Genomic DNA, 55,126 nt, shown 5'->3' on the forward strand with positions numbered 1-55,126 from the left:
GGCGGCCGTGGCGGGGTGTACATCGTGGGCGGCGTGATTCCGCGCTTTGCCGATTTCTTCCTCGAAAGCGGTTTCGCCCGCAGCTTCGCCGACAAGGGCTGCATGAGCGATTACTTCAAGGGGATTCCGGTGTGGCTGGTGACGGCACCGTACTCGGGGCTCGTCGGTGCAGGAGTGGCGCTCGAACAATCCGGTAAATGATCATTCCCACGCCGAGCGTGGGAACAATCAACACATCAGGCATAATCCGCCCAATTCCAACAACAAGGATGCCTTCGAAGTGAGCTCAGTCAACAAGTCGATTTTGTTGGTCGATGACGACCAGGAGATACGCGAGTTGCTGGAAACCTACCTGACCCGCGCGGGTTTTCAGGTACGGGCCACGGCGGATGGCGCCGGTTTTCGTCAGGCGCTGAACGAGGCTCCGAGCGATCTGGTGATCCTCGATGTGATGCTGCCCGATGAAGACGGCTTCAGCCTGTGCCGCTGGGTGCGCCAGCATCCGCGTCAGGCACAGGTGCCGATCATCATGCTCACCGCCAGTTCCGACGAAGCCGACCGGGTCATCGGCCTGGAGCTCGGCGCCGACGATTACCTCGGCAAACCTTTCAGCCCCCGCGAACTGCAAGCCCGGATCAAGGCCCTGCTGCGTCGCGCCCAATTCGGCCAGGAACGCGGCGGCAGTGAAGTGCTGGCGTTCGATGAATGGCGGCTGGACATGGTCAGCCATCGGCTGTTTCACGCCGACGGCGAGGAGGTGATTCTGTCCGGCGCCGACTTCGCCCTGTTGAAACTGTTTCTTGATCATCCCCAGGAAATCCTCGACCGCGACACCATCGGCAACGCCACCCGTGGCCGCGACCTGATGCCCCTCGACCGCATCGTCGACATGGCCGTCAGCCGTCTGCGCCAGCGTCTGCGCGACACCGAAAAACCGCCGCGCCTGATCCGCACCGTGCGTGGCAGCGGCTACCAACTGGCAGCCAATGTGGTTGCCGGCAATGGTCACTGAGTTCCTGCGCACCACCGCGCGCAAAGTGCCGATGCCGCGTTCGCTGCTTGGGCGAATGCTGCTGCTGACGTTGCTCGCGGTGTTGTTCGCCCAGACGCTGTCCAGCGTGATCTGGGTGTCCCAATTGCGTGCGACCCAGCTCGAAGGGCTGGTCACCAGCGCCCGCAGCCTCGCCCATTCGATGACCGCCAGCGTCAGTTATTTCCGCTCGTTGCCGGTGGCCTATCGGCCGCTGGTGCTCGATCAATTGCGCAGCATGGGCGGCACGCGTTTTGTGGTGACGCTGAATGACAAACCGCTGGGCATGGAAGTACTGCCGGTGACGCCGCGCAAGGCCGCGGTACTGAAAGCGGTGGATGAAGTGCTGCGTCAGTCGCTGGGCCAGGACACCGACATTCTGGTGACCTTCGTCAGCCCCGATGACCTACGGATCTTCAACGCCGGGTTGAAGCTCGATGAGTTGCCGCGTTCCTGGGCGCATTACGCGCTGACGCTGGAACCGGTGAATCCACCGGTGCTGGTGACCCAGATTCAGTTGGCGCCCGGTGAATGGCTGTACATCGCATCGCTGCTGCCCGAGCCCTACACCAGTCTCGAAGAGCAAGGCCTGCCGACCCAGCAGGTGTGGTTCATCGTCTTCACCAGCGGTTTTCTGTTGCTGTTCATCGGCCTGCTGGTGCACTGGCAGAGTCGGCCGCTCAAGCGTCTGGCACGGGCCGCGCGGGATTTGTCGCTGGGCGCCGATGTCGAGCCGGTGGCCGAGGGCGGCGGCAGCGAAGTGGTCGAAGTGGGTCGCGCCTTCAACACCATGCGCGAGCGGATCAGCCGTTACCTGACCGAGCGCAGCCAGTTGTTCAGCGCGATTTCCCATGATCTGCGTACACCGATTACGCGACTGCGCCTGCGGGTCGAACTGCTGGAAGACGAAAAACTGCAGACCAAATTCGGCCGTGATCTGGACGAGTTGGAGTTGCTCGTCAAAGGCGCACTGCAATGCGTGAAGGACACCGACATTCACGAAAACATCGAGCCGGTGGACCTGAACCATGTGCTCGACTGCCTGGTGGAGCCGTATCTGGCGCCGGCCGGCAATGGTCGCGTGACGCAGCAGGGCCGGGCGTTGGCGGCGTATCCAGGCAAGCCGCTGGCGCTCAAGCGTTGCATCGGCAATCTGATCGACAACGCGTTGAAGTACGGGCAGAACGCCCACCTGCACATCGATGACGATGATCGTGCGTTTGTGCTGCATGTCGACGATGAAGGGCCGGGCGTGCCGGAGCAGCGGCTGGAGCAGGTGTTCGAGCCGCACTTCCGCTTGGCGGGACAGCAGCAGGGTTACGGTCTCGGTTTGGGGATCGCCCGCAACATTGCCCATAGCCATGGCGGTGAAGTGACGCTGCAGAACCTGCGCGAAGGCGGATTGCGCGTGACCCTGCAATTACCGCGTTCGGCGGATTGATCTGATTGTCACCACTCGGTGACAAAACCCGCCCCCTTCGTTACAAGCCCCTCCCGGCCCGTTGTTTAGACTGCCCGCAGTCATAACAACAAAAAAGGCCACCCATGGATCATTTCAATCCGGGCTTCAGCAGTTGGCTGAACGCCCCTGCCCACCAGCAATGGCTCGCCGATGAAGGCCTGCGCCTGCTGGCGTTCGCCAAGGCTTCGCGACTGCCCGAAGGCTTCGGCAATCTCGATGAGCGCGGCCAGCTCCAGGCCGGCGCGCAAGCCGAAACCATGAACACCGCACGCATGACCCACAGCTTCGCCATGGCCCACATTCAGGGCCTGCCGGGGTTCGCCGAGCTGGTCGATCACGGCATTACAGCCCTGCGCGGTCCGTTGCGCGATGCGCTGCACGGCGGCTGGTTCGCCGTCGCCGAACACCGTGACGGCAACACCGGCAAGAACGCTTATCTGCATGCTTTCGTCGCTCTGGCGGCGAGTTCCGCAGTGGTCGCACAACGTCCGGGCGCGCAGGCGTTGCTGGATGACGCCATCGACATCATCGACACGTATTTCTGGAGCGAGGAAGAGGGCGCCATGCGCGAGTTCTTCAACCGCGACTGGCGCGAAGAAGAGGCCTATCGCGGCGCCAACAGCAACATGCACGCCACCGAAGCCTTCCTTGCCTTGGCCGATGTCACCGAAGACCCGCGCTGGCTGGTGCGTGCGCAACGCATCGTCGAGCGGGTGATTCACGGGCACGCCGCCGCCAACGATTACCTGGTGATCGAGCATTTCGACCGCAACTGGCAACCGCTGCGCGACTACAACCATGACAATCCCGCCGACGGTTTCCGTCCCTACGGGACCACGCCAGGCCACGGTTTCGAGTGGGCGCGGCTGTTGCTGCACCTCGAAGCCGCGCGGGTTCAGGCCGGCATGCTGACGCCCGGCTGGCTGGCCACCGATGCGCAAAAGCTGTTCGAACAAAACTGCCGCCATGGCTGGGATGTCGATGGTGCGCCGGGCATCGTCTATACCCTCGACTGGAACAACAAAGCGGTGGTGCGTCATCGCCTGCACTGGACCCACGCCGAGGCCAGCGCTGCCGCCAGTGCCTTGCTCAAACGCACCGGCGATGCGCAGTACGAAACCTGGTATCGCCTGTTCTGGGAATTTTGCGAAACGTATTTCATCGACCGCTGCGACGGCAGCTGGCATCACGAACTCGACCCGCAAAACCGTCCAAGTGCCGATATCTGGGCGGGCAAACCGGATCTGTACCACGCCTGGCAGGCCGTTCTGATCCCGCGTCTGCCGCTGGCACCGAGCATGGCCAGTGCTCTGGCACACCTGTCTCGAAGCGTTCCTGTGTAACCATGTGGTGACATTCGCGCGTCCCTTCGTTACCTGCGGGGGGAAACGCTCTGTTTAAACTCGTGTGCAGCGCAAGCACCAGACTTGCATGCATAACAACAAGAAAGGTACATCTCAGATGAATGCGATTTCTCGCCTCGCTACTGTCATTTCTGTCGCCTCCCTGTTCCCGCTCGCTGTGCTGCCCCTGAGTGTTTCCGCTGCCGAATCCAAAGGTTCGGTGGAAGTCGTGCATTGGTGGACGTCCGGTGGCGAAAAAGCTGCCGTCGATGTGCTCAAGGCACAAGTCGAGAAAGACGGTTTCACCTGGAAAGACGGCGCTGTCGCCGGCGGTGGCGGTGCGACTGCCATGACCGTGCTGAAAAGCCGCGCAGTAGCCGGCAACCCGCCAGGCGTTGCCCAGATCAAGGGCCCGGACATCCAGGAATGGGCGTCGACCGGTCTGCTCGACACTGACGTGCTGAAGGACGTTTCCAAGTCCGAGAAGTGGGACAGCCTGCTCGACAAGAAAGTCTCCGACACCGTGAAGTTCGAAGGTGATTACGTGGCCGTGCCGGTGAACATTCACCGCGTGAACTGGCTGTGGATCAACCCGGAAGTCTTCAAGAAAGCCGGTATCGAAAAAGCCCCGACCACCCTCGAAGAATTCTACGCCGCCGGCGACAAGCTGAAAGCGGCGGGCTTCATCCCGCTGGCCCACGGCGGTCAGCCTTGGCAGGACAGCACCGTGTTCGAAGCGGTCGTGCTGTCGGTGATGGGTGTTGATGGTTACAAGAAAGCCCTGGTCGACCTGGACAACGCTGCCCTGACCGGTCCGGAAATGGTCAAGGCCCTGACCGAGCTGAAGAAAGTCGCGACCTACATGGACCAGGACGGCAAAGGCCAGGACTGGAACCTGGAAGCGGCCAAGGTCATCAACGGCAAGGCCGGCATGCAGATCATGGGTGACTGGGCCAAGTCCGAATGGACCGCCGCCAAGAAAGTCGCCGGCAAGGACTACGAGTGCGTAGCGTTCCCGGGCACCGACAAGGCGTTCACCTACAACATCGACTCGCTGGCCGTGTTCAAGCAGAAGGACGCGGGCACCGCGGCCGGTCAGCAGGACATCGCCAAAGTCGTGCTGGGTGAAAACTTCCAGAAAGTCTTCAGCATCAACAAGGGCTCGATCCCGGTGCGTAACGACATGCTCGCCGACATGGGCAAGTACGGTTTCGACTCTTGCGCCCAGACCGCTGCCAAGGACTTCCTGGCAGACGCCAAGAACGGCGGCCTGCAACCGAGCATGGCGCACAACATGGCGACCACGCTGGCCGTGCAGGGTGCGTTCTTTGATGTCGTGACCAACTACATCAACGACCCGAAAGCCGACCCGGCCGACGCTGCCAAGAAACTCGGCACTGCCATCAAGGCTGCCAAGTAATGCTTGGCCTGTAGGAGCGAGCCTGCTCGCGATAGCGGACCGTCAGCCACCGAAAGTGTGAACTGACACAACGCAATCGCCAGCAGGCTGGCTCCCACAGGGATCGCATTCGTAATTCTTAATCCTTCTACTGGATCTTCCCATGAGTTCTGTTGCTGTGTTCAGCAAGGCCTCGCCGTTCGACGCATTGCAGCGCTGGCTACCGAAACTGGTGCTGGCGCCGAGCATGTTCATCGTTCTGGTGGGCTTCTATGGCTATATCCTCTGGACGTTTGTCCTGTCGTTCACCACGTCGACCTTCCTGCCTAACTACAAGTGGGCAGGGTTGGCGCAATACGAGCGCCTGTTCGACAACGACCGCTGGTGGGTGGCGAGCAAGAACCTGGCCGTGTTCGGCGGCATGTTCATCGGCATCACCCTCGTAATCGGCGTGACACTGGCGATTTTCCTCGACCAGAAAATCCGTCGCGAAGGCTTTATCCGCACCATTTACCTGTACCCGATGGCGCTCTCGATGATCGTCACCGGTACTGCGTGGAAATGGCTGCTCAACCCGGGCATGGGCCTGGACAAATTGCTGCGGGACTGGGGCTGGGAAGGCTTCCGTCTCGACTGGCTGATCGACCCGGATCGCGTGGTGTATTGCCTGGTGATCGCGGCGGTCTGGCAAGCCTCGGGCTTCATCATGGCGATGTTCCTCGCCGGTCTGCGTGGCGTCGATCAATCGATCATCCGTGCCGCCCAGATCGACGGCGCGAGCATGCCGCGCATCTACTGGAAAGTGGTGCTGCCCAGCCTGCGTCCGGTGTTCTTCAGTGCAGTGATGATTCTGGCGCACATCGCGATCAAGAGCTTCGACCTGGTGGCGGCCATGACGGCCGGCGGCCCGGGTTATTCCTCCGATTTGCCGGCGATGTTCATGTACTCGTTCACGTTCAGCCGTGGACAGATGGGCATGGGCTCGGCCAGTGCAATCCTGATGCTCGGTGCGATCCTCGCGATCATCGTGCCTTACCTGTACTCCGAGCTGAGGACCAAGCGTCATGACTAGTCTCGCTTCGAAACCTGCCATCAGCCTGAGTCGCATCGCGATCTACGCGGTGCTGATCCTCGCGGTCCTGCTGTATCTGGTACCGCTGGTGGTCATGCTGCTGACCAGCTTCAAGACCCCGGAAGACATCTCCACCGGCAACCTGCTGAGCTGGCCGACCGTGGTCAGCGGCATCGGCTGGGTGAAAGCCTGGGCCACCGTTGACGGCTACTTCTGGAACTCGATCAAGATCACCGTGCCGGCCGTGATCATCTCCACCGCCATCGGTGCGTTGAACGGTTATGTGCTGTCGTTCTGGCGCTTTCGCGGTTCGCAGCTGTTCTTCGGCCTGTTGCTGTTCGGCTGCTTCCTACCGTTCCAGACCGTGCTGCTGCCGGCGTCGTTCACCCTCGGCAAGATGGGCCTGGCGAGCACCACCACGGGCCTTGTGTTCATCCATGTGGTCTACGGCCTGGCGTTCACCACGCTGTTTTTCCGTAACTACTACGTGAGCATTCCGGATGCGCTGATCAAGGCGGCGCGTCTCGATGGCGCGGGCTTCTTCACGATCTTCCGCCAGATCATCCTGCCGATGTCGACGCCGATCATCATGGTCTGCCTGATCTGGCAGTTCACCCAGATCTGGAACGACTTCCTGTTCGGCGTGGTGTTCTCCAGCGGTGATTCGCAACCGATCACGGTGGCGCTGAACAACCTGGTCAACACCAGCACCGGGGCCAAGGAATACAACGTGGACATGGCGGCGGCGATGATCGCCGGGCTGCCGACCCTGCTGGTCTATGTGGTCGCAGGCAAGTATTTCGTGCGCGGGCTGACGGCCGGCGCAGTCAAGGGGTAATCATGGCTACGCTCGAACTTCGCAATGTAAACAAGACCTACGGTGCCGGCCTGCCGGACACCCTGAAGAACATCGAACTGTCGATCAAGGACGGTGAGTTCCTGATCCTTGTCGGGCCTTCGGGCTGCGGCAAGTCGACCCTAATGAACTGCATCGCCGGCCTGGAAACCATCACCGGCGGCGCGATCATGATCGGTGACCAGGACGTCAGCGGCATGAGCCCGAAAGATCGCGACATCGCCATGGTGTTCCAGTCCTACGCGCTGTACCCGACCATGAGCGTGCGCGAGAACATCGAGTTCGGTCTGAAGATTCGCAAGATGAGCCAGTCGGCGATCGACGAAGAAGTCGCCCGCGTGGCCAAGCTGCTGCAGATCGAGCACCTGCTCAATCGCAAGCCGGGTCAGCTCTCCGGCGGCCAGCAACAGCGCGTGGCGATGGGCCGTGCCCTGGCGCGTCGGCCGAAGATTTATCTGTTCGACGAACCGCTGTCCAACCTCGACGCCAAGCTGCGTGTCGAGATGCGTACCGAAATGAAACTGATGCACCAGCGCCTGAAAACCACCACGGTCTACGTGACCCACGACCAGATCGAAGCGATGACCCTGGGCGACAAAGTGGCGGTGATGAAGGACGGGATCATCCAGCAGTTCGGTACGCCGAAAGAGATCTACAACGACCCGGCCAACCTGTTCGTGGCGAGCTTCATCGGTTCGCCGCCGATGAACTTCATTCCACTGCGCCTGCAACGCAAGGACGGCCGTCTGGTGGCGCTGCTCGACAGCGGCCAGGCCCGTTGCGAATTGCCGATGGCGATGCAGGACGCCGGTCTCGAAGACCGCGAAGTGATCCTCGGCCTGCGCCCGGAGCAGATTGCGCTGGCGAACGGCGAGGGCAATGGCCTGCCGAGCATCAAGGCTGAAGTGCAGGTCACCGAGCCGACCGGTCCGGACACCCTGGTGTTCGTCAACCTCAACGACACCAAAGTCTGCTGCCGTCTGGCGCCGGATGTGGCACCGCAGGTGGGCGAAACCCTGACCCTGCAGTTCGATCCGTCGAAAGTGCTGCTGTTCGACGCCCAGTCCGGCGAACGCCTGGGGATTGCGGGCCTGCCGAAAGCCGAACCGCACAGCGCTAACGTGGCCCAGTTCAAGGGTCGCTGATGAACACAGGCGGGAGCGGGCAGGCCCGTTCCCGCAGGGAGCACGCGGTGCGTGGCCTGTCGCGCGCCGCATCAGATGTAAACCGCGTTAAATAAGAAGAACAGTTAATAACAATAAAACGAGGATGTAGGGATGAAGAAGAACAACAACGCTCAGCGAATCGGCCAGTTGTCAGCAGTTGCGGCAATGATGCTGGCCGGCAGCGTCCACGCGGCTGACGCGTTCAGCTCCGATTCGGAGTGGATGACCGGGGACTGGGGTGGCGAGCGGACCAAGCTGATCGAGCAGGGCATCGACATCAAGATGGACTACGTCGGTGAGGTGGGCGGCAACCTTCACGGCGGCTACAACAACGACAAGACGGCGCGCTACTCCGACCAGTTCGGTCTGGGCGTGGCGCTGGACCTGCAAAAACTGTGGGGCTGGGACAACACCCAGGCCAAGATCCAGCTGACCAACCGTAATGGCGAAAACATTTCCAACGATCGTGTTGGCGATCCGCGTGCCGGCACACTCAGCTCCTCGCAGGAAGTCTACGGTCGTGGCCACATGGTGCGTCTGACCCAGTTGTGGATCAAACACCAGTTCTTCGACAACAAACTCGACGTCAAGGCCGGTTACTTCGGCGAAGGCGAAGACTTCAACACCTTCCCGTGCGAGTTCCAGAACCTGGCGTTCTGCGGCTCGCAAGTGGGTAACTGGGCGACCAACATCTGGTACAACTGGCCGGTCAGCCAGGCGGCCATTCGCGTCAAATACAACATCAACGACGAACTCTACGCACAGATCGGTGCGTACAACCAGAACCCGTCGCAGCTGGAACACGGCAACGGCTTCAAGTTGAGCGGCAGTGGCACCAAAGGCACCGTATTGCCAGTGGAACTGGTCTGGTTGCCTAACCCGAACAGCCTGCCGGGCGAATACCGTGTCGGTTACTACAAGAGCACGGCCGATGCCGACGACGTTCGCGAGGACGTCAACGGTTTCGACGCGGCGACCACCGGTGATGCCTACCGTACCCACAGCAGCAAGCACGGTTACTGGTTTGTTGCGCAACAGCAACTCACCAGCCACAACGGTGACAAGAGCCGTGGTCTGAGCATCGCTGCCAACGCCACGTTCCACGACAAGGACACCAACTTCATCGACAACTATCAGTCCGTGATGTTTGTGTACAAAGGTCTGTTCGATGCGCGTCCAAAGGATGACTTCGGTATCGGTGCTGCGCGTATTCACGTCAACGATGACGTGAAGAAAAACGCCGAGCTGCTCAACGTCTCCAACGGTGTTTCGGACTACGACAATCCGGTGTTCTCGCCGATTCGCGAAACCGAATACAACTACGAGATCAACTACGGCTTCCACGTGACCAACTGGCTGACCGTGCGCCCGAACCTGCAATACATCACTCATCCGGGCGGTGTGGATGAAGTGGATAACGCTTTGGTCGCTGGCCTGAAAATTCAGTCTACGTTCTGACGCGTCTGCGATAAGCTCCTCTCTATGTGCGCATATTTGCGGACAGCCAAGGCTGTCCGCTTTTTTTTGGACAGGGGTGTCGCAGCCCATGAAAGTTGAATCTGGAACCGTGGCCCATGCATGAGCATCCGCTGCAACGCTTCTTCAAATCCTTGCGCGAACGTCCGGTGTTCGCCTGGGAGCGCTATCAGATGCGCGATGTGCTGGTGATCGATCATCCGCTGTGTCAGGCGGTGTTCAGTCGTCAGGGTGCGCAATTGCTGCACTTTCAGCCGCGCGGGCAGAAACCGTGGCTGTGGTGCGCGGCGAAGTGGCCGCATGTCGGCGCGATTCGCGGTGGCGTGCCGGTGTGCTGGCCGTGGTATGGCCGTCACCCGAGCGAAAACGCGTGGCCGTCCCATGGCTGGGCGCGATTGCTGGACTGGAAACTGCTCGACAGCAGCAGCGCCGAGGACGGCGTGCGCCTGCATTGGCAATTGCAGCTGTGCGACTGGCAGGTGGACCTGCACGCGCACCTGGGCGAACGCATGGAATTGCGCCTGAGCACCGAGCATCAGGACGACATGCCGTGCCAGTTGAGCCAGGCTTTGCACGCTTACTGGCGTATTGGTGACGTGAGTGAGATAGCGCTGTCTGGGCTCGAAGGGGCGCAGGGTTACGACCAGTTGAACCGTGAGGTTTGCCAGCAGGAAGGCGAGTTGCGGGTCGATGGTGGCTGTCAGCGAGTGTTCCAGCACGACGGCGAATTACAGCTCAAGGATCACGCCTGGCAGCGCGAACTCTGCATCGATACCGGTGACAGCGCGGACACCGTGGTGTGGCATCCGGGGGCGCGGCCATTGCTGGGCGTAACCTGGGATGAGATCTCGGAGTTTGTCTGTGTTGAAGCGGCGGCGGGTGGCACCGACAGCCTGCATCTGGCGCCGGGGGAGAAGGCGCATTTGAGTTTGCAGGCTTGGGCGGGGGCTTGAGTGTGTCAGTTCGACCGCTGTCCTCACCCTAACCCTCTCCCGGTGGGAGAGGGGACTGACCGAGTTGGATTGGCTATTTACACCGACTTGCGACTACAGCGGTGATCTTGGCTTGGCCAAGCCAGAGGAAACGCTGATCGTTCAGGTCGATGTAACTTTTGAGGGTAACACCGTCGGCTCCCTCTCCCTCCGGGAGAGGGCTGGGCGGGCGGCGTTCCGATGAGGGTTGGCTTTTAAGCTTTTAACGCCTTAGTTGAACTCATCTCCAACCGGATACCGGCTGGCATTCAAGCTCTCTTTGATCTTGCGCAGATGCGGCTGGAAATCCACCCCGCGACGCAAGGTCATCCCCGTCGCCAGTACATCCAGCACGGTCAACTGAATGATCCGCGAAGTCATCGGCATATAGATGTCGGTGTCTTCCGGCAGCGGAATGTTCAGGCTCAGCGTACTGGCCTTGGCCAGCGGTGAGTTCTCGGCCGTCAGGCCCAGCACCGAAGCGCCGTTCTCCCGTGCGATGCGCGCCACTTCCACCAGTTCGCGGGTGCGGCCGGTGTAGGAAATGATCACGAACAGCTCGCCGGTGTGCGCCACCGAGGCAATCATCCGTTGCATCAGCACATCGGCGTGGGCGGTGACCGCCAGATTGAAGCGGAAGAACTTGTGCTGTGCATCCAAAGCTACTGGAGCCGAAGCACCCAGGCCGAAGAAGTGGATCTGCCGGGCCTGGATCAACAGGTCGACGGCGCGGCTGATAAGGTTCGGGTCCAGTGCCTGGCACGCGCTGTCCAGCGAGGCGATCGCACTGCCGAAAATCTTCTGCGTATAGGCCTCGGGATTGTCGTCAGCTTCTACTGCGCGGCTGACATAGGCCGCGCCGCTGGCCAGGCTCTGCGCCAGTTGCAACTTGAGTTCGGGGTAGCCGCTGACGCCGAACGAGCGGCAGAAACGGTTGACCGTCGGTTCACTGACCGACGCCGCCTGGGCGAGGGCGGCGATGCTGAAGCGTGTGGCCTGCTGTGGGTTGAGCAGGATCACTTCGGCGACTTTGCGTTCGGCCTTGTTCAGCTCTTCAAGGCGACTCTGGATCTGTTCCAGTAAATTTCGCACGCGGTCCATAAGAATTCCTAGATTCACCGGCGCCGATAAGCGCGCGGCTATGCAAATTGGGCCTTTGATGTGGCCCGTGACGGTGGCCTATCCTACTGATGGCTCCGACCGACCACCACTCGGAATCTGTATTTTGCGAAAATGTTGTGGTTATTACTACATTTTCCCTTGAGTGATGCCTTGAAAAAAGGTATTTGTAGCTTAACTTGATAAAAGAACAAACATCATGCCTTCGATTACGGTTGAACCGTGCACCTTCGCCTTGTTCGGCGCCTTGGGCGATCTGGCCCTGCGCAAGCTGTTTCCTGCCCTTTATCACCTTGATGGCGCCGGCCTGCTGCACGAGGACACGCGCATTATTGCACTGGCCCGTGAGGCGGGCACCGAGCAGCAGCACCTGGCGTTCATCGCCGCCGAGCTGCGCCGTTACGTGGGCAAGGAGCTGGACGAGGCCGTGGCCGAGCGCTTTCTGGCACGCCTGACTTATCTGCACGTCGACTTCCTCAAGGCTGAAGATTATGTGGCGCTGGCCGAACTGGCCGGCAGCACGCAGCGCATGATTGCCTACTTCGCCACTCCGGCGGCGGTGTACGGCGCGATCTGCGAGAACCTGGCGAAAGTCGGTCTGGCGGAAAACACCCGCGTGGTGCTGGAAAAACCGATCGGCTCCGACCTCGAATCCTCGCGCAAGGTCAACGACGCCGTGGCGCAGTTCTTCCCGGAGAACCGCACCTACCGCATCGACCACTACCTGGGCAAAGAAACCGTTCAGAACCTGATCGCCCTGCGTTTCGCCAACAGCCTGTTCGAAACCCAGTGGAACCAGAACTACATCTCCCACGTGGAAATCACCGTGGCCGAAAAGGTCGGCATCGAAGGCCGTTGGGGTTACTTCGACAAGGCCGGCCAGCTGCGGGACATGATCCAGAACCACCTGCTGCAACTGCTCTGCCTGATCGCCATGGATCCGCCGGCCGACCTGTCCGCCGACAGCATCCGTGATGAAAAAGTGAAAGTGCTCAAGGCCCTGGCGCCGATCAGTCCGGAAGGTCTGACCACGCAAGTGGTGCGCGGCCAGTACATCGCCGGGCACAGCGAAGGCAAGTCCGTGCCGGGCTACCTCGAAGAGCCGAACTCCAACGCCCAGAGCGACACCGAAACCTTCGTCGCGCTGCGTGCCGACATCCGCAACTGGCGCTGGGCCGGCGTGCCGTTCTACCTGCGCACCGGCAAGCGCATGCCGCAGAAACTGTCGCAGATCGTCATCCACTTCAAGGAACCGTCGCACTACATCTTCGCCCCCGAACAGCGCCTGCAGATCAGCAACAAACTGATCATCCGCCTGCAACCGGACGAAGGCATTTCCTTGCGGGTGATGACCAAGGAGCAAGGCCTGGACAAGGGCATGCAACTGCGCAGCGGCCCGCTGCAACTGAATTTTTCCGACACCTGGCGCAGCGCTCGGATCCCCGATGCCTACGAGCGTTTGTTGCTGGAAGTGATGAACGGCAATCAGAACCTGTTTGTCCGTAAAGATGAAATCGAAGCCGCGTGGAAATGGTGTGACCAGCTGATCGCCGGGTGGAAAAAATCCGGTGACGCGCCCAAGCCGTATGCGGCCGGGTCGTGGGGGCCGATGAGCTCCATTGCATTGATCACGCGGGACGGGAGGTCGTGGTATGGCGATATCTGATGTGAAACTGCCTGAGGGCGTGAATGCCCGCGAATTCAAGAGCCCGGTGCTGCTCGCCGAAGGCCTGGCGCTGAATGTCGCCAAGCAGTTGAGCGAAGCGCTGGCGGCACGTGGCAACGCCGTGCTGGTGGTGTCCGGCGGCCGTAGCCCGGTGGCGTTTTTTCAGCACCTGGCCAAGCAGGAACTGGACTGGTCGAAGGTCGTCGTGACCCTGGCCGACGAACGCTGGGTACCGGTCGAACATGCCGACAGCAACGCCGGTCTGCTCAAGCAATATCTGCTCAAGGGCCCGGCGGCCAAGGCGCAGTTCCTCAGCCTCTACAGCGCGGCGGCCAACGTCGAGCAGGCTGCGGAGCAGGCTGATCGTTTGCTCGCCGAATTGCCGCCCATTGACGTGCTGGTGCTGGGCATGGGTGATGACGGTCACACCGCATCACTGTTCCCGGACAGCCCGAACCTGGCCGAAGCCCTGCAAGCCGACGGCACCCGTCGTTGCTGGCCGATGCTCGCACCAAGCGTGCCACGCCAGCGCCTGACCATGAGCCGGGCGCTGCTGGCCTCGGCGCGGTACAAGATTCTGTCGATTTCCGGTCAGTCGAAACTGACCACCCTGAATGCCGCACTGGCATCCAACGACGTCGCCGCCATGCCGGTTCGCGCGTTTCTGCAACCTACGTTAGAGATTTACTGGTGCCCATGAGCCAAGGAACAGCCGCTATGACAATTCCATCCCCGACCGTTTCCATGGCGGACAAAGTTGCCCTGATCGACAGCCTCTGCGCCAAGGCGCGGATCCTGCCGGTGATCACCATCGCCCGTGAACAGGACGTGCTGCCGTTGGCCGACGCTCTGGCTGCCGGCGGTCTGACCGCGCTGGAAGTGACTCTGCGTTCGCAGTTCGGCCTCAAGGCGATCCAGATCCTGCGCGAACAGCGCCCGGAACTGGTGACCGGTGCCGGCACCGTGCTCGACCGCAATATGCTGGCCGCCGCCGAAGCCGCCGGTTCGCAATTCATCGTCACCCCGGGCATCACCCGTGACCTGCTGGAAGCCAGTGTCGAAAGCCCGATCCCGCTGCTGCCGGGCATCAGCAATGCCTCCGGCATCATGGAAGGTTATGGCCTGGGTTATCGCCGCTTCAAGCTGTTCCCGGCTGAAGTCAGCGGTGGCGTAGCGGCAATCAAGGCCCTCGGCGGCCCGTTTGGCGAAGTGAAATTCTGCCCGACCGGCGGCGTCGGCCCGGCCAACATCAAGAGCTACATGGCGCTGAAAAACGTCATGTGCGTGGGCGGTAGCTGGATGCTCGATCCGGAGTGGATCAAGAACGGCGACTGGGCCCGCATTCAGGAATGCACTGCCGAGGCGTTGGCGCTGCTGGACTGATACTTTTCAATTAGTTGCAACCCTACACTTCGTTGTGTGTTCTACGGCTTTAACGGTGCGCTTGGTCGGTGCGCCGTTTTTTTTGCCCGAAAAAACCTTCGTTATCTCGAGATACATAGTTACCGCACCCGGCCTCGCGTGTGGCGCTAACCTGCGTTCATCTTATGGAAGAGAGAATGCGTCATGGACAACCAGTCTTCAGCTCCATCGGTTTATCAACTGGCCCCCGAGCAAGTCGCGGGGCCTTATTTTCGCAATCCCAAACTGCTGCGCCGCAACATCAGCGAAGGCGCCGAGGGCCTGCCGTTGCTGCTGCGCCTGACCATCGTCGATGCCATGACCGGCGAGCCGGTCAGTGGTGCGCTGGTGGATATCTGGCACTGCAACGCACGCGGCGCGTATTCCGGCTGGAGTCGGGTCAACCCGGATCTGGAAGTCGACGTCGAGGATATCGGCTCGATCCCGCGAACCGACGATGACACCTACCTGCGCGGTGGTCAGTTCAGCGACCACAAGGGCAGGGTGCGCTTCACCACGATCTATCCGGGTTTCTACGCCGGGCGAGCCCTGCACATTCACGTGGCGGTGCGCATCGTTGCCGGCAATGAATATCTGGAGGAGCGCAATGTAGCCTGGGTCGGCCAACTGTATTTCCCGGAGGTGGTCTCCCGCGGCGTGCTCAACAACAAGGCCTATCGCGGGCGAGGCTCGGCGCCGGTGTGTAACGCCGACGATGCCTACTACACCACTATGGGCGGAGAAGCATCGACCCTGACCGTCTGGCCGATCGGCCGCGACTCGCACGAGGACGGCTACTTTGGCCACCTCACGATCGGCATCGACACCTTTGCGGTGTCGTCGCAGATCAAGCCCGAGGACTTCGACAAGTACACGGTTTAACGCAGTTCGTTCAGCGCCTGAACCAGCAGCTGGATTTCCGTCGCCGTGGTGGTCAGCGACGGCGTGATACGGATGCATGGCCCACAGGCCGCGCCGTTGCGCACCACGGTGAACAGGTTGTAGTCGTTGAGCAGGCGTTCGACCATCGCCTGCTGGTCGGCATGACGGGTAAAGCGTAGCGAGGTGATGCCGCAATACAGACGCGGATCGTCCGGGGTCGTGACTTCGATGCCCGGCAGATTGCGCACGGCGCTCACCCACAGGTTGCGCAAGTAATTCATCCGCGCGCCTTTGGCGGCCGCGCCACCCAGTGCGCGGTGTTCCTCGAACACCAGTGGCAAGGTCATCAACGCCGGAATGTTCGGCGTGCTGTAAGGCGTGCGCGAACGGATGTCGTCAGCCGAAAAATGCATCTCGCCCATGTCCGGGTCGATGTCGGCCAGGCGTTGCGGTGCAATGTAGATAAAGCCGAGGGTCAGCGGCGAGCCGATCCACTTGTGCAGGTTGTACCCGGCGAAGGCGATGCCCAACGCTTCGAGGTCGAACTCGATCTGCCCGAGAGCATGGGCGCCATCAAGGATGATATCGACGCCATGCTCCTTGGCCAGCGAGGCAATGGCCTGCACCGGCATTACCAGCCCGGTGCGGTGGGTGACGTGAGTCAAAGCCATCAATTTGAGCTTCGGATAGCGGGTAAAGGCTTCGCGGTAAGTCGCCAGCAGGCTGTCGAAGCTGGCCGGGTGGGCGTGCTCGATCTCGATCACTTCGACCCCGCGATGCTGCGCCAGCCAGCGCATGGCGCCCTTGACCGTGTCGTACTCCAGATCGCAGATCAGCACCTGGTCGCCTGGCTGCAGGCGGTTGTAGTTGCGGATCAGCGATTGCAGGCCGGCAGTGGCGTTGTGGGTAAACGCCACGCTTTGCGCGCGGACGCCGATCAGCTCGGCCAGTTGCGCGCGTATGTCGAGGAGGTCGTGCTGTTCGAAACGTTGGCGCACGTAGATCGAGTTGCTGTTGTTGATCAGCTCGACGTTGCGCTGATACTCCTCGATCACGGTGCGCGACATCCGTCCGAAGTAGCCGTTCTCCAGGTTCACGGGGCCGGGGTGGCGATCGTAACGGTCGGCGAAGGTTTGCCAGAAGGCTTCGTCTCGGGCGCGGCGGGTGTTATCGGGCATGGTCGACTCGACTCGGATCAGGATGACGCCTCAGTGGCGCGGGGCAGGCTTGCCATGTTTGGCGCGCAGCGGTTCGAGCAGTTCCGACAGGCCGTTGTGATCGATTTCCTGCATCAATGCCAGCAGCCCGCCCAGTTCTCCATGGGGAAAACCTTCCCGGGCGAACCAGTTCAGGTACGGGCCCGGCAGGTCGGCAATGATCCGGCCCTTGTACTTGCCGAAGGGCATTTCGCGGGTGATCAACAGTTCGAGCTTTTCGGGGTTCATCGTTGGAATCGTCTGGGTTGGAAAATACGTTGGAAAATACAGGCATTCTGCATGCAGGCCAAATGACAGATCATGCAAATAACAGGCATACAGATTTTCGTTTTATTTTTAAGTTATTGAAAATTAAAGATTAATTTCTTTTCGAAAAGCTGGCACGACCACTGCAACACTCCTTGCATCTTTCACCCACGCAAGGAATTGAAAAATGACTGACATGAATAAAGAAGCCATCTCCGTCCTCAACGACCTGATCGAAACCAGCAAGGACGGTCAGGAAGGCTTCAAGACCTGCGCTGAAGACATCAAGCACCCAGAACTGAAAGCCCTGTTCACCCAGCGCTCTGCCGATTGCGCCACGGCGGCGGCCGAGTTGCAGGCGGCCGTGCGTTCGATGGGCGGCGATCCGGAAACCTCGACCAGCGTCAGCGGTGATCTGCACCGTCGCTGGGTCGACGTCAAAGCGATGTTCACCGGCAAGGACGAAGAGGCTGTGCTCAACGAAGCCGAGCGCGGTGAGGACCACGCCCTGAAGGCTTACCGTGAAGCGATCGAGAAGATCAACAAGCACAACCTGGTCGGCATTCGTGACCTGGTGGAGCGCCAGTACCACGGCGTGCAACGCAATCACGATCAGGTGAAGGCGCTGCGTAACCAGGCTCGCGCACGCTCGTAAGCCTCACTGAAAAAACTGTGGGAGCGAGCCTGCTCGCGATGACGGACTGACATTCAACAGTGATGTTGACTGATCTGGCCCTATCGCGAGCAGGCTCGCTCCCACTTTGTTTTTGCAGAAAAAATCAGCCGATGCTGATGGCCGGCAACGTCGGCAGGGTAACGGTCTGTTGCTTGCGCGGCGCCAGGATCTCGGCCTCGCCATCCACCACCAGCTCATCGCGCTGGTTGAATACGCGCGTGGCAATACGCACGCGGAATTTCGGCAGTTTCTCCAGAATCTCCAGACGTACTGTCAGGGTGTCGCCGATCTTCACCGGCTTCTGGAAGCTCATCTGCTGGCCAATATAAATGGTGCCCGGTCCAGGCAGCTCGCAAGCCACGGCCGCACTGATCAGCGCACCGCTGAACATGCCGTGGGCGATGCGTTCCTTGAACATGCTGGCGGCGGCGAACTCGGCGTCCAGGTGCACCGGGTTGTGGTCACCGGACATCGCGGCGAACAGCTGAATGTCGCGTTCCTCGACAGTCTTGCTGTAGCTCGCGGTCTGGCCCACTTCGAGGGCTTCGTAAGGGATGTTGGTAACCTGGGTCATGGGTCTGAATTCCTGTGACGGATGAAATGAATCCACAAAAAATTATTCGCTGCGGTGCGGCCGGCGATGGCTCAGGGCCTGGTCGATCCAGGCCAGCACATCGGCGGTCACTTCGTCGCGGTTGCTCTCGTTGAACAATTCGTGCCGCGCCTGTGGGTAGATCTTGAGTTGCAGGTTCTGGCTGCCGGCCGCGCGCAAGGCGTTGGCCAGATCAGTCAGACGCTTGCCTTCGCTCACCGGATCACATTCGCCGCCGATCACCAGCAGCGGCAGGCCCGGATCAATCTGGGCGAGATTGGACGCTTTGCTGATTTGCTGCAACCCGCCGAGCAGGTCGATCCACAACTGATTGGTGCAGCGAAAGCCGCACAGCGGGTCGGTGGCGTACTTGTCGACCTCGACCGGGTCGCGACTCAGCCAGTCAAACGCGGTGCGCGCCGGTTTGAATTTATTGTTGAACGAGCCGAACGACAGCCATTCGATCAGCGCGCTGCGACCCTTGGCGCCCTGGCGCAGCTTTTCAAACCGGGCGATCTGCCGGGCCGCGCGGTACAGCGCAACCGGCTGGAAATTCGAGCCGCTGAGAATCGCGCCGTGCAGGCTGGCGCTGTGATGCAGCAGATAAGCCTGGGCAATGTAACTGCCCATGCTGTGCCCGAGCAGCACGATCGGAACCCCTGGATGACGCTGGCCGAGGAACTGGTTGAGGCTGGCGAGATCCCCAACCACCTTGCACCAGCCGTCGTCGTCAGCGAAGTGCCCGAGCGTCCCATGATCGGCCGTTTTGCCATGGCCGCGCTGATCGGGTGCGTACACACCGTAGCCTTCGGCGCAGAACGCCTCTGCCAGCCGAGCGTAGCGGGCGCTGTGTTCCGCCATGCCGTGGGCCAGCAAAATCACCGCTTTCAGTGGCGCGTTCGGCAGCCACAGGTTGACGAAGAGGCGGCTGCGGTCACTCGCGTCCAGCCAGAAGGTGTCGTGGATCATGGCGATTCCTTTTGCGGCCTGTTTTTGCTCAAGCGTCTTGCAGAGGTTGCATTGTATAGCGCGTCCGATCAGCTCACGCCACGGCAGGAAGATTCACACGATCAATGACGACCTTGCCCATATTTGCCTGATTGACCATAGCTGCTAGTGTCCGTGAAGCCCCGCTTTTTGCTCTCGGCTTTTTCAGGGACCGAAAGAAATGACAGCGAAGCGGCCCCGGATCGGCTCAGGTAAAGAGGACAAGAACAATGCAACCTGATTTCTGGAATGACAAACGCCCGGCGGGCGTACCCCTGGACATCGACGCGGGTGAATTCAAGTCGGTGATCGAGGTGTTCGAGCGTTCCTGCAAGAAATTCGCTGATCGCCCGGCGTTCAGCAACATGGGCGTGACCCTGACCTACGCCGAGCTGGAGCGCCAGAGCGCCGCGTTCGCCGGTTATCTGCAAGCCCACACCGATCTGGCGCCGGGGGATCGCATCGCGGTGCAGTTGCCCAACGTCCTGCATTATCCGATTGCCGTGTTCGGCGCGTTGCGCGCCGGGCTGATCGTGGTCAACACCAACCCGCTGTACACCGCGCGGGAGATGCGTCACCAGTTCAAGGACTCCGGCGCCCGGGCGCTGGTGTACCTGAACATGTTCGGCCAGAAGGTCCAGGAAGTGCTGCCGGACACCGACATCCAGTATCTGATCGAAGCGAAGATGGGCGACCTGATGCCCACCGCCAAGGGCTGGCTGGTCAACACTGTGGTCAGCAAAGTGAAGAAGATGGTGCCGGCGTATTCGCTGCCCCAGGCGATTTCCTTCAAGAGCGCGTTGCGCATGGGTCGGGGCCTGGGCATCAAGCCGTTGAAGGTCGGCCTGGATGACATCGCCGTCCTGCAATACACCGGCGGCACCACCGGCCTGGCCAAGGGCGCGATGCTCACCCACGGCAATCTGGTGGCGAACATGCAGCAGGTGCGCGCCTGCCTTGGTCAGTTCGGCAGCGACGGCCAGCCGCTGTTGCGCGAAGGGCAGGAGGTGATGATTGCGCCGCTGCCGCTGTACCACATCTATGCCTTCACCGCGAATTGCATGTGCATGATGGTGTCGGGCAACCACAACGTACTGATCACCAACCCGCGTGACATCGGCGGCTTCATCAAGGAGCTGAAGAACTGGAAGTTCTCGGCGCTGCTGGGGCTCAACACGTTGTTTGTCGCGCTGATGGATCATCCGGACTTCAAGACCCTGGATTTCTCCACCCTCAAGCTCACCAACTCCGGCGGCACCGCGCTGGTCAAGGCCACCGCCGAGCGTTGGGAGCAGATCACCGGTTGCCGGATTACCGAAGGTTACGGCCTGACCGAAACCTCGCCGGTGGCCTGCACCAACCCGTACGGCGAGCTGTCGCGGATCGGCACGGTCGGCCTGCCGGTGCCGGGCACCTTGTTGAAGATCATCAACGACGAGGGCGTCGAGCAGCCCCTGGGCGAGCGCGGCGAGTTGTGCATCAAGGGCCCGCAGATCATGAAGGGCTACTGGAACAAGCCCGAGGCCACCGCCGAAGTGCTGGATGCCGAGGGCTGGTTCAAGTCCGGCGACATTGCAGTCATCGACCCGGACGGTTTCGTGCGCATCGTCGACCGCAAGAAAGACATGATCATCGTCTCCGGTTTCAACGTGTACCCGAACGAAATCGAAGACGTGGTGATGGCCCACCCGAAAGTTGCCAACTGCGCAGTGATCGGCGTGCCGGACGAGCGTTCCGGCGAGGCGGTGAAGCTGTTTGTGGTGGCGCGTGAAACCGGAGTCAGCCTGGAAGAGCTGAAGGCCTACTGCAAAGAAAATTTCACCGCTTACAAGGTGCCAAAACACATCGTGCTGCGTGAGTCGTTGCCGATGACGCCTGTCGGGAAAATTCTGCGCAGAGAGTTACGCGATATCGCATAAAAGAATTGCGCTTCACTCTATCGCGAGCGGGCTCGCTCCCACAGGATCATCAGTGAACCTGTGGAAGCGAGCCCGCTCGCGATTTTTTTGTTTCAAGCCCCCGAAAACCGGGACTTTCAAGGTGTTATAGGATTTTTGCTCTAAAATGACTGCCAGTAGTTCTTGAGTCATGAAAATGACTGTAGGGGCCGCTTTTGGCTCTAGTCGACCCTTGGCAAAGCTGCTACTCTCGGCGCGCTTTGTGACTTCTCGGCCTTGTAAAAAGCCAGACTCACCAATAAACAAACACCAATAATAATCGCATCAAATGCGGTGCTGAATTCGCGTTGCTGAGGAGTGGGCTTCCATGATCGAAGACTTTTGGAAGGATAAGTACCCCGCTGGAATTGCTGCCGACATCAATCCAGACGAGTACCCGAATATTCAGGCAGTGTTGAAGCAATCCTGCCAACGCTTCGCCGACAAACCGGCGTTCAGCAACCTGGGCAAGACGATCACCTACGGTGAACTGTACGAATTGTCCGGTGCATTTGCCGCTTATCTGCAACAGCATACCGATTTGCAGCCCGGTGATCGAATCGCCGTGCAACTGCCCAACGTGTTGCAGTACCCGGTCGCCGTCTTCGGTGCCATCCGTGCCGGGCTGATCGTGGTCAACACCAACCCGCTGTACACCGCGCGGGAAATGGAACACCAATTCAACGACTCCGGTGCCAAGGCGCTGGTGTGCCTGGCGAACATGGCGCACCTGGCCGAAGCCGTGGTGCCGAAAACCGGCGTCAAACACGTCATCGTCACCGAAGTCGCCGACCTGCTGCCGCCGATCAAGCGCCTGTTGATCAACAGCGTCATCAAGTACGTGAAAAAAATGGTCCCGGCCTATCACCTGCCAAAAGCCGTCAAGTTCAACGACGTGCTGAGCAAGGGCCAGGGCCAGCCGGTGGCAGAAGCCAACCCGGACAGCGGCGACGTCGCGGTGCTGCAATACACCGGCGGCACCACCGGCGTGGCCAAGGGCGCGATGCTCACCCATCGCAACCTGGTCGCCAACATGCTGCAGTGCAAGGCGCTGATGGGCTCCAACCTCAATGAAGGTTGCGAGATCCTGATCACGCCACTGCCGCTGTACCACATCTATGCGTTCACCTTTCATTGCATGGCGATGATGCTGATCGGCAACCACAACATCCTGATCAGCAACCCGCGCGACCTGCCGGCGATGGTCAAGGAACTCTCGAAGTGGAAGTTCAGCGGTTTCGTCGGCCTCAACACGCTGTTCGTGGCCCTGTGCAACAACGAAGGTTTCCGCAAGCTGGATTTCTCGGCGCTGAAAGTCACCCTGTCCGGCGGCATGGCCCTGCAACTGGCCGCAGCCGAGCGCTGGAAAGCGGTCACCGGTTGCCCGATCTGCGAAGGTTACGGCATGACCGAAACCAGCCCGGTGGCCACGGTCAACCCGATCCAGAACATCCAGATCGGCACCATCGGCATTCCGGTGCCGTCGACCTTGTGCAAAGTCATTGACGATGCAGGTGTCGAGCAGCCGCTGGGCGAAATCGGCGAGCTGTGCGTAAAGGGCCCGCAAGTGATGAAAGGCTACTGGCAGCGTCAGGAAGCCACCGATGAAATGCTCGACAGCGAAGGCTGGCTGAAGACCGGTGACATCGCGCTGATCCAGCCGGACGGCTACATGCGCATCGTCGATCGCAAGAAAGACATGATTCTGGTGTCCGGTTTCAACGTGTATCCGAACGAACTGGAAGACGTGCTGGCGGCCCTGCCGGGCGTGTTGCAGTGCGCAGCCATCGGCGTTCCGGACGAAAAATCCGGCGAGGCGATCAAGATCTTCATCGTCGCCAAACCGGGTGTCACCCTGACCAAGGAACAGGTGATGGAGCACATGCGCGCCAACGTCACCGGCTACAAGGTGCCGCGTTCCGTGGAGTTCCGCGATGCGTTGCCGACCACCAACGTCGGCAAAATCCTGCGTCGCGAGTTGCGCGACGAAGAGCTGAAGAAGATCAAGGCGAAGAGCGCCGCATAAAACAGAAAGCCCCGCAGATGCGGGGCTTTCTGTTGGTGCAGAGCAGGGCCTGGATTATGCGGTGAACCTGCCCCTCACCCCAGCCCTCTCCCGAGGGAGAGGGAGCCGATCGGGGGGGCTGTTCAAAACCCGAGTTCGGCTCGATATCTCAGGTCGACGTACCTTGTCCAATCACCTCGGTCGGTCCCCTCTCCCTCTGGGAGAGGGCTAGGGAGAGGGCTAGGGAGAGGGCTAGGGAGAGGGCTAGGGTGAGGGGGGAGGGGCCCCCGAAATCTTACTGGCGGAACGGCGCAAAGTTCACGTTGGTCCCCGCCGGGCGCATGTCCTGCAGGTACGAGTCCTTGTCGGCACTCAGTTCCAGGCTCAGGGCTGCCTTGCGCTTGCCTTCGTTGCGGATCACCAGGCCTTCGAGTTTCTCGCGCAGGAACACGGTCGGCACTTTCAGATGCAGCAGTTCGTCGGTGGCCGGGGTGTGCATCAACAGGTGGATCCACTCGTACTGACCGATCGCCAGGCGCGACACCGGCAGGTCGAACCACCAGATGTTGCGGTTACGGTTCAGTTCGGCGAAGTGGCAGTTGTTGGTGCCGAGCACGGCACCGCCCAATTCCTGGTTGCGACGGGCGATGGCCTGCTTTTTATCGAGTTTCATAACATTCCTGCGGGATCGGTTCTGTGGCGCCTGGCGCCCTTATGGAGGGCATTCTCGGGGGTACGCTCGCAAACATAAAGCCCCAACCTGCACACCGCGACGAAATGAAGCCCTGAAAATAAATGAAACTTGGCACAAACCGGGCCAGTCAATCATTACGTACTGACTTCCCCGTCAATGTTCCAAGGAGAAACACCATGGGTAGCACCGGCGATAAAGTGAAAGGCATGGCTAATGAAGCGGTCGGCAACGTCAAGCAGGGTGTCGGCAAAGCCACCGACAACACCAAACTGCAAGCCGAAGGCAAAGTGCAAGAGAAGAAGGGCGAGGCCCAGCAAGCAGTGGGCAAAGCCAAGGACGCGGTCAAGAAGGGCGTCGACAAGGCCTGATCCGGCCTTGAACGAAACAGCGAAGCGGCCATCCAAGGATGGCCGTTTTCGTATCCCGCTCACATGCGGTCACGGATCACAGTGTTTCAAAGTCGCCAAGTGAGCTACTTTGATGAAAGAAAAACGGCCCCTGAGTCGCCACGACTTCAACCTGTTCTGCGGCGAAAGGAGACGCGAATGATTTTTCCGGACATGAAAGGTCTGCCCCTGCACCGGGTGATGGTGCGCACGGTCACCGAATTCGTCGACGACGAGATGTCGACCTATGCCTCTGCACTGGCCTACCAGATGCTGTTTTCGCTGTTCCCGTTCATTCTGTTCCTGATTGCCCTGATCGGTTTTCTGCACCTGCCGGACTTTTTCTCCTGGCTGCGCCTGCAATCGGAACTGGTGTTGCCGCCCCAGGCGCTGGAGCAGGTCAACCCGGTGATCGATCAACTGCAGCAATCCAAGGGCGGCCTGCTTTCGGTGGGTATCGTCATCGCCCTGTACACCGCGTCCGCCGGCGTGCGCCTGATGATGAGTGCGATGAACGCCGCCTACGACGTGGTCGAGGGCCGGCCCCTGTGGAAGCGGTTTCCGCTGTCGATCATCTACACCGTCGGCATCGCCGGCATGTTGCTGGTGGCCGCAGCGCTGATGGTGCTCGGCCCGCAGGTGATGGGCTGGATCGCCGCGCAGGTCGGGCTCGAAGAAGTCATCGTCACCCTGTGGACCATCGCCCGCTGGCCGGTGATCGTGATTCTGATGATGGTGGCCGTGGCGCTGATCTATTACGTGATGCCCGACGTCAAACAGGAATTCCGTTTCATCACCCCCGGCTCGGTGCTGGCGGTGGTGGTATGGATCATCGCGTCCCTGGGCTTCGCGTTCTACGTCAAGACGTTCGCCAACTACAACGCCATGTATGGCAGCATCGGTGCGATCATCGTGCTGTTGCTGTATTTCTACATTTCCGCCGCCGTGTTGTTGCTCGGTGCGGAGATGAATGCGGTGATCGAACACATGTCCAGCGAGGGCAAGGATTCGGGCGAGAAAGTCCCCGGCGAACTCGATGAACATCCCAAACAACACGTTTCCGGCCTCGGGCGCGATCACTCGCTCAAGCCGAACACTGACGAAGCCTGATCATGATCCGTGAAATCCTGAAGATGGGCGACGAACGCCTGCTGCGCATCGCGCCGCCGGTGCCCGCCGAAATGCTCGACAGTCCCGAGCTGTGGCAATTGATCGACGACATGTTCCAGACCATGGAAAGCGTCGGCGGCGTCGGTCTCGCCGCGCCGCAGATCGGTGTCGATCTGCAACTGGTGATCTTCGGTTTCGAGCACAGCGAGCGTTACCCGGACGCCGAAGCAGTGCCGCAGACGATCCTGATCAACCCGCTGATCACGCCGCTCAGTCCGCTGATGGAGGAGGGCTTCGAAGGCTGCCTGTCGGTGCCGGGCCTGCGGGGCGCGGTGGATCGATACCAGCGGATCCGTTACGAAGGCGTCGACCCCAAGGGTGAGCCGATCTCGCGGGTGGCCTCAGGGTTCCATGCGCGGGTGGTACAGCATGAATGCGATCACCTGATCGGGCGCCTGTACCCGTCGCGCATTACCGATTTCAGCAAGTTCGGTTTTACCGAAGTGATGTTTCCGGATCTCGATCCCAACGCTGACGACTGACTAGCCCGCGCGCGGTGCCAGTTCCATGGCAATCATCGGCTTGCTCCGCGCATAACGACTCAAGCGCTCGGCCATGGCCTGGGGCAGGGCAGGATCGAAAGTGAAGCCGCGCCGCTCGTAGAATCCGCGCAAGTCCGGGTGGCAGAACAGCCACACCGGCATATCCACACCCTTCACCGCTTCGGCAATCAGCTGCGCGGCAATGCCTTGCTCACGGCAGGCCGGATCGACGAACAACCCGGTCAACCAATGTCCGCCGAACACCGGCCGCAGGCACAGCGCCGCCACGATTTCCTCCCGCCGCGCCACCCACAATTGCGCCTCGCGCACGGCTTTCATCGACGATTGATGCTGGCGGTAGAACTTGTTCATCAGGGGCCAGGACAGGTCATCGAGCTGGCTGTAACGGATGTCGGTCATGAATCGGACTGCCGGTGCAAAAGCCGCGGATTATAAAACAACGTGCCCGCCGGGATAGGTGTATACCTGATCTCACATCCCCCCTGAGTGGAGTACGCATCATGTCCAAAGGTATGGATTCGAAAAAAGCCGCGAAGAAGAAACCGGCCAAGACCGCCATCGAAAAACGCCACGAGAAGAGGGCGAAAAAAGTCGACATCTTTGGCCATTGATCACGCCGTTCGGGAGCCCGGATCCGGGCTCCTGTCTTGCCCTTGAAAACAGCCCGCAAAAATAATCTGCAAGATTTCCCGTTGGTGTTGCACAGAACGATCAGACCCTCGTTCCGAGCCACGCCATGCCCCACTATTTCGACGATGCCCATCGCCTACAGATCGAAACCCTGAGCCAGCGCTTCACCGCCCGCACCGAGTGGCCGACCTGGCTGCTGCTGATTGGCGTATATGGTGGCTGGTTCGCGATTGTGCTGGGCAGCGAATGGCTCGGCGTCTGGTGGAGCACGCTGCTGCTGATTCCGTTACTGGTGCTGTGGCTGTCGGTGCAGCACGAATTGCTTCACGGTCATCCGACGCGCTGGACCTTCGTCAACAAAATCCTCGGCTATGCGCCGTTTGCGGTGTGGTATCCCTACACGCTCTATCGCGACAGTCATTTGCAGCACCATCGCGACGAAGACCTGACGATTCCCGGCGTCGATCCCGAGAGCCGTTACCTGAGTGCCGAGCGCTGGCAGGGCCGTTCGTTGTTCGAACGCAGCCTGCACTGGCTGAACAAAACCGTATTGGGCCGATTCATTCTTGGCGCGCCGCTGGCGTTGCTGGCGCTGGCCAGTGAAGAACTGCAACGTCTGAAAAGCGGCGAGCGCCAGGCCTGGCTGATGTGGTTGACTCACGGCGCCCTGACCGTGCTGATGCTTTTTTTCATCGCCCGCTACAGCGTGTTGCCGGTGTGGCATTACCTGTTTTTGATCAGTGTGCCGGCGCTGTCGATCGCAATGGTTCGCTCCTACTATGAACACCGACCGCACACGCAACCGGAGCAGCGCACGGTGCTCAACGAAGCCGGATGGCCGTGGCGCTGGCTGTTCCTGAACCTGAATTTCCATCTGGTACACCACGATTTGCCGAAGCTTTCGTGGTACGACTTGCCCAAGGCCTACCGCATGCGCCGGGAGCAATGGGTGGCGCGCAGCGGCGGGTTTCTGGTGCAAGGTTATGGGCAACTGTGGCGCCGGCACGGCATCAAGCCGATCGACAGCCCGCAGCATCCTTTTATTTGAGGCCAGCATGACGTCAGGTTACGCAGAACTGTTGATGTACATCGCACCCGAGCCGATTCGCGCGGCGAACGAGCAGTGGCTGGCGCGGATTCTCGAACACCTGGGCCGTTCGCGGCTCGATGCCGACGGCTTGTCGTTGCTTGAACTTTGGCGCTCGCCTGATTTGTTGCTGACCCAGACCTGCGGCTATCCGCTGATGACCGCGCTGCGTGGGCAGGTAAAGATTGTCGGTCGTCCGCGTTACGAATTGCCCGACGCCAGCGCCGGCAACCATTGCAGCCTGATCCTCGCCCGCGCCGAGGATCCGCGCCGCAATCTGGCAGAGTTCTTCGACAGTCGCGGGGTGATCAACAGCGAGGACTCCAACAGCGGCATGAACCTGTTGCGTCAGCGTTTGGCGCCGCTGCATCGGGACGGTCAGTTTTTCGCCTCTGTGGGCATCAGTGGCGGCCACCGCGAAAGCCTGCGCTGGTTGCGCGAAGACCGTGCCGATCTGGCGGCCATCGACAGCGTGACCTTTGCGTACCTGGCGCAGTACGCCGCCGCAGAGGTCAGCGGCTTGCGGGTAGTGGCACGCAGTGCGTTCAGCCCGACCTTGCCCTTCATCACCGCTGCCAGCACGACGGACGAACAGATTGAACACCTGCGCCGGGCGATGAATCGCAGCCTTCAAGACCTGCCCGATGTGGCCCGCATCCTCGGTTTGCCCGAAGTCCTGCCCGCCAGTGAAAGTGATTACCTCGTCCTGCTGGATTATCAGCGCGAGGCCGAAGAACTGGGTTATGGCCGCTTGCGCTAGCAGTCTCTTGTAATTCACTAATGGAATATAAAAATTCTTTTTAAGTATTTTTAACGCATAAGGCGCCTTGCTAGGATCGCGCCACCGGACGACCGGACATTCAGCGACCCTTGACCAAGGAGCCCCCATGTCCGGCGCCGACTCATCCCATCGCAATCATGTGCACACGTTGTTTGGCGACCATTACCAGTGGTTGTGCACACGTCTGCGTCGGCAATCGAATGATGCGGCCACCGCCGAAGACATCGCCGCCGAAACCTTCGCGCAACTGCTCGAATCGCCGGGCCTGACCGCCATCCGTGAACCCCGCGCCTTGCTCACCACCATCGCCCAACGCCTGCTGTACGAGCGCTGGCGGCGGCGTGATCTGGAGCGTCGGCATTTGCATCAGCTTCATCAGGGTGACTTCGATCACCCGCCGTCTCCCGAAGAACTCGCCGACCTGTCGCAGAGCCTCAAGCACCTGGACCGGACGCTCCAGCGCCTGCCGGGCAAGGTGCGTTCGACCTTCCTGCTGGCGCGAATCGACGGCCTGACCTACCCGCAAATCGCCGCCGAACTGGGTATCTCCCAACGTTCGGTGAGCCTGTACATGACCCGCTCCCAGGCCTTGTGCAACCGCCACAGCGCCAACCAAACCCTGATTTCCTCCCAGAACAAGAGGTCCGCATGAGATCGCTCAAAACCCTGCTCGGCAGTTCGCTGCTGGCCCTGACCCTGACCGCCGGCCACGCCGTGGCAGCGGAAAAAACCGCGCCGATCCACTTCGGTGACATCACCTGGGAAAGCGGCAGTTTCATCACCGAAGTGCTGCGCCTGATCGTCGAGAAAGGCTACGGCTACCCGACCGACACCCTGCCGGGCAGCACCGTCAGCCTGGAGGCGGCGCTGGCGAAAAACGACATTCAGGTGATCGGCGAAGAGTGGGCAGGGCGTAGTCCCGCGTGGGTCAAGGCTGCCGCCGAGGGCAAGGTGTTTGGCCTCGGCGACACGGTGAAGGGCGCCACCGAAGGCTGGTGGGTGCCGGAATACGTGATCAAGGGCGACCCGGAGCGCGGGATCAAACCGCTGGCGCCGGAACTGAAATCCGTGGCCGATCTGCCGCGCTACAAGGATGTGTTCAAGGACCCGGAAGACCCGAGCCGCGGGCGCTTCCTCAACAGCCCGACCGGCTGGACCTCTGAAATCGTCAACAGCCAGAAACTCAAGGCGTATGCGTTGAACGACAGTTACGTCAACTTCCGCACCGGCTCCGGCGCGGCGCTGGATGCCGAGGTGGCGTCGTCGATCAAGCGGGGCAAACCGGTGCTGTTCTACTACTGGTCGCCGACGCCGCTGCTCGGTCGCTTCAAACTGGTGAAGCTGGAAGAGCCACCGTTCGACGCCGAAGCCTGGAAAACCCTGGCCGATGCCAACAACCCCAATCCGAGAGGCACCCGTTCGATGCCGGCGAGCCTGGCGATTGGCGTGTCGGCGCCGTTCAAGGCGCAGTATCCGGAGCTGGTGACGTTCTTTGAAAAGGTCGACTTGCCGATCGATCTGCTGAACCAGACTCTGGCCGGGATGAGCGAAAAGCGCCAGCAGCCACGGCAGGTGGCCGAGGCGTTCCTGCGCGATCAACCGCAAGTGTGGAAGCCTTGGGTGCCGGGTGATGTGGCGAACAAGGTGAGTGGGAGTCTGTAGTTCTTTTCTGATATTTCTGTAGTGCTGCACCGACGCCATCGCGGGCAAGCCCGCTCCCACAGGGTTGTGCGCAATGTTAAAGCCAGCGTGGTACCTGTGGGAGCGCGGCTTGCCCGCGATGGCGTCCGACCGGCAAAAACGTTTTTGCGCTGAACCGTTTCTCGTCCGCTTCCTGTCCGAACTCCCGCATTACTGGCCGACTAGTGGCCTTGCGCAAGGCCTTGCGCTGTCTATGCTCATTCATAACTAACTATGTCGACCGCCATTCAAAGCGCTCCGGCGGCAATCGGTTAGCCGTGAACAAAGCTGCCAGAGTGCGCAATCCAAGGCACCGACACTTGACCGACAAGGAGCTGTTTTTTAAATGGAAGTTCTTCTGCATGTTAGGAATGGCCCGCCTGCGGGCTATCAAGAAAAGGATGTCTTGATTAGAGCGTCGCTGCATGGACTCTTTGATTAATCATCGTTTATCACCTGACAACTTCCTCCCGTGGAGGAAGGCGTGTGCCTGTTCTGTGGAACGTAGTGGTGGATTCTGAAAGACCTGAACTTTCATCAAATCAAAAGAACGCGCGGAAGGTGATAGAGACATGTTCAACCTACATCACAAGGCTGATCTGCAGGAAATCGAACGTTTCAGCTGTGCCCTGACCGAAGCCAACGCCAAGCTGGCGGCGATCAGCCGTTCGATGGCAATGATCGAATTCACCCCCGAGGGCATCGTTCTGGATGCCAATGACAACTTCTGCAAGACCATGGGCTACAGCGCCGAGGAAGTGCGTGGCAAACACCACCGGATCTTTTGTGAAGAGGAGTTTTACCGCAGCGAGGAATACGCCAAATTGTGGCGTGACCTGGCCCGGGGCGAACCCATCAGCGGCACTTTCCTGCGTTTGAACAAAAGCGGTCGGGAGATCTGGCTCGAAGCCAGTTACATGCCGGTGTATGGCCCGGACAAACAGGTCCGAAGTGTGATCAAAGTGGCGGCGGATATCACCGCGCGAGTGAACAAGGAGAAGGAAGAGGAGAGCATGCTGGCCGCCATCGGTCGCTCTATGGCGGTGATCGAGTTCACCCCGGAAGGCAATGTGATCACGGCCAACGACAACTTCCTCAAGACCATGCAGTACTCGCTCAACGAAATCGTCGGCCATCATCACAGCCTGTTCTGTCACCGTGTCGAGGCCGAGTCCGCGCAGTACAAGGCCTTCTGGGCCTCGCTCAATCGCGGCGAATATCACTCGCACCGCTTCGAGCGCAAGAACAAGTCGGGGCAGACCGTTTACCTCGAAGCTTCTTACAACCCGCTGTTCGACGCCAAGGGTCGGTTGTACAAAGTGGTGAAGTTCGCCAGCGACATCACCCACCAGATGACTACCTTACAGACTGCTGCGGAATCGGCTCACAGCACCTCGGTACAAAACGACGCCTGCGCGCAAAAAGGCTCACAGGTCGTGCAGCAAACGGTGCAGATCATTCAGGACATTTCCCGCGACCTCAACGAGGCGGCGCTGAGCATCGATGCGGTCAGCAAACAGTCGGACATCATCGGCACCATCGTTCAGACCATTCGCGGCATTGCCGATCAGACCAACCTGCTGGCGCTCAACGCCGCCATTGAAGCGGCGCGGGCGGGTGAGCACGGGCGGGGTTTTGCCGTGGTGGCGGACGAGGTGCGCAGCCTCGCGGCGCGGACCAGTCAGGCAACCCTGGAGATTGTCGATGTGGTGCGTAAAAACCATGAGCTGTCGTTAAGCGCGGTGTCGAGTATGCAGTCGAGCCTGAGCCGCACCGGGCTCGGGGTGGAACTGGCGAACGAGGCGGGGGATGCGATTCGGGAGATTCAGCAGGGCTCGCGGCATGTGGTGGATGCGATCAGCCAGTTCAACGAGACGTTGCAGTTGAACTGACTGATCGCAACATCCGAAAAACCTGTGGGAGCGGGCAAGCCCGCTCCCACAGGTGTCAGTGTTTAATCCGATTCAACCGGCAGCAGTCAGAGCGAAGCGAGGAACTTGTCAGCCGACTCGTCGCTGATCTTCGCCGAGTTGGCGTCTTGCTTGTTCTGCTTCTCGGCTTCGGCCAGCTTCATCTTGTCCTGCAGTCGCTCGGCGATTTCTTTGCCGATGGCCAGTTGTTTCTCCGGCGGCATGGCTTTGATGTCGTCCTCGGTCAGGCCCATTTCCTGGAGGATACTGTCGCGCAGACGCTGTTCCGGCGTTTTGCTCATGTAGTCCTTGAACTCATCCATAGCCGATGAGCCCGTGGATTTGGTCTGCGAAGAATCGGAGGTTTGCAGAGCGACACGGGTCTTGGCGAACGCCTCGTCGACGTTGTCGCTGATGCGCGTGGCTTCGCTGACTTGCTGGGTCGCCAGTTGCGTGGCCGATTCCTGCACCTTGGCGGTGGCTTCGGCGGTTTGCGCCTGGGCCTGGTTTTGCAGGGTTTGCAGCATCGCGCCGTGCAGGCCGCCTTGCAGTCCGGCTGCGGCGGTGGCGGTTGCATCGTCATTCAGCTGCTTGGGTAGATGAATGATTTGTTGTTGTTTTGCACTGACCAACATGATGAATGAACCTGTAGGTAATGACTGTCAGCCCTAGGCAGCAATTACCGTGCCTGTTGAATAAATTCATATTTATCAATGGCTTGTGGTTTTTCGTGAACAGGTGAAGCGGTCATCCCTTGCCGGTGGGCGGCAGAGGATGACCGTTGTCCGTCAGCGATGGGCAATGTTTTCCAGCGCCAGGTTTCGGGTGCGGGGGCCGAAATAGCCGATGGTCAGCATCACGATCAACATGCTGGCGACGATGAACGCCAACACGCCCGGTGTGCCGAAGTGGTCGAGGAACAGACCGATCAACAGGCTGCTGAATACCGTCGACAAGCGACTGAACGAATAGCAGAAGCCCACCGCCCGGGCGCGGATGTTGGTGGGGAACAGCTCGCTCTGATAGGAGTGATAACTGAAGCTCAGCCAGGCGTTGCAGAAGGTAATCATCACGCCGCAAAAGATCAGGCCGAAGGCGCTGGTCTGCAACGCGAACAGGGTGCCGAAGGTCATGGCGCCGAGGGCCGAGCCGACGATCTGCCACTTGTTCTCGAAACGGTTGGCGAATTTGACGAACAGCAGCGGGCCGAGGGGGTAGGCGAGGGTGATGATGAACGCGTACATCAAGCTGTGAGTGACGCTGACGCCCTGACCGGAAAGCAACGCCGGCAGCCAGTTGCCGAGCCGAAGAAACCGATGGCCTGGAAAATGTGAAAGACGATCAGCATCAACGCGCGGCGGCGATAGGGCGGTTGCCAGATATCGGCGAAACGGCCCTTGCCTTCGACATCGACGGCTACCGCTTCCGGTGCATCCAATGGCTTGCGGTGATCCTTCTCGCAGCGCGCCTCGATGTTATCGAGAATCCGGTTCGCCTCATCGAAGCGGCCATGCTGCGCCAGCCAGCGCGGCGACTCCGGCAGACGTTTGCGCAGCCACCAGATGAACAGTGCAAACACCGCGCTCGCCAACACCACCCAACGCCAGCCGGACACCCCGAACGGCGCTTGCGGCACCAGCCACCAAGACATCAACGCCACTGCCGGCACCGACAGGAACTGCACGAAAAATGCGAAGGCAAACGCCGAACTGCGCATGCGCTTGGGCACCAGTTCCGAGAGGTAGGCGTCGATGGTCACCAGTTCGATGCCGAGGCCAATGCCCACCAGAAAACGCATGCAGATGATCCCCAACGCCGAACTCTGCACGCCCATCAGTACCGTGGCCACGGTGTACCAGACCAGCGCGAAGGTGAAGATCGCCCGCCGACCGAACCGATCGGCCATCGGGCTCAGCAGACTGGCGCCGAGAAACAAACCGAGGAACGTCGCCGAGGCGAACGCAGCCTGATCGGAGAAACCGAACACGCCCTGATTGCCGGTGGCGAAGATGCCATCGCGGATCAGGCCGGGGCTGATGTAGGCGGTCTGGAACAGGTCGTAGAGTTCGAAAAAACCACCGATCGACAGCAGTGCCACCAGCCGCCAGAGGGTGGCGACTGCCGGGAGGCGGTCGATGCGGGCGGAGATCTCGGCGGCGCGTATCGGGTCGATGCCGTCGCATTGCGCGGCGGGGGCGTTTGCAGTCATGGGCTGATCCATTTTTTATTGATGGAAAAGCTTAGCCTGCTATCGGAAATCAAGGATTGTTTATATCGGCGGTTGGCGCAGTAAATCCGCCGATTTCTTGCAATATCCGCTTACCAATTAACGATTTATGTCGCGGGCTGCGGATCCGGCAATGCCGAGGCCGGAAGGCCGAACACCTTATCGAACAGCCAGTTGAACGCGAAGGTGTAGCAAGGGATGAACACGATCAGCGCCAGATCCAGCAAAAAGGCCTGCACCAGACTGATGTTCATCCACCAGGCGATCAGTGGAATCAGGAACACGATCAGCGTCAGCTGGAAGCCGACGGCGTGGGCGATGCGCCGTTTCACCGTGCGGGTGCGCGACACCTGACGGCTTTCCCATCGCTCGAACAGCGAGGTGTAGATAAAGTTCCAGGTCACGGCGATGGTGGTGATGATCACCGCCAGCGGGCCGGTGCTGCCGGGCGAAGTGCCGGACAACAGGGCCAGGCCAAGGGCCGAGAAGGTCATGCCGATCACTTCATAGAGCGACACATAGACCAGTTTGCGTTTGACGCCTTGCATGGGGAATTGCCTCTTTCTTGCGACTTGTGACCAGTGGGCTGGCGAAGGCGACGAAAGATAGCTTCAATGCAGGTGACAGAAAAAGTCAGTAGCTTTCAGTTTTATTGATAGGTGTGTGAAGTGAATTTCAACAGTGAAAGCATCGAGCTGTTTCTTGCCGTGATCGAGCGCGGCTCGTTTTCCGCCGCCGCCAGGGCGTTGGGCAAAGTCCCGTCGGCGGTGAGCATGGCCATCGGCAATCTGGAGGCCGAACTCGGTTACTCGCTGTTTGATCGCAGCCATCGCGAACCGCAGCCCACTGCGATGGCGCTGTCGCTGGTACCCCATGCGCGGCTGATCGCCGATCAGCTCAAGCAATTGCAGGTGCATGCGGTGCAGTTGTCGCTGGGGCTGGAGAGCAAGTTGTCGATCGGCGTGGCGGCGGATATTGATCGCCGACGGTTGCTGACGGCGATCAAGGACCTCAGCGAGCGTCATCCGCTGCTCGACATCGAAGTGCTGACTGCGCCGCAGGATGATGTGCTGGCAATGCTTCACAGTGGCCGGGTCAGCGTGTGCCTGGCGTTCGCCGGGTTGAGCGTGAATGTGCTGGAACGGTTTCAGTTTGTCGGCAGCGAACGAATGATCGCCACGCTGGCGGCGGATAGCCCGCTGTTGCAGGGACAGGATCTGTTTCTCGAGGATCTGGTGCATGTGCGGCAGATCGTCGTCGGCAGTCGTGATTTGCCGATCAGCGAAACCCGGCCGCTGGTGGCCGAGTCTCACTGGCGCACCGACAACCTGGAAACGGCGCTGGAGATGGTCGAGGCAGGGTTGGGCTGGGGCAATTTTCCGCTGTCGGTGGTGCAGCCGTGGCTCGATAGCGGACGGCTGAAACGGCTGAATTTCCGCAACATCGAAAACGGCCTGGTGCTGCCGGTGCATGCGGTATGGCTCAAGAGCCAGCCGTTGCAGAAGGGCGCGCTGGCTCTGGTGGAGTTGCTTGGGAAGTGAGGTGATCGTTCACACGCTCTGCGTGGGAACGATCAAAGTCTGGGAGTGATGCGGGGTCAGGTGCTCTCGCGGATTTTGAGTTCGAAGCCCATGTCCTCCACCGGCCGCGCCACGCTGTTGCCGGCCATCAGCGTCAGCATCTGTTCCGCTGCACGCTTGCCGATCGCTTCTCGGGGCGTGTTGATGCTGCTCAGGCGCGGCACCATGTGTTCCGACATCGGCAGGTCGTTGAAGCCGAGGATCGCCACTTGCTCGGGGATCTTGATCCCGTTGCGCAGCGCTTCGAGCAGGGCGCCCTGAGCCAGGTCGTCATTGCCGAAGAAGATCGCATCGACATCCGGATGCGCCGCCAGCAATTGCAGGAACAACTCGCCACCCAGGCCCACGGACGATGCGCGCGGGGTCAGCACTTCCAGATCCGGGTCGTAGCGCCCGGCCTTCTGCAACGCCTTGCGAAAGCCTTCACCGCGCAGCAGGGTGCGCTGATCGAGCTGCGCACCGATGTACGCCAGACGCTTGCGGCCACGGGACAGCAAATGTTCGGCAGCCGTTTCGCCGGCACTGAGCTGCGAGAAGCCGACGCAGTTCACCCCGGCGGCGCTGTCCAGTTCCATCATGTACACGCAGGGAATGTTGCTGGCCTCGATCATCCGCCGCGAACTTTCGGTGCGGTCGAAACCGGTCAGCAGCAAACCGCGTGGCTGATAGGCCATGTAGTTGCGCAGCAGGTTTTCTTCTTCATCGCGCGAATAGTGGAAGTTGCCAATCAGCACTTCGAAGCCTTTGGGCGTCAGTACCCGATGAATGGCTTCCAGGGTGTCGATGAATAAAAGGTTGGACAGCGAAGGCACCAGAACCACCACCGAATGGCTCTGGGCCGAGGCCAGGGCGCGGGCGGCGGGGTTGACCACGTAGTTGAGTTCCAGCGCGGCTTTCTGGACTTTTTCCACCAGTTCGGTGGCAACCGTGCTGACCCCACGCAGGGCGCGGGAAGCGGTAATCGGGCTGACGCCGGCCAGACGGGCGACTTCATTAAGGGTGGGACGGCCGGTGGTGCGGGTGTTTTTATCGTTTTTAGGGGTGGTCATCGGGCGGCTTGCCAAACAAAAATCAAGGCACTAAGGTAGCGCTGTCCTTATGCAGCTGCAAATGCGTAAGCGAGGTCCTGCCTGATCTTCGCTTTTTGGCGTACGGACAAAACCTGCTGCAACCCAAAAAAACGACAAGAAGGCGTCGGCAACTTCTGCCTGTGCACTAGAGTCATAGCTAGCAAAGGTAGCGCTGTCTGCGCGCTGAGGTGTTACATGAATCATCCCATCACCGCCCTGGTCATCATGGGCGTTGCCGGTTGCGGCAAGACGTGCGTCAGCGAGGCCCTGTGCCAATTGAGCGGCGCCACTGCCATTGAAGGCGATACTTTCCATCCGGCCGCGAACATCGAAAAGATGAGCGCGGGGATCCCCCTGAACGACGAAGACCGTGCCGGCTGGCTCGACAGCCTGTGCGACGAACTGCGCCGCGTCGACGCCCTGGGCGAACGCCCGGTGCTGACTTGCTCGGCCCTCAAACACAGTTATCGCGAAGTGCTGCGCAGCGCCTTGCCGGGCCTGGGTTTCGTGTTCCTCGAATTGACGCCTGAAGTCGCCGCCGAACGTGTGTCCCACCGTCCGGGCCACTTCATGCCGGCCACCTTGATCGAAAGCCAGTTCGCCACCCTCGAATCGCCCAAGGGCGAGCCGTTGACCCTGGCCCTGAATGCTTCGATCCACAGCGTTGAAGAGCTCGCATCGCAAGCCCACGTCTGGTGGCAGGCCCATGGCCTGAAACAGGCGGTATGAGTGTGATTGCGAAGATAGCGCTGTCCATGCGACTTCTGATTAACCCGCTTTAATAACAACAACAAACCAGGAGACACCCCCTCATGTTTGGCATGTCCCATGACGCCTACCTGCTGCTCGATGCAGTGGTTACGGTGATCGGACTCATCGTCCTGATCACCAAATTCAAGATTCACCCCTTCATTGCCCTGACCATCGCCGCCGCGTTCCTCGGCCTGACCTCCGGCATGCCGATCGGCACCATCATCAAGGCGTTCCAGGACGGCTTCGGTGGCGTGCTCGGTTTCGTCGGCATCATCCTCGCGCTGGGTACGATGCTCGGCAAGATGATGGCCGAATCCGGCGGTGCCGATCAGATCGCCCAGACCCTGATCCGCGCCTTCGGCAAGGACAAGGTTCAGTGGGCGATGATGTTCGCCGCGTTCCTGGTGGGCATTCCGCTGTTCTTCGAAATCGGCTTCGTGCTGCTGATTCCGCTGGTGTTCATCGTGGCTCGCCGCACCGGTGTGTCGATCATCAAGATCGGTATCCCGCTGCTCGCCGGCCTGTCCGCCGTGCACGGTCTGGTGCCGCCGCACCCGGGCCCGCTGCTGGCCATCGGCGTGTTCGGTGCCGACATCGGCAAGACCATTCTTTACGGTCTGATCGTCGCACTGCCGACCGCCATCATCGCCGGTCCGATCTTCGGTACGTTCATCGCCAAGCACATTCCGGGTCATCCGAACCAGGAACTGGTCGATCAACTGGCCCGTGAAAACGATTCGGCCAATCTGCCGAGCTTCAGCATCACCCTGGTCACCGTGCTGCTGCCGGTGTTCCTGATGCTGTTGAAAACCTTCGCCGACGTGGCGCTGCCGGACGGTCATTTCTTCCGCACCTGGATGGACATGATCGGTCACCCGATTTCGGCACTGCTGCTGGCATTGCTGCTGTCGCTGTACACCTTCGGTCACAAGCAGGGCATCGGTTCTCAGCAGATGCTCAAATGGCTCGACGCGAGCCTGGCGCCGACCGCGGCGATCATCCTGATCATCGGTGCCGGCGGTGGCTTCAAGCAGATGCTGGTGACCAGCGGCGTGGGCGACGTGATCGGCCACATGGCGGTCAGCGCGCAGATCTCGCCGATCCTGCTGGCATGGCTGGTGGCCGCGGTGATCCGCATCGCGACCGGTTCGGCCACCGTGGCGACCATCACGGGCGCGGGCATTGTGGTGCCGGTGGTCGGGATGATTCCGGGCGTGAACCGTGAGCTGCTGGTGCTGGCCACCGGTGCCGGCTCGCTGATTCTGTCCCACGTCAACGACGCCGGTTTCTGGCTGGTGAAGCAGTACTTCAACATGACCGTCGCCGAGACCTTCAAGACCTGGACCGCGATGGAAACCATCCTGTCGGTGGTGGGTTTGGGCTTTATTCTGTTGCTGTCGCTGTTCGTTTAACCTCGAACGCAAGACACAAAAAAACCGCAGCGATGCGGTTTTTTTGTGCTTGGTGGATTGATCGTTCCCAAGCAGAGCGTGGGAACGATCATCACCTCAGGATTTGGTCACCAGACCATCCGCCCGGAACATCCCGCGAATCCCGCGTACCGCCTGGCGAATCCGGTCCTGGTTTTCGATCAATGCGAAGCGCACGTGATCGTCGCCGTACTCACCAAAGCCGACACCCGGCGAGACGCAGACCTTGGCCTCGGCCAGCAGCTTCTTGGCGAACTCCAGCGAACCGAGGTGCGCGTAGGCTTCGGGAATCTTCGCCCAGACGTACATCGAAGCTTTCGGGTTCTCGACCATCCAGCCCAGTTCATGCAGGCCTTTGACCAGTACGTTGCGGCGCTGGCGATACTGCTCGGCGATGTCGCGCACGCACTGCTGATCACCTTCCAGCGCAGCAATCGCGGCCACCTGCAGCGGGGTGAAGGTGCCGTAATCGTGGTAGCTCTTGATCCGTGCCAGGGCGCTGACCAGCTCCGGGTTGCCGACCATGAAACCGATGCGCCAGCCCGCCATGTTGTAGCTCTTGGACAGGGTGAAAAACTCCACCGCAATGTCCTTGGCGCCCGGCACCTGCATGATCGACGGGGCTTTCCAGCCGTCGTAGACGATGTCGGCGTAGGCCAGGTCGTGCACCACCAGCACGTCGTACTGTTTGGCGAGGGCGATCACCCGTTCGAAGAAGTCCAGCTCCACGCACTGCGCGGTCGGGTTCGACGGGAAGCCGAGGATCATCATCTTCGGTTTCGGGATCGAGCCGCGAATCGCCCGCTCCAGCTCGGCGAAGAAGTCCACGCCCGGCACCAGCGGCACCGACCGCACCTGGGCGCCGGCAATCACGGCACCGTAGATGTGAATCGGGTAGCTCGGATTTGGCACCAGCACGGTGTCGCCCTGATCCAGGGTCGCCAGCATCAAGTGCGCCAGGCCTTCCTTGGAACCGATGGTGACGATGGCTTCGCTTTCCGGGTCGATATCTACCGCGTAGCGCTCCTTGTACCAGTTGGAAATCGCCCGGCGCAGGCGCGGAATGCCCTTGGACGTGGAGTAACCGTGGGTGTCTTCGCGTTGCGCAACCTGCACCAGTTTTTCAACGATGTGCGGCGGCGTGGCGCCGTCGGGGTTGCCCATGCTCAAGTCGATGATGTCTTCGCCACGACGTCGGGCGGCCATCTTCAGCTCGGCGGTGATGTTGAAAACGTAAGGGGGGAGTCGATCAATGCGCGCAAAGCGGCGCGGCGAACCTTGTTCAGCCATTGTTGCCTCGGATAACGTAAGCGCCCGGAACCGTCCGAGCGACGCTGGTCACTGCGGTGACCTGTGGCGGACGATAAGGTCAGCGATGGCATACTGTCCAGAGCCTTTGTAAACAAATTTTTCTCAAGGAAAACCGGTTGATGGAATTTACCAGCGGCTTCTTGCTGAGCCTTTCGCTGTGCCTGGATATCGGCGTGGCCAACATCGCGATGATCACCCTGGCGATGCAGCGCGGCTATTTTCAAGGCTTCGCGCTGGGCCTCGGCACCTGCGTCGGTGACCTGGTCTACGCGGTGCTGGCGCTGGCCGGGATGACCGTTCTGTTGCAATACGAAACCGTGCGCTGGGTGCTGTGGATCGGCGGTTCGGCGCTCTTGATCTACTTCGCGGCGAAGATGATCTATTCGGCGATCCACCACGAGGCGCAATTGGCGGCGACCGCCGAGGTCGGCCAGAACTCCCATCGCAAGGAGTTCTTCCGTGGGATTTTTCTGGCCATGTCGTCGCCGAGCGCCATCCTCTGGTTTGCGGCGGTGGGCGGTACGTTGATCGCCCGTTCCGGTGGCGGCGGTCCACTCAGCTCTGCGCTGTTTCTCGGTGGTTTCCTGTGCGCCGGGCTGCTGTGGTCGGCGGGACTGTGTTTCGCCGCGAGCCATGGCGGCAAGTTGCTGGGCGACAAACTGCTGCGCTATTCGTACATGGCATCTGCCGCGATCTTCTGCTATTTCGCGGTCTACGTGATCGTATCCGGTTATAACGAGTTTGTCGGCTCCGGGGCCGCCGAGGCCCTGCATACGCTGTAAATGTGCGAATCGGGTTTGGCTTCTATACTCCCAGCCGAACCCACTTTTTTCGTTCAAGGAGTCGAGTCATGGATGAGCAAAAACGCGTCGAAGTGGCTGAACCTCGCTTCGAACATGGACACTTCCTGCTGATTGCAGGTTTTCGCGATCGCTTCACCAAAGAGACCGTTCAGGACATCCCTGCGCTGTGGGAAAAACTGATCCCGCACATCGGACATATTCCGGGGCAGAAGGGCGAAGTGACCTACGGTGTCTGCAGCAATTTCGACGGCAACGGCGGTTTTGACTACATGGCCGGGGTCGAGATCAGCAAGCTCGATGAGTTTCCACAGGAAAAGTATCCGTGGATCGAAATCCTCCCGCGCCAGTACGCGGTGTTCGAACACAAGGGTTCGCTGGATCAGTTGCCGCAGACCATTGATTACATCTACAAAACCTGGCTGCCGGCATCCGAATACAAAGGGCTCAACGCCCCGGAGCTGGAACGCTACAGCGCCGATTTCAATCCGAAGCTCAATACCGGAAAACTGGAAATCTGCGTCCCGGTGGAAAAGAAAACCTGATCGGCAACCGGCAGCGCGAATCCGTTTCGCGCTGCCGGTCGATCCCTACTTGCCCTTGATCCGTCGTGCCCGCAACAGGTCGATGCCCAGGGTAATGAAGCCGAAGAAGCTGATGCCCAACACCATCAACAAACCGATTTCCACGCTGCTCATAAACGGTTCCCCCCTCGGGTGATCAGAGACAGGCACCAGAAATAGACCGTCCTGAATCCGAAGAAAAGCGCTTATACGCAGGCTTTACGCCCCCTGCGCGGATCGATATGAACACCTTATTCCTTTATCCTTGGCGACCTTGTTTCCACTGATTTCGAGCCGCCATGAACACCGCCATCCGCCACGTCACCGCCGCCGACCTGGATCGCTGCTACGCCATCGAAACCCTCGCCTACGAGGGCGACGAAGCCGCGACCCGCGAAAAGATCGCCACGCGCATCGCCACCTGGCCGGACGGTTTCATCGTCGCCGAGGTGGACGGGCAGGTAGCCGGGTTCATCAACTCCGGCGCGGCGTTTGACGTGCAGATGTCCGACGAGGCGTTCAAGGAACTGATCGGCCACGACCCGGCGGGGCCGAACGTGGTGATCATGTCGGTGGTGGTGCACCCGGATTATCAGGGCCTGGGCCTGGCCAAGCGTCTGCTGGGTGAATTCATCGAGCGCATGCGCGAGCAGGGCAAGGCGACGATTCACCTGATGTGCAAGGAACGGCATATACCGCTGTACGCCGGATTCGGTTTCGCCTACATCAAACCGTCCGAATCCGACCACGGCGGGATGGCGTGGCACGAGATGATCCTGACTCTCTGAAGAACACTGCAAATCCCCTGTGGGAGCGGGCTTGCTCGCGAAGGCGTCGTGTCAGTCGATATTTAGTTTGACTGACCCACCGGCTTCGCGAGCAAGCCCGCTCCCACAAGGGAAAATGGTGTTTGCAAGTTTTGGTCAGTACAGCGTGTCGAGCACTCGCTTCGGGGCCTCGCGATCATAAGCCTCGGCATCAAACTGCCCATCATTCAGACGCTTGTGAAACGCGCCCGCCGTCGGCAGCGCCGAGCGCGGCAAGTGGGTTTCAGGGTTCCACGCATCCGAACGCACGAATACCTTGGAGCAATGAAAAAACGCCGCTTCCACCCTCACCAGCAACACCGTACGCGCCGGTTTGCCGTTCACCGCGAAGCTTTCCAGCAACTCGGGATCAGCGCTGATGGTCGCCGTACCGTTGACCCGCAACGTCTCGCCGATCCCCGGAATGATGAACAGCAGCGACACCCGTGGATCGTGCAACACGTTGCGCAAGGTATCGATGCGGTTGTTGCCCGGACGATCCGGCAAAGCCAGAGTGCGCTCGTCAATGATCCGCACAAACCCCGGCGCATCGCCGCGCGGGGAACCGTCGATGCCGTCGGCACCCACCGAGCTGACAATCACCAGCGGCGAAACCCGGACCATCGCCTGATAGTCCTCGTTGAGAAACCCGATCTGTTTGCGCACCGCCCGTTCGTGGGGCAAGCCGTAGATGGCTTCCAGCGCTTCGATTGAATCGATCATCGTTGCTCCCTCGACGATTAGAAGAACAACCCCATGCGCCGCTCGTAACCGATGCGGCCCTTGTACGCTTCGCCGCTGTCAACGAAACCGTACTTGGCGTACAGCGCAATCGCAGCGTCGTTGTCGGCGTCCACTGACAGCTCCAGCCCTTTGATTTCCGGCCAGGCCTGACGTGCAACCTCCGGCAACGCCAGCAGGCAAGCCTTGCCATAGCCCTTGCCCTGGGCGCGGTGATCGACCTGCAACGCATGCAGGGTGGCGCTGTGTTCATCGGCCCATTCCGGCAGAACCGGCGGGCGCTTGAGCAGCAGGAACGCCACTGGCTTATCTTCTGCCAGCAGGGCAAAACCCTTCACGCCAGGGCCGGGTTTCGACAGCAGCGTGTGCAGGGCGCCGTGGATGTCGCCGGAGAACTTGATCTGCTCGGCGTGGATTTCAATCGCTTCGACCTGCTGGCGCTGCAAGGCGTTAAGGCTCTCGTACGGCACGAGTTTGGCTGACAAGGGAATTTCCTTTTTCCTACAAAAATGAGCCTTGGATTCTAGCGACTTTGCGTTCGCTGGTTTTTTTTTGTTTCAGCTGTCGATCCGGCAAATCGCCGAACGACTAAGGGTGTCTTCACAACAAAAACCACGGAGAACACCATGAGCGCCCAAAGCGATATCCAGACCCTGATCAACACCTACCGCGAAGCCGTCATGACCAAGGACGTCGAGAAAGTCATGGCGCTGTACGCCGACGACATCCTCTCGTTCGATGCGATCAAGGCCCTGCAATTCAAGGGCAAACCGGCCTACCGCGCGCACTGGGTGGATTGCATGGAAATGTGCCCCGGCCCGCACATCTTCGAGTTCCACGAAATCGCGATCGAAACAGGCGACAACATCGCCTTCGCCCACTGGGTTGCCAACTGCGGCGGCACCAATGAACAGGGCGAAACCCAGAGTTGCTGGATGCGCGCCACCGCCTGTTATCGGCTGGTCGGCGGTGCCTGGAAAATTGCCCACGAGCACTGGTCGGCGCCGTTCGATCCGATGACCGGCTCGACCCTGTTCGATGCGAAACCCTGATCTTCAGCCATAGTTGATTCGTCCGATTCAGGAGAACGCCATGAAGTATTTATGCCTGGTCTACAGCGATGAGCGCCTGCTGCATTCGTCGCCCGACAGCCCGGAAGATGCCGAATGCTGGGCCTACGCCGAGTCGATCCAGGGCAGCGGCCGAATGGTCGCCGCCGAAGCGCTGGAGTCGGTGCAGACCGCCACCACGGTGCGCATGCGTAACGGCAAGCTGTCGATCACCGACGGCCCGTTCGCCGAGACCAAGGAGCAGTTGGCCGGCTTCTACCTGATCGACGCGCGTGACCTCAACGAAGCGATTCAGGTCGCCGGCAACATTCCGGCGGCCCGGGTCGGCAGCGTCGAAGTGCGTCCCGTGCGCCAGTTGAATGTCTGAAGTCAGGGCGCGGGTCGAGCAGGTCTATCGCGAAGACTCGCGGCGGATCCTCGCGACCCTGATCCGCCTGCTCGGCGATTTCGACCTCGCCGAAGAAGCCTTGCACGAGGCGTTCTTCGTCGCGGTCGAACGCTGGCAGCGTGACGGCGTGCCGGACAATCCGCGGACCTGGCTGGTATCCACCGGGCGCTTCAAGGCCATCGACGTGTTGCGCCGGCGCGCACGGTTCAAGGCCTCGCAGCCGTTGTTGCTGGCGCAACTGGAAGAACTGGAACAGTCCGAATGGGACGCTGAAGACGTGGAAGACGATCGCCTGCGCCTGATCTTCACCTGCTGCCACCCGGCGCTGGCGGCGGACGCGCAAGTGCCGCTGACCTTGCGTGAAGTCTGCGACCTCACCACCGAGGAAATCGCCCGGGCATTCCTCTCGGCCCCGGCGGCGATTGCCCAGCGCATCGTGCGGGCCAAGGCCAAGATCCGCGATGCGAAAATCCCTTATCAAGTACCGAGCCTGAGCGAATTGCCCGAACGCCTCGACAGCGTGTTGCGGGTGATTTATCTGGTGTTCAACGAGGGCTACTCGGCGTCCGGCGGCGCCCAGGTGACCCGCGAAGACCTGACCCGTGAGGCGATCCGCCTCGGGCGGTTGCTGCTGGAGTTGTTGCCGGACCCGGAAGTCATGGGACTGCTGGCGTTGATGCTGCTGCATGAATCGCGGCGCTCGGCGCGGTCGACGCCGGATGGAGAACTGATTCTGCTGGATGATCAGGATCGCGGATTGTGGAATGCCGAGCTGATCGCCGAAGGCTGTGATCTGGTGGAAAAGGCGCTGACCACGGGACGCTTCGGGCCTTACTGCCTGCAGGCAGCGATTGCGGCGGTGCATGCCGAAGCGCCGACGGCGGGGGAAACGGACTGGGCGCAGATCGTCGGGCTGTATGACGTGTTGCTGCGGGCGGTGCCGTCGCCGGTGATCGAGTTGAACCGGGCGGTGGCGGTGGCCAAGCGTGACGGGGCGCTGGCGGGATTGACGCTGATTGAAGGGATTCTGGGGCGTGGGGAGTTGCAGGATTACCACTTGGCGCATTCGGCGCGGGCGGAGTTTTGCCGGCAGTTGGGGCGGGTTGAAGAGGCGCGGGCGGCTTACCGGCGAGCCTTGGAATTGACTCGGCAAGAGCCGGAGCGGCGGTTTATCGAGGGGCGGCTTTCGGCTTTGGATCGCTTGCCCTCACCCTAGCCCTCTCCCAGAGGTAGAGGGGACCGATCCGGGGATATTGGGGATATACGCCGACCTGAACGGTTCGCTGTGAATCCATAATCGACCAGATCTTTCAGGTCTGACTCTCACGTAAGTCACCTCGACGCCGACGTGAACTAATTCGCCGTGAATCCATAATCGACTCGATTTTTCAGGTCGATGTATTACGTCAGACGCCTCGGTCGGCTCCCTCTCCCTCCGGGAGAGGGCTGGGGTGAGGGCGCTTTTGATTTTGCCTTTCGCCTTTCGCTTTTAGGCCTGCTGCCGAGTCGCAGCCATCACAATCTCGCGAATACAAACCCCCTGCGGCTGCCCATACGCATAAGCAATCGCCGTCGCCACATCCTCGGCGCTCAGCACCGTGCCGCCCATGTCCTGTTTCCACGCCTGATACCCGGTCTTGATCGCCTCATCCGTGGTGTGGCTCAGCAACTCGGTCTCCACCGCACCCGGCGCAATCGTGGTCACCCGCACATTATGCGGCGACAACTCTTCACGCAGGTTTTCCGACAATCCATGCACCGCAAACTTGGTCCCGACATAGGCCACATGGTTGGGGAAGGTCTTGCGCCCGGCCACCGAGCTGACGTTGATGATGGTGCCATGCTTGCGCTCGATCATCCCGGCCACCACCGCGTGCACGCCGTTGAGCAGACCCTTCACGTTGACATCGAGCATCTGGTCCCACTGTGCCGGATCCTGCTTGCTCATCTCGCCCAGCAGCATCACCCCGGCGTTGTTGATCAGCGCATCGGCCGGGCCAAATTGCGCTTCGGCCTCGGCGACAGCGGCCAGCAAAGCGCCGCGGTCAGTGATGTCGACGCGGCGGCTGAGGGTGTTTGGCAGTGCCAGAGCTTCGAGGCGTTCGATGCGCCGGGCCAGCAACAACAGTGGATGGCCGGCCGCGCTCAAGCGGCGGGCGGTGGCTTCGCCGATGCCCGAGCTGGCGCCGGTGATGATGATCAAGGGCTTGCTCATGGTTGAACTCCTGAGATAAGAAAAACAAATAACCAGATTCGTGACGCAGTATATTTAGCCCGCTGGAGGCTGAAAAATGCCTTATTCCTCTGTCTGCTATCGGAATCTCCTATGGATCTCCGCCATCTCAAAGCCTTCCTCGCGGTGTTCGAAGAACGCAACATCACCGCTGCCGCGCAACGGCTGTTCATCAGTCAGCCCACGTTGTCGGTGACCATCAAACAGCTGGAAGAAGAACTCGGCGCGACGCTGTTCGTGCGTCAGCCCCGTGGTGTGGACGTCAGCGACGAAGCGCGACTGCTGTACCCGCAGGCACGCCGGATGGTGGCCGAATCCGAGGCGCTGAGCCGGATGTTTCGCGGCCGCGAAAATCGCGTACCGCTGACCCTCGGCATCGAGGGCGACATCGCCGCCAGCCACATCGAAGCCTTCGTGCGGATGGCCCATCAGGCATTGCCCAATCTGCTGCTGACCCTGGAAGAGGGCTGTCACGGCGATGGTCGATTGGCGGTCGAGGACATGTGCTGCGAGGACGAACTGTTCCTGCCGCTGTGGGAAGAGTCGTATGTGATGGCGCTGCCTCTCGACCATCCGATGGCCAACGCGCAGGCAGGCTGGGCGCCGATCGAAGACTGGATCACCTGTCCGCAACATCCTTCGCATCAACGGTTGATGGCGCTGTACGGACGCTCGCCGGAAGTAGTGGCCGGGCACGCCGGTTCACTGCAACAGGCGTTGCACATGGTGGCTGCGGGTGTCGGCGTGGCGATGTTGCCGCAGTCGCTGGTGAGCGGGCACGAGCGCATCGTCGTGCGCGCGCTGCACCTGCCGGCGCCGACCCGGCGGGTGGGATTGTGCTACGCGGCGCAGGCGTTGGAGTTGCCGACAATGCGCGGGTTGCACGAGTATTTTCAGGTGAACCGCCCGGCGGCCATCGAAGCCGCCTGAGCTACTCCAGCATCTTGCTCAGCAACCAGCTCCCCGCCGGCCCCGGCGGGTACAGCCGCGACCACAGCGCATCGACGAACACCGGTTTCGGCCAGCCACGCACCTTCAGTTCCACCAGCAAGTCATTGCCGAAACGCTCTACCAGCCAGCGCGGCAGCGGGGCCCAGCCGAAACCTTTTTCAGCCATTTCCAGCAGCATCAGATAACTCGGCGCCGACCACACCCGACCTTTGCCGCGACTGTCATAGGGATTGACGATGGTGGCCAGGCGCAGCTCGCGATGCTGTTCAAGGACCGTTTGATCGATGGAATCGTGCGTCGCCAACGGATGACCACGCCCCACGAACAAAGCGATTTCCGTACGCTCGGCGACGGTCGCGCTCGCCAGATCCGGTGGGTAGTTGTCCTGCATTTCGGCGAACGCCAGATGCGCTCGACCGCGCTGCACCAGTTCGACCAGGTCATCGCACTCGGCGATCAGGCATTCCAGCTCCAGATCCGGATAACGCTGCTCGAACCCCACCAGCGCCGCCTCGAAACGGTCGGACTGATAAGTGTCGGAAATCGCCACCGTGAGTTTCGGCTCGACGCCCTGAGCCAATTGCCGGGCGGTCATTTCCAGACGGCTGGTGGCGGACAGAATCGCGTCGGCCCGTTGCAGCATCACGTGCCCCGCCGGAGTCAGTGTCGGTTTGCGGCTGCTGCGGTCGAACAGCACCAGATCCAGATCGATCTCAAGACTGGCCACCGCCGCGCTCACGGTCGACTGACTGCGCCCGAGTTTGCGCGCCGCCGCCGAAAACGAACCTTGAGTCGCCGCCTGGACAAACGCCAGCAACACTTCCTGAGATGCCATGAACTATCGCCTTGATCGATGGTTATTGGTTATGAAGTATCGGTGCGGTGCTGGATCATGGCAACCATCTTCACAGAGGACTTCGGCCATGACTGCCAACAAATCCATCACTGAACGTATCTTCCAGGCCATCGGTTTCGAACTGCTGGCGATCCTGATCTGTACCCCGTTGCTGGCGTGGATCATGGGCAAACCGCTGGTCGAAATGGGCGCCGTCACCATCGCAATCGCGATGTTGGCCCTGAGCTGGAACGTGGTGTTCAACGGCTTCTTCGACCGGATGCTCAAGCGCTGGAACATCGCTCACAACGCCTGGGTGCGAGTGGCGCACGCGCTGCTGTTCGAGGGCGGGTTGATCGTGATGGGCGTGCCGCTGATTGCCTGGTGGCTGTCGGTCAGCCTGTGGCAGGCGTTCCTGCTCGACATCGGCGTGCTGCTGTTCTTCCTGCCGTACACCTACGTCTACCACTGGGGTTATGACGTGGTGCGCGAGCGACTGGTGATGCGGAGCGTCTGCCAGAGCTGAAAACAAAAAATCGCCGCCTGTGAGGGCTGCGATTTTTTTTGTCCGGGATTTTTGCAGGGTTTAGAGAAACATCCCGCCCGACGCTTCAATCCGCTGACCGTTGAGCCACTGCGCCCCCGGCGACAGCAGCAGCGCCAGCGCACCGCCAATGTCATCCGGCTGCCCGGCACGGCCCAGGGCGGTGTTGCTGGCGACCATGGCGTTCAGTGCCGAATTGTCGCGCACCGCGCCGCCGCCGAAGTCGGTTTCGATGGCCCCCGGTGCCAGGATATTCACGGCGATCTGCCGCGCGCCCAGCTCCTTGGCCTGATAACGGGTCAGCACTTCCATCGCGCCTTTCATCGCAGCGTAAGCGGCATAACCCGGCAGGGTGAAACGGGCCAGACCGCTGGAGATGTTGATGATCCGCCCGCCATCGTTGATCAGCGGCAGCAATTGCTGAGTCAGGAAGAACGGCCCTTTCAACTGCACGTTCATCAGCAGGTCGAACTGCTCCGGCGTGGTGTCGGCGAAGGAGGCATGCACGCCAATTCCGGCGTTGTTGATCAGGAAATCGAAGCGCGGACGCTCGAGCTGTTGCAGCGCCTGCTCGACTCGCACAGCGAAATCGGCAAAGCCTTCGCTGCGGCCGACATCCAGTTGCAGCATCACGGCTTTGGCGCCGAGTGTTTGCAGTTCCTGCACCAGCGCCTGGGCTTCATCGGCGCGGCTGTTGTAGGTGCCGATGATGTCCACGCCTTGCGCGGCGAGGTGCAGGGCGGCGTTCTTGCCGAGGCCACGGCTGGCACCGGTGATCAATGCGATTTTGCGGTTCATGGGTCTTCCTCGATGGCGGTGACGGTTGATGGGGCAAAGTTTATTTATCCGCCATGAGGTGATAAACAGACTGAAACCGGAATCACTGGTCGGATTGTCCGAACAATCAATGGGTGGCCCATGAACAAACTGGAACTGCTGCGCACCTTCGTCCGGGTCAGCGAATTGTCGAGTTTCACGATGGCGGGGGAGAGTCTGGGGCTGCCGCGCTCAACGGTATCCGAGCAGGTGCAGGCGCTGGAAACCCTGCTCGGCACGCGCCTGCTGCAACGCACCACGCGCAAGGTCCAGGCGACTCAGGACGGCCTCGCGCTGTATGAGCGGAGCAAGGATCTGCTGTCGCACATGGACGAAATCGAAAACCTGTTCCGTCAGGACGAAGCGTCGCTGACCGGGCGGATCCGGATTGACATGCCGAACATTCTGGCGCGGCGGCTGATCATGCCGAAGTTGCCGGAATTCATGGCCCGTCATCCGAACCTGGAACTGGAAATCAGCAGCACCGATCGCCGGGTCGACCTGCTCGCCGAAGGTTTCGATTGCGTGCTGCGCATCGGCGCGCAGCCCGATCAATCGGTGGTGGCGCGGCACCTGGGGGATTTCAGCATGATCAACTGCGCCAGCCCCGCGTACCTGGAGCGCTACGGCGTGCCGCAGACCATTGAAGATCTGGCGCAGCATCGACTGGTGCACTACGTCGGTGTGCTGGGTTCGCGTTCGGAAGGGTTTGTCTACGAGCAGGACGGACAGGTCCACCGGGTGCCGATGGCCGGCAGTGTGACCGTCAACAGCACCGATGCGTACGAGTCGGCATGTCTGGGCGGGTTTGGTCTGATCCAGGTGCCGCGCACCGGCATGAATACTTATCTGGACACCGGTGAGGTGGTGACGGTGCTGCCGCAATACACCGCGCCGGCGATGGGCATTTCACTGTTGTACGCGAGGCAGCGGCAGCTGCCGTTGCGGGTGCGGATGTTCATGGACTGGCTGGGGGATTTGATTCGCTCGACGCTTTGATTCATGCCGCAAATCCCTGTGGGAGCAACGGCTCTCACAGGGATTCGGCTGGATCAGAAAATCTGGGTAAACAGCCAATACAGGCTGCCCGACAACAGAATCGCCGCCGGCAAGGTCAGTACCCACGCCATCAGCAGATTGCGGATGGTCTTCATCTGCAAACCGCCACCGTTGGCGACCATGGTCCCGGCCACGCCCGAGGACAGCACATGAGTGGTCGACACCGGCAGACCGAACATGTCGGCGGCGCCGATGGTCAGCATCGCCACGGTTTCCGCCGAGGCGCCCTGGGCGTAGGTCAGGTGGGTCTTGCCGATCTTCTCGCCGACCGTGACCACGATCCGCTTCCAGCCGACCATGGTGCCCAGCCCCAACGCAATCGCCACCGCGATCTTCACCCACAGCGGAATGAACCGCGTGGCGTTGTCGATCTGTTGCTTGAACAGTTGCAGCTTGCCGCTGGTGTCGGCGTCGAAGGTGCCGACCTTGTTCTTGTCCATCAGGCGAATGGTTTCGCTGGCCAGGTACATGTCGTTACGCACGTTGCCCATGGCCTCGGCCGGGACTTTCGCCAGCGAGCCGTAGCCTTTGACTTCTTCACCGATGTGCCCGGTCAGGACGGCGAGGGCCGGGATCAGTTGTGGCGTGGCTTCCTTGCTGCGCACGTAGTCGGAGAGCACGGCGCGCGGATCGGCCGGTGCCGGCAGTGGTGCACTTTTCACCAGCGCTTGCTGGGTCACTTGGGCGACGGCGGCGAATTGCAGCGACTGTTCTTCCGGCATCGTGCGGTTCAGTGCATAAGCCATCGGCAGGGTGCCGACCAGAATCAGCATGATCAGGCCCATGCCTTTCTGACCGTCGTTGGAACCGTGAGCGAACGACACGCCGGTGCAGGTCAAAATCAGCAAGCCACGAATCCACCACGGCGGCGGGGTATTGCCTTCCGGCGCCTTGTACAGCGAACGGTTTTTCACGAACGCGCGCAACGCCAGCAGCAACAGCGCTGCACAACCGAAACCCACCAGCGGCGACAGCAGCAGCGCGTAGCCGATCTTGGTTGCCTGGGCCCAGTCCACACCGCTGGTGCCGTCGCGGCCATGCATCAGCGCGTTGGCCACGCCGACGCCGATGATCGAACCGATCAACGTGTGCGATGACGAGGCCGGCAGGCCCAGCCACCAGGTGCCTAGGTTCCACAGGATCGCCGCGATCAGCAGGGCGAAGATCATCGCGAAACCGGCGGACGAGCCGACTTGCAGAATTAACTCTACTGGCAGCAGCGCAATGATGCCGAACGCGACTGCACCGCTGGACAGCAGCACGCCGAGGAAGTTGAAGAATCCCGACCACACCACGGCCACATTCGGCGGCAGAGAGTGGGTGTAGATCACCGTGGCCACGGCGTTGGCGGTGTCGTGGAAGCCGTTGACGAACTCGAAGCCCAGCGCAATCAACAGGGCTACGCCGAGCAGCAGGAACGGGGTCCAGGTGGTGACCACCGTGCCGAGTTCGTGCATGTCGTGCATCAGGCTGTAGGCGGTGAACAGCATTCCCATGGCCAGCACGGCGAAGAACACCACGTAAGTGAAGGGGCCGGTTTTTTTGTCGAGGGCCGGCCTGCCGCTGGCAGCGGAGGCCGGGCTGACGGTCAGGGAGGGAGTAGCCATGAGCGGACAATCCTGAGCGGGGGAAGGAGTGTCGCCCATGATCGTTGCTAAATATTACAGAGAGACTGCGACAGATCAGTGTTTGGCGGATTGGCCGCGCCGCCGGTCTTAATAATCCCGGCGTTTGCGAAACGCCCAGCGCCCGGCGATCACGGTAAACGTTGCCACCAGCGCCACCAGAATCCAGAACCCTTCCGGATCGGTGGCCAGCGGCACGCCGCCAACGTTCATGCCGAAGAAACCGGCGATGATGTTGATCGGCAGCGCCAGCACCGTGACCACGGTCAGAGTGAACAGCGTGCGGTTGCTCTGTTCGTTGAGGTTGGCGGCGATCTCTTCCTGCAACAGCTTGATTCGCTCGCCCAGAGCCGTGAGGTCGTTGATGATCAGCGCGAACTCCTCGGTGGACTTGCGCAGCTCCTTCACGTCTTCCTTCTGCAACCAGGGCGGCGGCCGGTTGAGCAGGCGCAGCAGCGAACCCGGTTCCAGCGCCAGCAGCCGTTGCAGGCGCACCAGCACCCGCCGGTTGGCGCCGAGTTCGGCGCGGTTGGTCGACAGCCGCGAGGAGAGCAATTCGTCCTCGACCTGATCGACGCTCATGCTGGTCTTGCGCACGATCTGGGTCAGCACTTCGCCCTGGTCGCGCAGCAGGTGCACCAGCAGTTCCAGCGGCGAACGAAAGCACTCGCCGGACTTCACCGACGACCGCAGCTTGTCCACCGAGTGCAGCGGTTGCAGGCGCGCACTGACGATCAGTTTGCTGCGCACGCAGACCCAAAGCGTCGAAACGTCCGACGACACCATGCTGCTGAGGTTGAACACCACATCGTTGACCACCGCCAGCAACGCCGAATCGACATGCTCGATGCGGGTCGAACGCGAACCTTCGTGCAGCGCTTCGAAAAACTCTTCGGGCAACTGCAGATGGCTTTTCATCCAGCGCTCGCACGCAGCGTGGGCCAGGTTCAGGTGCAGCCAGAGAAATTCATCGCTTTCGCTATCGTCTTGCAGGCAGCGCAGTGCGGTCGCCGAATCCACCTCGCGCCCGCGTTCGCCGGGGCGAAATCGAAAGCCGTAAAGCAGGCCGAACAGGTCAGGATCGCGATGGCTGATATCGAGGCTGTGGTTCATGAAGGCTCGCTGCGAGGAGGCGTCTGTCGCGGGATTTACAGATTCACCTGAGCCGCATCATCGCAATGTCACATGACGCTTGTGTGACAGCAAAATGACGTCAAATCAACGCGTTACCGGCGGTCGGAAATGACTCAAGAAGGCTTCTGGCACGCCGATCACGCATGAGTTAGGTTGCGCGCCTTCGGCCAAGAGCCAAGGTCCGCCGACACGGATGTCCGGCAAAAAAATCACGTCTTACCGGACGTGCCTCATCCATGTCCCGAGTACCTGCAATGCTGCAAAAATCCCTGAGAGCGCAAATTCTCGCCCTGCTGAGCGGCAGCCTGCTGGCGATGCTGTTGATCGCGCTGGCCTGCTTTCACTTCCTGTCCAACGGCGTGCAGAGTTACAGCCAGTTGATCGCCGGCCCCTTGCACACTTCGCAACTGATCGACGAAGCCAACCTGCAATTCAAGGTGCAGGTCCAGGAGTGGAAAAACGTCCTGCTGCGCGGCAAGCAATCGGCGGATCTGGCCAAGTACTGGGGCCAGTTCGAAGACCGTCAGCGCGATGTGCAGGGCATCCTCGGTGAGCTGGCCAACCAGAAAGGCCTCGAGCCTGCGCTGAAAACCCGCATCGAACGCCTGCGCGAAGAACATCGTCTGCTCGGCGCTGCGTACCAGAAGGGTCGTGATGCCTACGTCGCCGCCGGTGCCGATCCGACTGCTGGCGATGCCGCCGTCAAAGGCGTTGACCGTGCCGCCAGCGATCAGATGAGCGAACTGGTCGCCGAGTTGCGCAAGCAGGGCACCGAGCAATCGGCGCAGATCAGCGCCAGTGCTGATCGCACTGTGTGGCTGGGGCTGCTGGTGATGCTCGCGTCGG

54 protein-coding genes and 3 pseudogenes (1 of these 57 running past the window's edge) are annotated in these 55,126 nt (G+C 60.7%); 38 read left to right on the forward strand and 19 right to left on the reverse strand.

The genetic code is table 11. The features are described from left to right. The 10 genes from CAF76_RS11740 to CAF76_RS11785 form a co-directional block, all read left to right on the forward strand. Positions 1 to 201, forward strand: partial view of a glucokinase gene (locus CAF76_RS11740; RefSeq protein WP_085606579.1) — the end only. The gene continues 756 nt to the left of window position 1, outside the view; 201 of the gene's 957 nt are visible here — the last part of the coding sequence; its start codon lies beyond the left edge, outside the window; it ends in the stop codon at positions 199 to 201. Between the two features lie 79 nt (positions 202 to 280). Next, positions 281 to 1,012 carry a response regulator gene (locus tag CAF76_RS11745; RefSeq protein ID WP_011335612.1) on the forward strand — a complete coding sequence of 244 codons (732 nt, stop codon included), beginning with the start codon at positions 281 to 283 and terminating at the stop codon, positions 1,010 to 1,012. A gap of 31 nt (positions 1,013 to 1,043) precedes the next feature. Further along, a complete protein-coding gene (locus CAF76_RS11750; protein ID WP_170928295.1) occupies positions 1,044 to 2,471 on the forward strand; it encodes an ATP-binding protein in 1,428 nt (475 codons plus the stop codon). A gap of 104 nt (positions 2,472 to 2,575) precedes the next feature. Next, on the forward strand, positions 2,576 to 3,835 hold the full coding sequence (locus CAF76_RS11755) for an AGE family epimerase/isomerase (RefSeq protein ID WP_085647317.1): 1,260 nt from the start codon (positions 2,576 to 2,578) through the stop codon (positions 3,833 to 3,835). Positions 3,836 to 3,953: 118 nt separating this feature from the next. Beyond that, positions 3,954 to 5,255 (forward strand): ABC transporter substrate-binding protein, encoded by a 1,302-nt coding sequence (locus tag CAF76_RS11760; RefSeq protein ID WP_007951167.1) that lies wholly within the window; start codon positions 3,954 to 3,956, stop codon positions 5,253 to 5,255. 142 nt (positions 5,256 to 5,397) lie between these two features. Then, positions 5,398 to 6,306, forward strand: coding sequence for a carbohydrate ABC transporter permease (locus CAF76_RS11765; protein WP_007951166.1), 909 nt, complete (start codon positions 5,398 to 5,400; stop codon positions 6,304 to 6,306). Then, positions 6,299 to 7,144, forward strand: a complete 846-nt coding sequence (locus CAF76_RS11770) for a carbohydrate ABC transporter permease (RefSeq protein ID WP_007951164.1) — start codon at positions 6,299 to 6,301, stop codon at positions 7,142 to 7,144. Before CAF76_RS11765 ends, CAF76_RS11770 begins: the two co-directional genes overlap by 8 nt. Before the next feature lie 2 nt (positions 7,145 to 7,146). Beyond that, positions 7,147 to 8,307: an ABC transporter ATP-binding protein gene (locus tag CAF76_RS11775; RefSeq protein WP_085610787.1), complete on the forward strand. Its 1,161-nt coding sequence runs from the start codon at positions 7,147 to 7,149 to the stop codon at positions 8,305 to 8,307. A gap of 132 nt (positions 8,308 to 8,439) precedes the next feature. Continuing rightward, positions 8,440 to 9,786, forward strand: coding sequence for a carbohydrate porin (locus CAF76_RS11780; protein ID WP_039766091.1), 1,347 nt, complete (start codon positions 8,440 to 8,442; stop codon positions 9,784 to 9,786). A gap of 116 nt (positions 9,787 to 9,902) precedes the next feature. Continuing rightward, positions 9,903 to 10,757, forward strand: coding sequence for a D-hexose-6-phosphate mutarotase (locus tag CAF76_RS11785; protein ID WP_064598935.1), 855 nt, complete (start codon positions 9,903 to 9,905; stop codon positions 10,755 to 10,757). A gap of 249 nt (positions 10,758 to 11,006) precedes the next feature. On the opposite strand, the gene CAF76_RS11790 is transcribed toward CAF76_RS11785, so the two are convergent. Next, complete coding sequence (locus CAF76_RS11790) at positions 11,007 to 11,867, reverse strand: MurR/RpiR family transcriptional regulator (RefSeq protein WP_169842436.1); 861 nt, start codon at positions 11,865 to 11,867, stop codon at positions 11,007 to 11,009. Positions 11,868 to 12,093: 226 nt separating this feature from the next. Here CAF76_RS11790 and zwf point away from each other — a divergent pair, with 226 nt between their 5' ends. The 4 genes from zwf (at position 12,094) to CAF76_RS11810 (ending at position 15,843) form a co-directional block, all read left to right on the forward strand. Next, complete coding sequence (gene zwf / locus CAF76_RS11795; RefSeq protein WP_007951158.1) at positions 12,094 to 13,560, forward strand: glucose-6-phosphate dehydrogenase; 1,467 nt, start codon at positions 12,094 to 12,096, stop codon at positions 13,558 to 13,560. Continuing rightward, positions 13,547 to 14,260, forward strand: coding sequence for a 6-phosphogluconolactonase (gene pgl / locus CAF76_RS11800; RefSeq protein WP_085647318.1), 714 nt, complete (start codon positions 13,547 to 13,549; stop codon positions 14,258 to 14,260). The genes zwf and pgl overlap by 14 nt, the downstream gene beginning before the upstream one ends. 17 nt (positions 14,261 to 14,277) lie before the next feature. After that, positions 14,278 to 14,943 carry a bifunctional 4-hydroxy-2-oxoglutarate aldolase/2-dehydro-3-deoxy-phosphogluconate aldolase gene (locus CAF76_RS11805; protein ID WP_064598929.1) on the forward strand — a complete coding sequence of 222 codons (666 nt, stop codon included), beginning with the start codon at positions 14,278 to 14,280 and terminating at the stop codon, positions 14,941 to 14,943. A 183-nt stretch (positions 14,944 to 15,126) separates the two neighbouring features. Then, on the forward strand, positions 15,127 to 15,843 hold the full coding sequence (locus tag CAF76_RS11810) for an intradiol ring-cleavage dioxygenase (RefSeq protein ID WP_064598923.1): 717 nt from the start codon (positions 15,127 to 15,129) through the stop codon (positions 15,841 to 15,843). Here the strand turns inward: CAF76_RS11810 and CAF76_RS11815 are convergent. Together CAF76_RS11815 and CAF76_RS11820 are read right to left on the reverse strand one after the other, a co-directional pair. Next, positions 15,840 to 17,021 carry an aminotransferase class V-fold PLP-dependent enzyme gene (locus CAF76_RS11815; protein ID WP_085610781.1) on the reverse strand — a complete coding sequence of 394 codons (1,182 nt, stop codon included), beginning with the start codon at positions 17,019 to 17,021 and terminating at the stop codon, positions 15,840 to 15,842. The two genes, CAF76_RS11810 and CAF76_RS11815, sit on opposite strands and share 4 nt — an antisense overlap. Positions 17,022 to 17,051: 30 nt before the next feature. Next, positions 17,052 to 17,288 carry a DUF3820 family protein gene (locus CAF76_RS11820; protein ID WP_003213031.1) on the reverse strand — a complete coding sequence of 79 codons (237 nt, stop codon included), beginning with the start codon at positions 17,286 to 17,288 and terminating at the stop codon, positions 17,052 to 17,054. Between the two features lie 205 nt (positions 17,289 to 17,493). Between CAF76_RS11820 and CAF76_RS11825 the strand changes: the two genes are divergently transcribed. Then, positions 17,494 to 17,961 carry a PA2169 family four-helix-bundle protein gene (locus tag CAF76_RS11825; RefSeq protein ID WP_064598919.1) on the forward strand — a complete coding sequence of 156 codons (468 nt, stop codon included), beginning with the start codon at positions 17,494 to 17,496 and terminating at the stop codon, positions 17,959 to 17,961. A 124-nt stretch (positions 17,962 to 18,085) separates the two neighbouring features. On the opposite strand, the gene CAF76_RS11830 is transcribed toward CAF76_RS11825, so the two are convergent. Then, on the reverse strand, positions 18,086 to 18,556 hold the full coding sequence (locus CAF76_RS11830) for a MaoC family dehydratase (RefSeq protein WP_003227420.1): 471 nt from the start codon (positions 18,554 to 18,556) through the stop codon (positions 18,086 to 18,088). Positions 18,557 to 18,598: 42 nt separating this feature from the next. Then, positions 18,599 to 19,543 (reverse strand): alpha/beta hydrolase, encoded by a 945-nt coding sequence (locus CAF76_RS11835; protein ID WP_085647319.1) that lies wholly within the window; start codon positions 19,541 to 19,543, stop codon positions 18,599 to 18,601. 248 nt (positions 19,544 to 19,791) lie between these two features. On the opposite strand from CAF76_RS11835, the gene fadD2 reads away from it, so the two are divergent. Next, on the forward strand, positions 19,792 to 21,480 hold the full coding sequence (gene fadD2, locus CAF76_RS11840) for a long-chain-fatty-acid--CoA ligase FadD2 (RefSeq protein ID WP_085647320.1): 1,689 nt from the start codon (positions 19,792 to 19,794) through the stop codon (positions 21,478 to 21,480). Between the two features lie 346 nt (positions 21,481 to 21,826). After that, positions 21,827 to 23,524, forward strand: a complete 1,698-nt coding sequence (gene fadD1 / locus CAF76_RS11845; protein ID WP_064598913.1) for a long-chain-fatty-acid--CoA ligase FadD1 — start codon at positions 21,827 to 21,829, stop codon at positions 23,522 to 23,524. Positions 23,525 to 23,798: 274 nt separating this feature from the next. Here fadD1 and CAF76_RS11850 read toward each other — a convergent pair whose 3' ends face one another. After that, on the reverse strand, positions 23,799 to 24,176 hold the full coding sequence (locus tag CAF76_RS11850) for a hypothetical protein (RefSeq protein WP_007951149.1): 378 nt from the start codon (positions 24,174 to 24,176) through the stop codon (positions 23,799 to 23,801). Positions 24,177 to 24,373: 197 nt separating this feature from the next. Here CAF76_RS11850 and CAF76_RS11855 point away from each other — a divergent pair, with 197 nt between their 5' ends. From CAF76_RS11855 to def, 3 genes are all read left to right on the forward strand, one after another. Continuing rightward, positions 24,374 to 24,565 (forward strand): CsbD family protein, encoded by a 192-nt coding sequence (locus tag CAF76_RS11855; protein WP_085647321.1) that lies wholly within the window; start codon positions 24,374 to 24,376, stop codon positions 24,563 to 24,565. Between the two features lie 177 nt (positions 24,566 to 24,742). Then, positions 24,743 to 25,693 carry a YihY/virulence factor BrkB family protein gene (locus CAF76_RS11860; RefSeq protein ID WP_039766115.1) on the forward strand — a complete coding sequence of 317 codons (951 nt, stop codon included), beginning with the start codon at positions 24,743 to 24,745 and terminating at the stop codon, positions 25,691 to 25,693. Positions 25,694 to 25,695: 2 nt separating this feature from the next. Beyond that, on the forward strand, positions 25,696 to 26,235 hold the full coding sequence (gene def, locus CAF76_RS11865) for a peptide deformylase (RefSeq protein ID WP_064598909.1): 540 nt from the start codon (positions 25,696 to 25,698) through the stop codon (positions 26,233 to 26,235). On the opposite strand, the gene CAF76_RS11870 is transcribed toward def, so the two are convergent. Continuing rightward, positions 26,236 to 26,655, reverse strand: coding sequence for a GNAT family N-acetyltransferase (locus CAF76_RS11870; protein WP_085647322.1), 420 nt, complete (start codon positions 26,653 to 26,655; stop codon positions 26,236 to 26,238). A gap of 337 nt (positions 26,656 to 26,992) precedes the next feature. Here CAF76_RS11870 and CAF76_RS11875 point away from each other — a divergent pair, with 337 nt between their 5' ends. The 6 genes and pseudogenes from CAF76_RS11875 to CAF76_RS29030 form a co-directional block, all read left to right on the forward strand. After that, positions 26,993 to 27,934 carry a fatty acid desaturase gene (locus tag CAF76_RS11875; RefSeq protein ID WP_085647323.1) on the forward strand — a complete coding sequence of 314 codons (942 nt, stop codon included), beginning with the start codon at positions 26,993 to 26,995 and terminating at the stop codon, positions 27,932 to 27,934. Between the two features lie 7 nt (positions 27,935 to 27,941). Beyond that, on the forward strand, positions 27,942 to 28,733 hold the full coding sequence (locus tag CAF76_RS11880; RefSeq protein WP_085647324.1) for a phosphate/phosphite/phosphonate ABC transporter substrate-binding protein: 792 nt from the start codon (positions 27,942 to 27,944) through the stop codon (positions 28,731 to 28,733). A 127-nt stretch (positions 28,734 to 28,860) separates the two neighbouring features. After that, positions 28,861 to 29,406 (forward strand): sigma-70 family RNA polymerase sigma factor, encoded by a 546-nt coding sequence (locus CAF76_RS11885; RefSeq protein ID WP_085647325.1) that lies wholly within the window; start codon positions 28,861 to 28,863, stop codon positions 29,404 to 29,406. Beyond that, positions 29,403 to 30,416, forward strand: a complete 1,014-nt coding sequence (locus tag CAF76_RS11890) for an ABC transporter substrate-binding protein (protein ID WP_064598898.1) — start codon at positions 29,403 to 29,405, stop codon at positions 30,414 to 30,416. Before CAF76_RS11885 ends, CAF76_RS11890 begins: the two co-directional genes overlap by 4 nt. Positions 30,417 to 31,006: 590 nt before the next feature. After that, positions 31,007 to 31,777, forward strand: a pseudogene (locus tag CAF76_RS29025) (PAS domain-containing protein); the annotation flags it as partial. 120 nt (positions 31,778 to 31,897) lie between these two features. Next, positions 31,898 to 32,326: pseudogene (locus tag CAF76_RS29030) on the forward strand (methyl-accepting chemotaxis protein); the annotation flags it as partial. A gap of 86 nt (positions 32,327 to 32,412) precedes the next feature. Here CAF76_RS29030 and CAF76_RS11900 read toward each other — a convergent pair. The 3 genes and pseudogenes from CAF76_RS11900 to CAF76_RS11910 form a co-directional block, all read right to left on the reverse strand. Then, complete coding sequence (locus CAF76_RS11900; protein WP_085647327.1) at positions 32,413 to 32,979, reverse strand: hypothetical protein; 567 nt, start codon at positions 32,977 to 32,979, stop codon at positions 32,413 to 32,415. Between the two features lie 153 nt (positions 32,980 to 33,132). Further along, positions 33,133 to 34,553, reverse strand: a pseudogene (locus CAF76_RS11905) (MFS transporter). Positions 34,554 to 34,678: 125 nt separating this feature from the next. Further along, positions 34,679 to 35,119 (reverse strand): PACE efflux transporter, encoded by a 441-nt coding sequence (locus CAF76_RS11910; RefSeq protein WP_064598890.1) that lies wholly within the window; start codon positions 35,117 to 35,119, stop codon positions 34,679 to 34,681. Between the two features lie 120 nt (positions 35,120 to 35,239). On the opposite strand from CAF76_RS11910, the gene CAF76_RS11915 reads away from it, so the two are divergent. Then, complete coding sequence (locus tag CAF76_RS11915; RefSeq protein WP_085610770.1) at positions 35,240 to 36,112, forward strand: LysR family transcriptional regulator; 873 nt, start codon at positions 35,240 to 35,242, stop codon at positions 36,110 to 36,112. Between the two features lie 56 nt (positions 36,113 to 36,168). Here the strand turns inward: CAF76_RS11915 and CAF76_RS11920 are convergent, their stop codons facing one another. Beyond that, positions 36,169 to 37,200 (reverse strand): LacI family DNA-binding transcriptional regulator, encoded by a 1,032-nt coding sequence (locus CAF76_RS11920; RefSeq protein ID WP_085647328.1) that lies wholly within the window; start codon positions 37,198 to 37,200, stop codon positions 36,169 to 36,171. Positions 37,201 to 37,416: 216 nt separating this feature from the next. On the opposite strand from CAF76_RS11920, the gene CAF76_RS11925 reads away from it, so the two are divergent. Then, positions 37,417 to 37,950, forward strand: a complete 534-nt coding sequence (locus tag CAF76_RS11925) for a gluconokinase (RefSeq protein WP_064598881.1) — start codon at positions 37,417 to 37,419, stop codon at positions 37,948 to 37,950. 83 nt (positions 37,951 to 38,033) lie between these two features. Beyond that, entirely contained in the window at positions 38,034 to 39,386 is a 1,353-nt protein-coding gene (locus CAF76_RS11930) for a GntP family permease (protein WP_085610768.1), read from the forward strand. 96 nt (positions 39,387 to 39,482) lie between these two features. On the opposite strand, the gene alaC is transcribed toward CAF76_RS11930, so the two are convergent. After that, positions 39,483 to 40,694 (reverse strand): alanine transaminase, encoded by a 1,212-nt coding sequence (gene alaC, locus CAF76_RS11935; RefSeq protein WP_085647329.1) that lies wholly within the window; start codon positions 40,692 to 40,694, stop codon positions 39,483 to 39,485. A 140-nt stretch (positions 40,695 to 40,834) separates the two neighbouring features. Here alaC and CAF76_RS11940 point away from each other — a divergent pair, with 140 nt between their 5' ends. The 3 genes from CAF76_RS11940 to CAF76_RS11950 all read left to right on the forward strand — a co-directional run bounded on the left by CAF76_RS11940 (position 40,835) and on the right by CAF76_RS11950 (position 42,866). Continuing rightward, positions 40,835 to 41,497 carry a LysE family translocator gene (locus tag CAF76_RS11940; protein ID WP_064598875.1) on the forward strand — a complete coding sequence of 221 codons (663 nt, stop codon included), beginning with the start codon at positions 40,835 to 40,837 and terminating at the stop codon, positions 41,495 to 41,497. A 68-nt stretch (positions 41,498 to 41,565) separates the two neighbouring features. Then, positions 41,566 to 42,060 (forward strand): GyrI-like domain-containing protein, encoded by a 495-nt coding sequence (locus tag CAF76_RS11945; protein WP_085647330.1) that lies wholly within the window; start codon positions 41,566 to 41,568, stop codon positions 42,058 to 42,060. Between the two features lie 317 nt (positions 42,061 to 42,377). Beyond that, complete coding sequence (locus tag CAF76_RS11950) at positions 42,378 to 42,866, forward strand: GNAT family N-acetyltransferase (RefSeq protein ID WP_085647331.1); 489 nt, start codon at positions 42,378 to 42,380, stop codon at positions 42,864 to 42,866. Positions 42,867 to 43,001: 135 nt separating this feature from the next. Here CAF76_RS11950 and CAF76_RS11955 read toward each other — a convergent pair whose 3' ends face one another. Both CAF76_RS11955 and CAF76_RS11960 read right to left on the reverse strand, forming a co-directional pair. Continuing rightward, positions 43,002 to 43,607: a pyridoxamine 5'-phosphate oxidase family protein gene (locus CAF76_RS11955; protein ID WP_085647332.1), complete on the reverse strand. Its 606-nt coding sequence runs from the start codon at positions 43,605 to 43,607 to the stop codon at positions 43,002 to 43,004. A gap of 17 nt (positions 43,608 to 43,624) precedes the next feature. Next, entirely contained in the window at positions 43,625 to 44,110 is a 486-nt protein-coding gene (locus tag CAF76_RS11960; protein WP_064598870.1) for an N-acetyltransferase, read from the reverse strand. Positions 44,111 to 44,251: 141 nt separating this feature from the next. Here CAF76_RS11960 and CAF76_RS11965 point away from each other — a divergent pair, with 141 nt between their 5' ends. The 3 genes from CAF76_RS11965 to CAF76_RS11975 are packed head-to-tail and all read left to right on the forward strand — an operon-like array spanning position 44,252 to position 46,299. Beyond that, on the forward strand, positions 44,252 to 44,677 hold the full coding sequence (locus CAF76_RS11965) for a nuclear transport factor 2 family protein (RefSeq protein ID WP_085610764.1): 426 nt from the start codon (positions 44,252 to 44,254) through the stop codon (positions 44,675 to 44,677). 40 nt (positions 44,678 to 44,717) lie between these two features. Continuing rightward, positions 44,718 to 45,062: a YciI family protein gene (locus CAF76_RS11970; RefSeq protein WP_007951101.1), complete on the forward strand. Its 345-nt coding sequence runs from the start codon at positions 44,718 to 44,720 to the stop codon at positions 45,060 to 45,062. Continuing rightward, positions 45,055 to 46,299 carry an RNA polymerase sigma factor gene (locus CAF76_RS11975; protein WP_085647333.1) on the forward strand — a complete coding sequence of 415 codons (1,245 nt, stop codon included), beginning with the start codon at positions 45,055 to 45,057 and terminating at the stop codon, positions 46,297 to 46,299. The genes CAF76_RS11970 and CAF76_RS11975 overlap by 8 nt, the downstream gene beginning before the upstream one ends. A gap of 273 nt (positions 46,300 to 46,572) precedes the next feature. Here CAF76_RS11975 and CAF76_RS11980 read toward each other — a convergent pair whose 3' ends face one another. After that, positions 46,573 to 47,298 carry an SDR family oxidoreductase gene (locus CAF76_RS11980; protein WP_064598864.1) on the reverse strand — a complete coding sequence of 242 codons (726 nt, stop codon included), beginning with the start codon at positions 47,296 to 47,298 and terminating at the stop codon, positions 46,573 to 46,575. 111 nt (positions 47,299 to 47,409) lie between these two features. On the opposite strand from CAF76_RS11980, the gene CAF76_RS11985 reads away from it, so the two are divergent. Next, positions 47,410 to 48,246: a LysR family transcriptional regulator gene (locus CAF76_RS11985; RefSeq protein ID WP_085647334.1), complete on the forward strand. Its 837-nt coding sequence runs from the start codon at positions 47,410 to 47,412 to the stop codon at positions 48,244 to 48,246. Between the two features lies 1 nt (position 48,247). Here the strand turns inward: CAF76_RS11985 and CAF76_RS11990 are convergent, their stop codons facing one another. Further along, on the reverse strand, positions 48,248 to 49,102 hold the full coding sequence (locus CAF76_RS11990; RefSeq protein WP_085647335.1) for a LysR family transcriptional regulator: 855 nt from the start codon (positions 49,100 to 49,102) through the stop codon (positions 48,248 to 48,250). A gap of 88 nt (positions 49,103 to 49,190) precedes the next feature. On the opposite strand from CAF76_RS11990, the gene CAF76_RS11995 reads away from it, so the two are divergent. Continuing rightward, entirely contained in the window at positions 49,191 to 49,628 is a 438-nt protein-coding gene (locus CAF76_RS11995) for a multidrug/biocide efflux PACE transporter (protein ID WP_085647336.1), read from the forward strand. Positions 49,629 to 49,688: 60 nt separating this feature from the next. Here CAF76_RS11995 and CAF76_RS12000 read toward each other — a convergent pair whose 3' ends face one another. Then, positions 49,689 to 50,444 (reverse strand): SDR family NAD(P)-dependent oxidoreductase, encoded by a 756-nt coding sequence (locus tag CAF76_RS12000; RefSeq protein ID WP_085647337.1) that lies wholly within the window; start codon positions 50,442 to 50,444, stop codon positions 49,689 to 49,691. 120 nt (positions 50,445 to 50,564) lie between these two features. Here CAF76_RS12000 and CAF76_RS12005 point away from each other — a divergent pair, with 120 nt between their 5' ends. Then, positions 50,565 to 51,461, forward strand: coding sequence for a LysR family transcriptional regulator (locus tag CAF76_RS12005; protein WP_085647338.1), 897 nt, complete (start codon positions 50,565 to 50,567; stop codon positions 51,459 to 51,461). A 53-nt stretch (positions 51,462 to 51,514) separates the two neighbouring features. On the opposite strand, the gene CAF76_RS12010 is transcribed toward CAF76_RS12005, so the two are convergent. After that, entirely contained in the window at positions 51,515 to 53,128 is a 1,614-nt protein-coding gene (locus CAF76_RS12010) for an inorganic phosphate transporter (protein WP_064598853.1), read from the reverse strand. 108 nt (positions 53,129 to 53,236) lie between these two features. Further along, entirely contained in the window at positions 53,237 to 54,259 is a 1,023-nt protein-coding gene (locus tag CAF76_RS12015) for a transporter (protein ID WP_085647339.1), read from the reverse strand. Between the last annotated feature and the right edge of the window lie 867 nt (positions 54,260 to 55,126).

This window comes from Pseudomonas sp. B40(2017), from assembly GCF_002112855.1.
Taxonomy (GTDB): domain Bacteria; phylum Pseudomonadota; class Gammaproteobacteria; order Pseudomonadales; family Pseudomonadaceae; genus Aquipseudomonas; species Aquipseudomonas pharyngis.

What these genes read in the sequence shown, in the direction of transcription:
- CAF76_RS11750 (WP_170928295.1), top strand. Translation starts at nt 1,044, where the DNA reads ATGCCGCGTTCGCTGCTTGGGCGAATGCTGCTGCTGACGTTGCTCGCG.
- CAF76_RS11755 (WP_085647317.1), top strand. Translation starts at nt 2,576, where the DNA reads ATGGATCATTTCAATCCGGGCTTCAGCAGTTGGCTGAACGCCCCTGCC.
- CAF76_RS11760 (WP_007951167.1), top strand. Translation starts at nt 3,954, where the DNA reads ATGAATGCGATTTCTCGCCTCGCTACTGTCATTTCTGTCGCCTCCCTG.
- CAF76_RS11765 (WP_007951166.1), top strand. Translation starts at nt 5,398, where the DNA reads ATGAGTTCTGTTGCTGTGTTCAGCAAGGCCTCGCCGTTCGACGCATTG.
- CAF76_RS11770 (WP_007951164.1), top strand. Translation starts at nt 6,299, where the DNA reads ATGACTAGTCTCGCTTCGAAACCTGCCATCAGCCTGAGTCGCATCGCG.
- CAF76_RS11775 (WP_085610787.1), top strand. Translation starts at nt 7,147, where the DNA reads ATGGCTACGCTCGAACTTCGCAATGTAAACAAGACCTACGGTGCCGGC.
- CAF76_RS11780 (WP_039766091.1), top strand. Translation starts at nt 8,440, where the DNA reads ATGAAGAAGAACAACAACGCTCAGCGAATCGGCCAGTTGTCAGCAGTT.
- CAF76_RS11785 (WP_064598935.1), top strand. Translation starts at nt 9,903, where the DNA reads ATGCATGAGCATCCGCTGCAACGCTTCTTCAAATCCTTGCGCGAACGT.
- zwf (WP_007951158.1), top strand. Translation starts at nt 12,094, where the DNA reads ATGCCTTCGATTACGGTTGAACCGTGCACCTTCGCCTTGTTCGGCGCC.
- pgl (WP_085647318.1), top strand. Translation starts at nt 13,547, where the DNA reads ATGGCGATATCTGATGTGAAACTGCCTGAGGGCGTGAATGCCCGCGAA.
- CAF76_RS11805 (WP_064598929.1), top strand. Translation starts at nt 14,278, where the DNA reads ATGACAATTCCATCCCCGACCGTTTCCATGGCGGACAAAGTTGCCCTG.
- CAF76_RS11810 (WP_064598923.1), top strand. Translation starts at nt 15,127, where the DNA reads ATGGACAACCAGTCTTCAGCTCCATCGGTTTATCAACTGGCCCCCGAG.
- CAF76_RS11815 (WP_085610781.1), bottom strand. Translation starts at nt 17,021, where the DNA reads ATGCCCGATAACACCCGCCGCGCCCGAGACGAAGCCTTCTGGCAAACC.
- CAF76_RS11820 (WP_003213031.1), bottom strand. Translation starts at nt 17,288, where the DNA reads ATGAACCCCGAAAAGCTCGAACTGTTGATCACCCGCGAAATGCCCTTC.
- CAF76_RS11825 (WP_064598919.1), top strand. Translation starts at nt 17,494, where the DNA reads ATGACTGACATGAATAAAGAAGCCATCTCCGTCCTCAACGACCTGATC.
- CAF76_RS11830 (WP_003227420.1), bottom strand. Translation starts at nt 18,556, where the DNA reads ATGACCCAGGTTACCAACATCCCTTACGAAGCCCTCGAAGTGGGCCAG.
- CAF76_RS11835 (WP_085647319.1), bottom strand. Translation starts at nt 19,543, where the DNA reads ATGATCCACGACACCTTCTGGCTGGACGCGAGTGACCGCAGCCGCCTC.
- fadD2 (WP_085647320.1), top strand. Translation starts at nt 19,792, where the DNA reads ATGCAACCTGATTTCTGGAATGACAAACGCCCGGCGGGCGTACCCCTG.
- fadD1 (WP_064598913.1), top strand. Translation starts at nt 21,827, where the DNA reads ATGATCGAAGACTTTTGGAAGGATAAGTACCCCGCTGGAATTGCTGCC.
- CAF76_RS11850 (WP_007951149.1), bottom strand. Translation starts at nt 24,176, where the DNA reads ATGAAACTCGATAAAAAGCAGGCCATCGCCCGTCGCAACCAGGAATTG.
- CAF76_RS11855 (WP_085647321.1), top strand. Translation starts at nt 24,374, where the DNA reads ATGGGTAGCACCGGCGATAAAGTGAAAGGCATGGCTAATGAAGCGGTC.
- CAF76_RS11860 (WP_039766115.1), top strand. Translation starts at nt 24,743, where the DNA reads ATGATTTTTCCGGACATGAAAGGTCTGCCCCTGCACCGGGTGATGGTG.
- def (WP_064598909.1), top strand. Translation starts at nt 25,696, where the DNA reads ATGATCCGTGAAATCCTGAAGATGGGCGACGAACGCCTGCTGCGCATC.
- CAF76_RS11870 (WP_085647322.1), bottom strand. Translation starts at nt 26,655, where the DNA reads ATGACCGACATCCGTTACAGCCAGCTCGATGACCTGTCCTGGCCCCTG.
- CAF76_RS11875 (WP_085647323.1), top strand. Translation starts at nt 26,993, where the DNA reads ATGCCCCACTATTTCGACGATGCCCATCGCCTACAGATCGAAACCCTG.
- CAF76_RS11880 (WP_085647324.1), top strand. Translation starts at nt 27,942, where the DNA reads ATGACGTCAGGTTACGCAGAACTGTTGATGTACATCGCACCCGAGCCG.
- CAF76_RS11885 (WP_085647325.1), top strand. Translation starts at nt 28,861, where the DNA reads ATGTCCGGCGCCGACTCATCCCATCGCAATCATGTGCACACGTTGTTT.
- CAF76_RS11890 (WP_064598898.1), top strand. Translation starts at nt 29,403, where the DNA reads ATGAGATCGCTCAAAACCCTGCTCGGCAGTTCGCTGCTGGCCCTGACC.
- CAF76_RS11900 (WP_085647327.1), bottom strand. Translation starts at nt 32,979, where the DNA reads ATGTTGGTCAGTGCAAAACAACAACAAATCATTCATCTACCCAAGCAG.
- CAF76_RS11910 (WP_064598890.1), bottom strand. Translation starts at nt 35,119, where the DNA reads ATGCAAGGCGTCAAACGCAAACTGGTCTATGTGTCGCTCTATGAAGTG.
- CAF76_RS11920 (WP_085647328.1), bottom strand. Translation starts at nt 37,200, where the DNA reads ATGACCACCCCTAAAAACGATAAAAACACCCGCACCACCGGCCGTCCC.
- CAF76_RS11925 (WP_064598881.1), top strand. Translation starts at nt 37,417, where the DNA reads ATGAATCATCCCATCACCGCCCTGGTCATCATGGGCGTTGCCGGTTGC.
- CAF76_RS11930 (WP_085610768.1), top strand. Translation starts at nt 38,034, where the DNA reads ATGTTTGGCATGTCCCATGACGCCTACCTGCTGCTCGATGCAGTGGTT.
- alaC (WP_085647329.1), bottom strand. Translation starts at nt 40,694, where the DNA reads ATGGCTGAACAAGGTTCGCCGCGCCGCTTTGCGCGCATTGATCGACTC.
- CAF76_RS11940 (WP_064598875.1), top strand. Translation starts at nt 40,835, where the DNA reads ATGGAATTTACCAGCGGCTTCTTGCTGAGCCTTTCGCTGTGCCTGGAT.
- CAF76_RS11945 (WP_085647330.1), top strand. Translation starts at nt 41,566, where the DNA reads ATGGATGAGCAAAAACGCGTCGAAGTGGCTGAACCTCGCTTCGAACAT.
- CAF76_RS11950 (WP_085647331.1), top strand. Translation starts at nt 42,378, where the DNA reads ATGAACACCGCCATCCGCCACGTCACCGCCGCCGACCTGGATCGCTGC.
- CAF76_RS11955 (WP_085647332.1), bottom strand. Translation starts at nt 43,607, where the DNA reads ATGATCGATTCAATCGAAGCGCTGGAAGCCATCTACGGCTTGCCCCAC.
- CAF76_RS11965 (WP_085610764.1), top strand. Translation starts at nt 44,252, where the DNA reads ATGAGCGCCCAAAGCGATATCCAGACCCTGATCAACACCTACCGCGAA.
- CAF76_RS11970 (WP_007951101.1), top strand. Translation starts at nt 44,718, where the DNA reads ATGAAGTATTTATGCCTGGTCTACAGCGATGAGCGCCTGCTGCATTCG.
- CAF76_RS11975 (WP_085647333.1), top strand. Translation starts at nt 45,055, where the DNA reads ATGTCTGAAGTCAGGGCGCGGGTCGAGCAGGTCTATCGCGAAGACTCG.
- CAF76_RS11980 (WP_064598864.1), bottom strand. Translation starts at nt 47,298, where the DNA reads ATGAGCAAGCCCTTGATCATCATCACCGGCGCCAGCTCGGGCATCGGC.
- CAF76_RS11985 (WP_085647334.1), top strand. Translation starts at nt 47,410, where the DNA reads ATGGATCTCCGCCATCTCAAAGCCTTCCTCGCGGTGTTCGAAGAACGC.
- CAF76_RS11990 (WP_085647335.1), bottom strand. Translation starts at nt 49,102, where the DNA reads ATGGCATCTCAGGAAGTGTTGCTGGCGTTTGTCCAGGCGGCGACTCAA.
- CAF76_RS11995 (WP_085647336.1), top strand. Translation starts at nt 49,191, where the DNA reads ATGACTGCCAACAAATCCATCACTGAACGTATCTTCCAGGCCATCGGT.
- CAF76_RS12000 (WP_085647337.1), bottom strand. Translation starts at nt 50,444, where the DNA reads ATGAACCGCAAAATCGCATTGATCACCGGTGCCAGCCGTGGCCTCGGC.
- CAF76_RS12005 (WP_085647338.1), top strand. Translation starts at nt 50,565, where the DNA reads ATGAACAAACTGGAACTGCTGCGCACCTTCGTCCGGGTCAGCGAATTG.
- CAF76_RS12010 (WP_064598853.1), bottom strand. Translation starts at nt 53,128, where the DNA reads ATGGCTACTCCCTCCCTGACCGTCAGCCCGGCCTCCGCTGCCAGCGGC.
- CAF76_RS12015 (WP_085647339.1), bottom strand. Translation starts at nt 54,259, where the DNA reads ATGAACCACAGCCTCGATATCAGCCATCGCGATCCTGACCTGTTCGGC.